The sequence below is a fragment of the Rhodopseudomonas sp. genome (genome assembly GCF_013377015.1).
Classification (GTDB): Bacteria; Pseudomonadota; Alphaproteobacteria; order Rhizobiales; family Xanthobacteraceae; genus JARJEH01.
Map to the genome: position 1 here is coordinate 597388 of NZ_JACABA010000001.1, position 56789 is coordinate 654176.

General features: G+C 65.8%; 53 protein-coding genes (2 of these 53 only partly in view). 15 read left to right on the forward strand and 38 right to left on the reverse strand.

All coding sequences use genetic code 11. The features are described 5' to 3' along the window. Nucleotides 1-600, reverse strand: the 5' portion of a protein-coding gene (gene fliF, locus HXX15_RS02930) for a flagellar basal-body MS-ring/collar protein FliF (RefSeq protein WP_296512459.1). It extends 1011 nt beyond the left edge of the window; the window shows 600 of its 1611 coding nt (coding positions 1-600); its start codon is at nt 598-600; its stop codon lies off the left edge, out of view. A gap of 176 nt (nt 601-776) precedes the next feature. Next, nucleotides 777-1052 carry a DUF1153 domain-containing protein gene (locus HXX15_RS02935; RefSeq protein WP_002714638.1) on the reverse strand — a complete coding sequence of 92 codons (276 nt, stop codon included), beginning with the start codon at nt 1050-1052 and terminating at the stop codon, nt 777-779. Between the two features lie 371 nt (nt 1053-1423). Between HXX15_RS02935 and HXX15_RS02940 the strand changes: the two genes are divergently transcribed. Beyond that, a complete protein-coding gene (locus HXX15_RS02940) occupies nt 1424-1717 on the forward strand; it encodes a hypothetical protein (protein ID WP_296512462.1) in 294 nt (97 codons plus the stop codon). A gap of 159 nt (nt 1718-1876) precedes the next feature. On the opposite strand, the gene HXX15_RS02945 is transcribed toward HXX15_RS02940, so the two are convergent. Genes HXX15_RS02945 through hyfB form a run of 6 tightly spaced genes read right to left on the reverse strand, consistent with a single transcriptional unit; the run spans nt 1877 to nt 9019 of the window. Further along, complete coding sequence (locus HXX15_RS02945; RefSeq protein ID WP_296512464.1) at nt 1877-2410, reverse strand: NADH-quinone oxidoreductase subunit B family protein; 534 nt, start codon at nt 2408-2410, stop codon at nt 1877-1879. Between the two features lie 3 nt (nt 2411-2413). After that, nucleotides 2414-3925 (reverse strand): NADH-quinone oxidoreductase subunit C, encoded by a 1512-nt coding sequence (locus HXX15_RS02950; protein WP_296512466.1) that lies wholly within the window; start codon nt 3923-3925, stop codon nt 2414-2416. Nucleotides 3926-3943: 18 nt separating this feature from the next. Next, nucleotides 3944-5395, reverse strand: a complete 1452-nt coding sequence (locus HXX15_RS02955) for a hydrogenase 4 subunit F (protein ID WP_296512468.1) — start codon at nt 5393-5395, stop codon at nt 3944-3946. After that, nucleotides 5392-6054, reverse strand: a complete 663-nt coding sequence (locus HXX15_RS02960; RefSeq protein WP_296512471.1) for a hydrogenase-4 component E — start codon at nt 6052-6054, stop codon at nt 5392-5394. Before HXX15_RS02960 ends, HXX15_RS02955 begins: the two co-directional genes overlap by 4 nt. After that, nucleotides 6054-7010, reverse strand: a complete 957-nt coding sequence (locus HXX15_RS02965) for an NADH-quinone oxidoreductase subunit H (protein WP_296512473.1) — start codon at nt 7008-7010, stop codon at nt 6054-6056. The genes HXX15_RS02960 and HXX15_RS02965 overlap by 1 nt, the downstream gene beginning before the upstream one ends. Beyond that, the gene (hyfB, locus tag HXX15_RS02970; protein ID WP_296512476.1) at nt 7001-9019 is read right to left on the reverse strand and encodes a hydrogenase 4 subunit B; all 2019 of its coding nucleotides are present in this window, start codon (nt 9017-9019) and stop codon (nt 7001-7003) included. The genes HXX15_RS02965 and hyfB overlap by 10 nt, the downstream gene beginning before the upstream one ends. A gap of 423 nt (nt 9020-9442) precedes the next feature. On the opposite strand from hyfB, the gene cobS reads away from it, so the two are divergent. Next, nucleotides 9443-10240 (forward strand): adenosylcobinamide-GDP ribazoletransferase, encoded by a 798-nt coding sequence (gene cobS, locus HXX15_RS02975; protein ID WP_296512478.1) that lies wholly within the window; start codon nt 9443-9445, stop codon nt 10238-10240. A gap of 11 nt (nt 10241-10251) precedes the next feature. On the opposite strand, the gene HXX15_RS02980 is transcribed toward cobS, so the two are convergent. Next, nucleotides 10252-10761 (reverse strand): tyrosine protein phosphatase, encoded by a 510-nt coding sequence (locus HXX15_RS02980; protein ID WP_296512480.1) that lies wholly within the window; start codon nt 10759-10761, stop codon nt 10252-10254. Nucleotides 10762-11097: 336 nt separating this feature from the next. Here HXX15_RS02980 and HXX15_RS02985 point away from each other — a divergent pair, with 336 nt between their 5' ends. Then, nucleotides 11098-11898 (forward strand): CbbQ/NirQ/NorQ/GpvN family protein, encoded by an 801-nt coding sequence (locus tag HXX15_RS02985; RefSeq protein ID WP_296514793.1) that lies wholly within the window; start codon nt 11098-11100, stop codon nt 11896-11898. A gap of 71 nt (nt 11899-11969) precedes the next feature. After that, nucleotides 11970-14207: a VWA domain-containing protein gene (locus HXX15_RS02990; protein ID WP_296512484.1), complete on the forward strand. Its 2238-nt coding sequence runs from the start codon at nt 11970-11972 to the stop codon at nt 14205-14207. Nucleotides 14208-14420: 213 nt separating this feature from the next. On the opposite strand, the gene HXX15_RS02995 is transcribed toward HXX15_RS02990, so the two are convergent. The 8 genes from HXX15_RS02995 to urtA form a co-directional block, all read right to left on the reverse strand. Beyond that, entirely contained in the window at nt 14421-15458 is a 1038-nt protein-coding gene (locus tag HXX15_RS02995) for an aliphatic amidase (RefSeq protein WP_296512487.1), read from the reverse strand. Between the two features lie 46 nt (nt 15459-15504). Beyond that, the gene (locus tag HXX15_RS03000) at nt 15505-15846 is read right to left on the reverse strand and encodes a zinc ribbon domain-containing protein (RefSeq protein WP_296512491.1); all 342 of its coding nucleotides are present in this window, start codon (nt 15844-15846) and stop codon (nt 15505-15507) included. A gap of 199 nt (nt 15847-16045) precedes the next feature. Continuing rightward, nucleotides 16046-17275 (reverse strand): formamidase, encoded by a 1230-nt coding sequence (gene fmdA / locus HXX15_RS03005; protein WP_296512493.1) that lies wholly within the window; start codon nt 17273-17275, stop codon nt 16046-16048. A gap of 36 nt (nt 17276-17311) precedes the next feature. Beyond that, on the reverse strand, nt 17312-18001 hold the full coding sequence (gene urtE, locus HXX15_RS03010) for an urea ABC transporter ATP-binding subunit UrtE (protein WP_296512496.1): 690 nt from the start codon (nt 17999-18001) through the stop codon (nt 17312-17314). A gap of 24 nt (nt 18002-18025) precedes the next feature. Then, nucleotides 18026-18781, reverse strand: coding sequence for an urea ABC transporter ATP-binding protein UrtD (gene urtD, locus HXX15_RS03015; RefSeq protein ID WP_296512498.1), 756 nt, complete (start codon nt 18779-18781; stop codon nt 18026-18028). 9 nt (nt 18782-18790) lie between these two features. Further along, a complete protein-coding gene (gene urtC, locus HXX15_RS03020; RefSeq protein ID WP_296512500.1) occupies nt 18791-19957 on the reverse strand; it encodes an urea ABC transporter permease subunit UrtC in 1167 nt (388 codons plus the stop codon). Nucleotides 19958-19970: 13 nt separating this feature from the next. Next, nucleotides 19971-20897, reverse strand: a complete 927-nt coding sequence (gene urtB / locus HXX15_RS03025) for an urea ABC transporter permease subunit UrtB (protein ID WP_296512502.1) — start codon at nt 20895-20897, stop codon at nt 19971-19973. 146 nt (nt 20898-21043) lie between these two features. After that, complete coding sequence (urtA, locus tag HXX15_RS03030) at nt 21044-22303, reverse strand: urea ABC transporter substrate-binding protein (protein ID WP_296512504.1); 1260 nt, start codon at nt 22301-22303, stop codon at nt 21044-21046. Nucleotides 22304-22459: 156 nt separating this feature from the next. Between urtA and HXX15_RS03035 the strand changes: the two genes are divergently transcribed. After that, a complete protein-coding gene (locus HXX15_RS03035) occupies nt 22460-25828 on the forward strand; it encodes a hybrid sensor histidine kinase/response regulator (protein ID WP_296512506.1) in 3369 nt (1122 codons plus the stop codon). Beyond that, entirely contained in the window at nt 25818-26747 is a 930-nt protein-coding gene (locus HXX15_RS03040) for a response regulator (RefSeq protein ID WP_296512508.1), read from the forward strand. Before HXX15_RS03035 ends, HXX15_RS03040 begins: the two co-directional genes overlap by 11 nt. Nucleotides 26748-26946: 199 nt before the next feature. Here HXX15_RS03040 and HXX15_RS03045 read toward each other — a convergent pair whose 3' ends face one another. From HXX15_RS03045 to HXX15_RS03065, 5 genes are all read right to left on the reverse strand, one after another. Next, nucleotides 26947-27297, reverse strand: a complete 351-nt coding sequence (locus tag HXX15_RS03045) for a hypothetical protein (RefSeq protein WP_296514795.1) — start codon at nt 27295-27297, stop codon at nt 26947-26949. A 162-nt stretch (nt 27298-27459) separates the two neighbouring features. Further along, on the reverse strand, nt 27460-28134 hold the full coding sequence (locus HXX15_RS03050; protein ID WP_296512512.1) for a hypothetical protein: 675 nt from the start codon (nt 28132-28134) through the stop codon (nt 27460-27462). After that, nucleotides 28131-28523: a phage holin family protein gene (locus tag HXX15_RS03055; protein ID WP_296512516.1), complete on the reverse strand. Its 393-nt coding sequence runs from the start codon at nt 28521-28523 to the stop codon at nt 28131-28133. Before HXX15_RS03055 ends, HXX15_RS03050 begins: the two co-directional genes overlap by 4 nt. Then, nucleotides 28507-29148 carry a hypothetical protein gene (locus tag HXX15_RS03060; protein ID WP_296512518.1) on the reverse strand — a complete coding sequence of 214 codons (642 nt, stop codon included), beginning with the start codon at nt 29146-29148 and terminating at the stop codon, nt 28507-28509. The genes HXX15_RS03055 and HXX15_RS03060 overlap by 17 nt, the downstream gene beginning before the upstream one ends. Nucleotides 29149-29171: 23 nt before the next feature. After that, nucleotides 29172-30338: a hypothetical protein gene (locus HXX15_RS03065; RefSeq protein WP_296512519.1), complete on the reverse strand. Its 1167-nt coding sequence runs from the start codon at nt 30336-30338 to the stop codon at nt 29172-29174. Between the two features lie 192 nt (nt 30339-30530). On the opposite strand from HXX15_RS03065, the gene HXX15_RS03070 reads away from it, so the two are divergent. Then, entirely contained in the window at nt 30531-32042 is a 1512-nt protein-coding gene (locus HXX15_RS03070; RefSeq protein WP_296512521.1) for an AMP-binding protein, read from the forward strand. 125 nt (nt 32043-32167) lie between these two features. Here the strand turns inward: HXX15_RS03070 and HXX15_RS03075 are convergent, their stop codons facing one another. The 3 genes from HXX15_RS03075 to exbB are packed head-to-tail and all read right to left on the reverse strand — an operon-like array spanning nt 32168 to nt 34257. Beyond that, nucleotides 32168-33016, reverse strand: coding sequence for an energy transducer TonB (locus tag HXX15_RS03075; RefSeq protein ID WP_296512523.1), 849 nt, complete (start codon nt 33014-33016; stop codon nt 32168-32170). Beyond that, on the reverse strand, nt 33013-33453 hold the full coding sequence (exbD, locus tag HXX15_RS03080; protein ID WP_296512525.1) for a TonB system transport protein ExbD: 441 nt from the start codon (nt 33451-33453) through the stop codon (nt 33013-33015). The genes HXX15_RS03075 and exbD overlap by 4 nt, the downstream gene beginning before the upstream one ends. Nucleotides 33454-33456: 3 nt before the next feature. After that, nucleotides 33457-34257, reverse strand: coding sequence for a tonB-system energizer ExbB (gene exbB / locus HXX15_RS03085; RefSeq protein WP_296512527.1), 801 nt, complete (start codon nt 34255-34257; stop codon nt 33457-33459). Nucleotides 34258-34539: 282 nt separating this feature from the next. On the opposite strand from exbB, the gene HXX15_RS03090 reads away from it, so the two are divergent. The 3 genes from HXX15_RS03090 to HXX15_RS03100 are packed head-to-tail and all read left to right on the forward strand — an operon-like array spanning nt 34540 to nt 37744. After that, nucleotides 34540-35394: an enoyl-CoA hydratase gene (locus HXX15_RS03090; protein WP_296512529.1), complete on the forward strand. Its 855-nt coding sequence runs from the start codon at nt 34540-34542 to the stop codon at nt 35392-35394. Nucleotides 35395-35396: 2 nt separating this feature from the next. Beyond that, nucleotides 35397-36530, forward strand: a complete 1134-nt coding sequence (locus HXX15_RS03095) for an acyl-CoA dehydrogenase (RefSeq protein ID WP_296512531.1) — start codon at nt 35397-35399, stop codon at nt 36528-36530. A 17-nt stretch (nt 36531-36547) separates the two neighbouring features. Continuing rightward, complete coding sequence (locus HXX15_RS03100) at nt 36548-37744, forward strand: acyl-CoA dehydrogenase family protein (RefSeq protein ID WP_296512533.1); 1197 nt, start codon at nt 36548-36550, stop codon at nt 37742-37744. A 321-nt stretch (nt 37745-38065) separates the two neighbouring features. Here HXX15_RS03100 and HXX15_RS03105 read toward each other — a convergent pair whose 3' ends face one another. The 12 genes from HXX15_RS03105 to iorA form a co-directional block, all read right to left on the reverse strand. After that, nucleotides 38066-39265, reverse strand: coding sequence for an ABC transporter substrate-binding protein (locus HXX15_RS03105; protein ID WP_296512535.1), 1200 nt, complete (start codon nt 39263-39265; stop codon nt 38066-38068). A gap of 20 nt (nt 39266-39285) precedes the next feature. Beyond that, nucleotides 39286-41049, reverse strand: a complete 1764-nt coding sequence (locus HXX15_RS03110) for an AMP-binding protein (RefSeq protein ID WP_296512538.1) — start codon at nt 41047-41049, stop codon at nt 39286-39288. Next, nucleotides 41033-41785: an ABC transporter ATP-binding protein gene (locus tag HXX15_RS03115; protein ID WP_296512540.1), complete on the reverse strand. Its 753-nt coding sequence runs from the start codon at nt 41783-41785 to the stop codon at nt 41033-41035. Before HXX15_RS03115 ends, HXX15_RS03110 begins: the two co-directional genes overlap by 17 nt. Nucleotides 41786-41788: 3 nt before the next feature. Next, entirely contained in the window at nt 41789-42550 is a 762-nt protein-coding gene (locus HXX15_RS03120; protein WP_296512542.1) for an ABC transporter ATP-binding protein, read from the reverse strand. Further along, entirely contained in the window at nt 42547-43692 is a 1146-nt protein-coding gene (locus HXX15_RS03125; RefSeq protein WP_296512544.1) for a branched-chain amino acid ABC transporter permease, read from the reverse strand. The genes HXX15_RS03120 and HXX15_RS03125 overlap by 4 nt, the downstream gene beginning before the upstream one ends. A gap of 3 nt (nt 43693-43695) precedes the next feature. After that, complete coding sequence (locus tag HXX15_RS03130) at nt 43696-44568, reverse strand: branched-chain amino acid ABC transporter permease (RefSeq protein ID WP_296512547.1); 873 nt, start codon at nt 44566-44568, stop codon at nt 43696-43698. Between the two features lie 218 nt (nt 44569-44786). Continuing rightward, on the reverse strand, nt 44787-46124 hold the full coding sequence (locus HXX15_RS03135; RefSeq protein ID WP_296512549.1) for a phenylacetate--CoA ligase family protein: 1338 nt from the start codon (nt 46122-46124) through the stop codon (nt 44787-44789). 14 nt (nt 46125-46138) lie between these two features. Further along, the gene (locus HXX15_RS03140; protein ID WP_296512551.1) at nt 46139-46693 is read right to left on the reverse strand and encodes a 2-oxoacid:acceptor oxidoreductase family protein; all 555 of its coding nucleotides are present in this window, start codon (nt 46691-46693) and stop codon (nt 46139-46141) included. Further along, entirely contained in the window at nt 46693-47529 is an 837-nt protein-coding gene (locus tag HXX15_RS03145; protein WP_296512553.1) for a thiamine pyrophosphate-dependent enzyme, read from the reverse strand. The genes HXX15_RS03140 and HXX15_RS03145 overlap by 1 nt, the downstream gene beginning before the upstream one ends. Further along, the gene (locus HXX15_RS03150; protein WP_296512555.1) at nt 47529-48689 is read right to left on the reverse strand and encodes a 2-oxoacid:acceptor oxidoreductase subunit alpha; all 1161 of its coding nucleotides are present in this window, start codon (nt 48687-48689) and stop codon (nt 47529-47531) included. The genes HXX15_RS03145 and HXX15_RS03150 overlap by 1 nt, the downstream gene beginning before the upstream one ends. Beyond that, nucleotides 48686-49627: a 2-oxoacid:acceptor oxidoreductase family protein gene (locus tag HXX15_RS03155; RefSeq protein WP_296512557.1), complete on the reverse strand. Its 942-nt coding sequence runs from the start codon at nt 49625-49627 to the stop codon at nt 48686-48688. Before HXX15_RS03155 ends, HXX15_RS03150 begins: the two co-directional genes overlap by 4 nt. Then, nucleotides 49624-51444 carry an indolepyruvate ferredoxin oxidoreductase subunit alpha gene (gene iorA / locus HXX15_RS03160; protein WP_296512559.1) on the reverse strand — a complete coding sequence of 607 codons (1821 nt, stop codon included), beginning with the start codon at nt 51442-51444 and terminating at the stop codon, nt 49624-49626. The genes HXX15_RS03155 and iorA overlap by 4 nt, the downstream gene beginning before the upstream one ends. Nucleotides 51445-51696: 252 nt before the next feature. Here iorA and HXX15_RS03165 point away from each other — a divergent pair, with 252 nt between their 5' ends. The 5 genes from HXX15_RS03165 to HXX15_RS03185 all read left to right on the forward strand — a co-directional run bounded on the left by HXX15_RS03165 (nt 51697) and on the right by HXX15_RS03185 (nt 55711). Further along, complete coding sequence (locus HXX15_RS03165) at nt 51697-51960, forward strand: hypothetical protein (RefSeq protein WP_296512561.1); 264 nt, start codon at nt 51697-51699, stop codon at nt 51958-51960. A gap of 210 nt (nt 51961-52170) precedes the next feature. Beyond that, nucleotides 52171-53166, forward strand: a complete 996-nt coding sequence (locus HXX15_RS03170) for a CHAD domain-containing protein (RefSeq protein ID WP_296512563.1) — start codon at nt 52171-52173, stop codon at nt 53164-53166. Nucleotides 53167-53195: 29 nt separating this feature from the next. Then, nucleotides 53196-53981, forward strand: a complete 786-nt coding sequence (locus HXX15_RS03175) for a hypothetical protein (RefSeq protein ID WP_296512564.1) — start codon at nt 53196-53198, stop codon at nt 53979-53981. Nucleotides 53982-54098: 117 nt separating this feature from the next. Next, nucleotides 54099-54299, forward strand: a complete 201-nt coding sequence (locus HXX15_RS03180; protein WP_296512566.1) for a hypothetical protein — start codon at nt 54099-54101, stop codon at nt 54297-54299. Further along, a complete protein-coding gene (locus HXX15_RS03185) occupies nt 54296-55711 on the forward strand; it encodes an amidase (RefSeq protein ID WP_296512568.1) in 1416 nt (471 codons plus the stop codon). The genes HXX15_RS03180 and HXX15_RS03185 overlap by 4 nt, the downstream gene beginning before the upstream one ends. 13 nt (nt 55712-55724) lie before the next feature. On the opposite strand, the gene HXX15_RS03190 is transcribed toward HXX15_RS03185, so the two are convergent. Continuing rightward, a protein-coding gene (locus HXX15_RS03190) for an adenylate/guanylate cyclase domain-containing protein (protein WP_296512570.1) crosses the window boundary here: on the reverse strand, nt 55725-56789 show its final stretch. It continues 1092 nt past the right edge of the window; only the last 1065 of its 2157 coding nucleotides appear in the window; its start codon lies beyond the right edge, outside the window; it ends in the stop codon at nt 55725-55727.

Consider the following 56789-nt stretch of genomic DNA (forward strand, 5'->3'; position numbering starts at 1 on the left):
CACCCGGCCCGGCTTCAAGCCGTTGACCGCGGAGGCGACGACGTGGCGGATGGCGCGAACCTGCTGCGGCTCCAGCGCGCCGCGCACCCGCAGCACGATCGAGGCCGACGGCTCCGGCGTCTCCCGCGAAAACAACGGCCGTTCCGGCAGCACCAGATGCACCCTTGCGGCCTGGATCCGGTCGATGGCCCGGATGGTGCGTGCCAATTCGCCCTCGAGCGCCCGCAGATGATTGATGTTCTGAACGAAACTGGTGGTGCCGAGCGCGTCGGACTTGTCGAAGATCTCGTAACCGACGCCGCCGCCCTTGGGCAGGCCGCCTTCGGCCAGCTTCATTCGCAGCCGGGTGACCTTGTCCTTCGGCACCATGATGATGGCGCCGTCGTTCTTCAGTTCGAAGGGAATGCCCTGGCGTTCCAGGTCCTTGATGATGCCGGAGGAGTCTTCGACGCTAAGGTCGGTGAACAGCGTGGTCATCTGAGGCGTGGTCACGCGCATGATGACAAAGGCGAAGAATCCGATCAGCGCGGCAGTGACGGCAATCATCGCCATCAGCCGGGCCGCACCCAAGCCTTTCAGGAAGCTCACCAGACTCTGCAACGGACCAGCCCCTCGATTCGGCATGACAAGCCGACTAGGCAAATCTTGCCTATGGGATGGTTTCGATAAGGTTAACGATCCTTAACGGAGGTAAAGAAACCCGAAAAATGCCAAATGCCGCACTCCTGCAAAGAGTCCGGCTTTCAGCGACTTGTTAATGAATTGGAAAGAAAGCCCTATTGGCGGTATTGCTGGATTCGGGTGGTGCGCAGGCCGGCGAGGCCATGCTGGTCGATCGAGAACTGCCAGGACAGAAACTCGTCCACGGTCAGCGTATAGCGGCTGCAGGCTTCCTCGAGGGAGAGCAGGCCACCGCGAACCGCCGCGACGACTTCTGCCTTACGGCGGATGACCCACCGTTTTGTCCCGGGTGCCGGAAGATCCGCAATCGTTAACGGACTACCGTCGGGCCCGATGACATATTTGACCCTCGGGCGATGGGGTTCTGTCATGGCGTACTCACAAACTCTCAACCACTCAACTCACAATGGCAACCTACGCCCGGCGACTTAAAATTTGACTAAGCCCCAAGGCACAATACGAATCTCGTTGGATATGCTTACCGATCTTGATTCCGGCGGCGGCGCAGCGGGTGCGCGGCAAGGCGCCGGCGGTGCCGCCAGCCGTGTTTGCCAAGGCTAAATCCGGTTAGTTTCCGGCGCGCGCCGTCGGTCAAGCCGCGCGGCAACTACGCGGCGCGCGGCGCGGTACGGAAGTCGTGCTTCCGCAAGGCGGACTTTTCAGCTACTGCTAATACATGAGCGACCAACCGGCCCCACCGAACGCGACGCCAGACACCCCTCCAACCGGGATTAGCTCCGGCTTGCTGGACGATGCGACGCTGGAGGCGGTGGATGCGTGGGCGGCCCGGAACAGGGTAACGCGTTCGGAAGCGATCGGCCGCCTGGTCAGACTCGGACTAACCGTCGTCCCTGCCGCGACGCCCGCCAGGACAGCGCGGACGGGCCGTGCCATCGAACTGGCCGCGATGCAGATCGATCAGTTGATCGATCCCGAAGCACCTGCCGACGAACGCGACCGGCGGATCGCCAGGCTCACCGAGGGGCCGCCGGAATTTGTCGATGCCCGGGTCGATCTGCCGAAGCGTAAGAGCTGAGCAGCGCAACCTGCCCCATTCGCCGACGTCATTCCGGGGCGCGCGGCCGCAGGCCGAGCGAACCCGGAATCTTGCGGCACGCACTGCGTATCGTGGCAAGATTCCGGGTTCGCTCGCAGCTATCGCTGCGCGCGCCCCGGAATGACCAAGGTTGAGTAATCAAGACGCCACCGAGCCGACCGCCGCGCGGTCGAGCAGCGCCAGCAGCCCGCGCAGGATGTCGAGTGGCGGCGGCGGGCACCCGGGAATGTGCAGGTCGACCGGAATCACCTCCGATACGCCGCCGACCACCGCGTAGCTGCCGGCGAAGCAGCCGCCGTCCTTGGCGCAATCGCCAAGCGCCACCACCCATTTCGGACCGGGCACCGCCTCGTAGGTGCGCAGCAACGCCTCGCGCATATTCTTCGTTACCGGGCCGGTCACCAGCAGCACGTCGGCGTGGCGCGGCGAGGCGACGAAGCGGATGCCGAACCGCTCGACGTCGTAATAGGCGTTGTTGAGCGCGTGGATTTCCAGCTCGCAGCCGTTGCAGGACCCGGCGTCGACTTCGCGGATCGACAGGCTTCGGCCGAGGCTGCGCCGCGCCGCGGTTCCGACCAGCGTCGCCAGTTCCTGAACCTCGGCATCGTCCAGCGCCGGCGCGGCTTCCGTGAGCGGCAGCCGGAACAGGCTTTCAAACAGCAGCTTGCGCATCGCCTAGAGGTCCTGACCGGAATAAGAGCAGTTGAACGATTTGTTGCAGAGCGGGAAGTCGGCGACGATGTTGCCTTCGATCGCGGCTTCCAGCAGCGGCCATTGAAACCACGACGGGTCGCGCAGATGGCAGCGCTCGACGCGGCCGTCGCGCAGCCGCAGCCAGACCAGCACGTCACCGCGAAAGCCCTCGACCAGCGCCATGCCCTCGCATGGCCCCTCGCGCTGCGGAAGCTGCGCCAGAATCTCGCCGCGTGGCAATTGATCGAGAATCTGCTCGATCAGCGCCAGGCTCTGCTCGACCTCGCGGATCCGGATCCAGACCCGGGCATTGACGTCGCCCTGCTCCAGCACCGGCACCTCGAAGCGCAGATCCTTATAGGGTGCGTAGGCCAGCGTCCGCCGCGTGTCGAATGCGCGGCCGGACGCGCGGCCGACAAAGCCGCCGGCGCAGTATTGCGCGGCCAAGTCCGGCCTGAGAATGCCGGTCGACACGGTGCGATCCTGCAGCGACGCGGTGTTGTCGTAGAGTTCGACCAGTTCCGGAAACTGCTTGCGAATGGCGCCGAGCGCGGCGCGGATCGCCGCCTTGCCGGCGTCGTTGAGATCGCAGGCGACGCCGCCGGGCACGATCACGTCGCGCATCAGGCGATGACCAAAGGCGGTATCGGCGGCGCGCAGAACGCCCTCGCGCAATACGCCGAAATGCGCCAACAGCAGCGCGAAGGCGGCGTCGTTACAGATCGCGCCGATGTCGCCGAGATGGTTGGCGAGGCGTTCCAGCTCGGCGCACAGCGCGCGCAGCCAGACCGCGCGCGCGGGTACGACCGGCTCCAACGCCGCCTCCGTCGCGCGCGAGAATGCATAGGCATAGGCGACGGTGCTGTCGCCGGAGACCCGGCCGGCGAGCTGCGCGGCGCGCGCCAGATCGGCGCCCGCCATCAGCCCCTCGATGCCCTTGTGAACGTAGCCCAGCCGCTGCTCCAGCCGCACCGCGGTCTCGCCGCTGACCGAGAAGCGAAAATGCCCCGGCTCGATGATGCCGGCATGGACCGGCCCGACCGCGGCCTGATGCACACCCTCGCCTTCCACCGGCAGGAAGCGATAGGGCGGCGCCGGCGAGGACATTTCAACCGGGTCGCCCAGCGGCGCGCGGACGCCCCATTGGCCGTGATCGAGCCACGGCCGCGTGTCGTGCGCGCCGTCGGCGACCAGCCCGAACAGATCGGCGATGCTGCGCTCCAGCCGCAACGCCGGCGGATGATTGGCCGCGATCGAGGGAAAGAGATTGTCCGGGCAGTCCAGGCTGACCACGCCGATCTCGGCGGTGCGGGAATCGAACAGCGCCATGTGCACCATGCTCGGCTCGCCCCACAGCGACAGCAGGCTCCAGCGCCGCTCTGCCAGCATGCGGGCGGCAAAGCTCCACACCGCGCTGTCGACCACGGTGCGCGGCCACGGCCGATGCCGCTGCACCTGCCGGCCTTCCAGGTTGAGATCGATCAGCGACGGCATGCGGTGCGTGTCCTCGCTCTATCCAAGGAGTTTGGCGACATGCTGGAACCAGACCACGACCGGCGCCGGCAGATAGACCCCTGCGATCAGCACCAGCGTGAGATGGGCGAACATCGGCACATAGGACGCCTCGGCCGGGGCGCGACTGCCGCGCGGCTCGCCGAATGCGACGCCGGTGAGCCGCAACGTCAACGCGCCGAACGCGACCAGCAGACCGAACACCAGGATCAGCGCCAACCAGGGCTGCCGCGCGAAGGTGGAACTGACCAGCAGGAATTCGCTCATGAAGATGCCGAGCGGCGGCAATCCGGCGATCGCCACCACGCCGATCACCAAACCCCAACCCAGCGCCGGGTGGGTCTCGGTGAGGCCGCGAATCTTGGCGATCGATTGCGTGCCCTTGATCTGCGAGATGTTGCCGACCGCGTAGAAGATCGCCGATTTGGTCAGGCTGTGCATCACCATGTGCAGCAGGCCGGCGAAATTCGCCAGCGGCCCGCCCATTCCGAACGCGAACACGATGATGCCCATGTGCTCGATCGACGAATAGGCGAACAGCCGCTTGATGTCGCGCCGCCGATACAGCATGAACGCCGCGAACAGCAGCGACGCCAGCCCCATGATCACCATCAGCGTACCCGGCGCGATCGCCTCGGGATTGGCCGCCATCAGCATCTTGAAACGCAGCAGCGCATATAGCGCCACGTTCAACAACAACCCCGACAGCACCGCCGAGATCGGCGTCGGGCCTTCGGCATGGGCGTCCGGCAGCCAGGCGTGAAGCGGCGCGAGGCCAACCTTGGTGCCGTAACCGAGAAACAGGAATACGAAGGCGACATTGAGCAGCGCCGGATCGAAGTTCTGGGCTTTCTGGATCAGCAGCGTCCAGATCATCGCATCCTGACCCTCGCCCACCACCGGCCGCGCCGCCATGTAGACCAGGATGGTGCCGAACAGCGCGAAGGCGATGCCGACGCTGCCGAGAATGAAATATTTCCACGCCGCTTCCAGCGCCGCCTCGGTGCGGTAGATGCCGACCATCAGCACCGTGGTCAGCGTCGCCAGTTCGACCGCGACCCACATCAGGCCGATATTGTTCGACATGAACGCCAGATTCATGCCGAACATCATGATCTGGTACATCGCGTGGTAAAACCGCAGATAGGCCGGCGTCAGCCGCCCGGTGTCGAGCTCGTGGGCGATGTAGCTTGCGCTGAAGATGCTGGTGGTGAGGCCGACGAAGCTGTTGAGCACGATGAAGACGATGTTGAGGTCGTCGACCAGCACATAGGCGCCGGGCGCCGGACGCGGCAGCAGCAGCAACGCCCCCGCGGAAAGAAACGTCAGCAGGCTCGCGAACACGTTCAGCCGCGCGGTCAGCCGATAGCCGGGCAGCAGCGCCAGCAACGCCGCCGCGGCGATCGGGATCAGCAGCACGCCGGCCACTGGATTGAACGCGGGAAGCATCATCGCCGCTCCCCTCGCGAGTCGTCGAGGGCGCCGACGTCGACCGAGTCGAAGCGCTCGCGAATCCGGAACAGGAAGATGCCGATCACGATGAAGGCGATCAGGATCGAGAACGCGACGCTGATCTCGACCACCAACGGCATGCCCTTGGCGCCGGTCGCCGCCAGCACCAGGCCGTTTTCCAGCGCCATGAAGCCGACCACCTGGCTGACCGCGTTGCGGCGCGTCACCATCACCAGCAGGCCGAGCAGCACCACCGACAGCGCGAAGGCCAGATCCTCGCGCGCCAGCGCGTCGGCCTCGGCGGTGACCCGCAGCATCAGCGCCAGCGACAGCGCGACGAGGCCCATCCCGGCCAGCATGGTCGGCCCGATCCCGACCGCGGTTTCGATATCGCGGTGAATCCCGAGCTGCTTGATGATGCGGTGCAACGCCACCGGGATGATGATCGCCTTGAACACCAGCGCGATGGCGGCGGTGACATAGAGATGCGGCGCGTTCTGGATATAGGCCTGCCAGGCCACCGACAGCGCCAGCGTCAACGCGTGCAGCGCGAACACGTTGAGCAGCGAATACAGCCGGTCCTGATACAGCATCATGAAGCTGATCAGCACCAGGCCGCCGGCGAGTGAATGCGAGATGTCGAAGGACAGGCTGTGCATCACAGGCTCTTCGATACGAACAACAGGAGCGTGCCGAGCAGGCCGAGCATCAGCGCTGCGCCGAGGAATTGCGGCACCCGGAACACCCGCATCTTGGCAGTGGCGGTCTCGAACAGCGCCAGCAGGAAACCGGCGAAACCGACCTTGAGCACGTAGACCCCGGCGCCAACCACATAGGACAACGGTCCGGCGCCGAAGATCGCGATGCCCCAGGGAAAGAACAGGCAGACAATCAGCGACACGTAAAGCAGCAGTTTGAGAAAGGCGCCGAACTCGATCATCGCGAGATGGCGGCCGGAATATTCCAGAATCATCGCCTCGTGCACCATGGTCAGTTCGAGATGGGTCGCCGGATTGTCCACCGGGATCCGGGCGTTCTCCGCCAGCGCCACGATCACCAGCGCGATCATCGCCATGCCGAGCGAAACCCGCAATCCGGTCTGCGACGAGGCGATGAAATTGGCGACGGTGGAGAGCTGGGTCGAACCCGCGACCAAGGCGACGCAGAACACGATCAGCAGCATCGCGGGCTCGGCCAATGCTGCGATCATCACTTCGCGGCTGGACCCGATGCCGCCGAACGCGGTGCCGACGTCCATCCCGGCCAAAGCGAGAAAGAACCGCGCGGTGCCGAGCAGCGCCACGATCACGATCAGGTCCGCGGTCCAGTTGAACAACAGGCCGGTGGCGAAGGTCGGCACCAGTGCGGCGGCGACCCAGATCGCCGCGAAGGTGACATAGGGCGTGGCGCGGAACAGCCACGAGGCATTGTCGGCCAGCACCACTTCCTTGCGCAGCAGCCGCAGCAGGTCGCGATAGGGCTGCAGCACCGACGGGCCGCGGCGGCGCAGCAGCCGCGCCTTGACCTTGCGGACGAAGCCGGTGAGCAGCGGCGCCAGCAGGAACACCAGCAGCATCTGGATGCCCTGCACCAGGATGTCCGAGATCACGACCATATCGCGAGCACCAGCAGCAGCGTGACCAAAGTGGCGAATACCAGGCTGAGATAGCCGCGGATCGTCAGCAATTGCAGGCGATCGAGCCGGTTGGCCGTATAGCCCACCGCGCCGACCAGCGGCGCATAGACCCGCTCCCAGACCAGATCGTGCAGCTCGATCCGCAACCGCGCCGGCGCGATGTCGCCCGGCGCCGGCATGGTGACGTGATCGGAGGCGTGAAACAGCAGCGTGCCGAACACCCGGCGGATCGGCTGCGCGAAGCCGGCCGCGGAATATTGCGCCGCCGGCGCCGGATCGGTGAAGCCGCAGCCCCAGGCCGGCACCCGGCGCACCGCGTGCGACGCATAGGCATAGATCGCGCCGAACAGCAGCGACGCCGACACCGCGATGAACACCAGCACCAGCAGGCCGTTATAGGAGCCCTTGCTCTCGGCGATCGGCACGATCGACAGCCAGGCGAGGCCGGATTGCGGCGCCAGCCGATGGCCGAGAATCTCCACCGCGATCGGCGACAGCGCGTCGATCACTACACCGGGCAACACGCCAGCGAGCAGGCACAAAGCGGCGAGGATCGCCATCGCCGCCAGCGAGAAGCCGTCGACTTCATGGGCGGTTTCCGCCGCAGCGCTACGCGGCCGGCTGAGAAAGCTGATGCCATAGGCCTTGACGAAACACGCCGCCGCCAAGGCGGCGGCCAGCGCCAGCAGCGCGCCGATCGCCGGCACCATGATCTTGAGGCCCCATTGCGGCAGGCTGGGCGATTGCAGCACGGCCTGGAAGATCAGCCATTCCGAGACGAAGCCGTTGAACGGTGGCAGCGCCGAGATCGCCACGCAGCCGACCAGAAACACCACGCTGGTCACCGGCATGCGATGGATCAGGCCGCCGAGCTTGTCCATGTCGCGTTCGCCGGTCGCGGTCAGCACCGCGCCGGCGCCGAAGAACAACAGGGTCTTGAAGAAGGAGTGGTTGAGCACGTGAAACAGCGCGGCGGTGAAGGCCAGCGACGCCGGCAGCGCCTGGCCATTGGCCTGAAACGCCAGCGCGAGACCAAGGCTGACGAAGATGATGCCGACATTCTCGATCGTCGAATAGGCCAGCAGCCGCTTCAGGTCCTTTTCCATCAGCGCATAGAGAATGCCCATCACCGCGGTGGCGCCGCCGAGCACCAGTACGATGCCGCTGCTGCTCCAGTCCGGCGGCCCGAGCAGATCGAACACCACGCGGATGAAGCCGTAGATCGCCACCTTGGTCATCACCCCGCTCATCAACGCCGAGACATGGCTGGGCGCGGCGGGATGCGCCAGCGGCAGCCAGACATGCAACGGCACCAGCCCCGCCTTGGAGCCGGCGCCGAGCAGCATCAGGATCAGCACCAGCGTCGCTGCTGAAGGCGAATGCGCGGCGGCGCGGATCGCGGCGAAGCCGTAATCGCCGGCAGGGCCTGCCAGAAAGCCAAACGCCAGCAGCAGCGCCAGCGTGCCGAAGCTCGCCATCACCAGATAGACGTAGCCGGCCCGGGTGTTGCCGGACTCGCGATGATGCGCCATCACCAGCGCCCACGACGCCAGCGACATGAATTCCCAGCACAGCAGATACGAGAACGCGTCGTCGGCCAGCACCACCAGATTCATCCCGGCGAGAAACGCCGGGAAGAACGGCAGCACCCGGTGCGGCGCGTGCTCGTGACGACCATAGCCGACGCCGTATAGGCTCGCCGCCGCGCCGCCGAGATTGACCACGACGAGAAAGAACGCGGCCAGCGCATCAAGTCGAAAATGCGCGCCGAGCCAGGGCAGCCCGATCGGCAGCGTCAGTTCCGACGCGCCGCCCGGATGGTCGAGCAACCAGCGGCCGGCGCCGATCATCGCGACCGCGCAGGCCAGCATCGTCGCGCCATAGATGAGAGTGGTCGCGAGTTGGCGCGATCGACTGAGCGCAACGGCGACAACGGCCGTGCCGAGCAGCGCGGCCACGCACCAGAGCTGCACCGCGACCGCCGCCATTATCCGCGCATCCCTGCGCGACGCGTCGCCCAACTCGTCGACGGTCCACAATCGACCCGCGCCGGAAATCTCATCAGCATCCGCGCCCCGACCGCATCGCGTCTGTCCCAAATGTTGCGCGGCCTGACGCGCCAGTGGCCTGATCCATCGATACAAGAAACCCCGGACGCATATCAATCATCATTGCTCTAAGACCATTATTGATGTTTAAAACATCTACATAGATATTAGAAGCGTCAATTTGCCGGCTGCCTGCGATCCCGGAGGCCGGCACGGCCGGATGTGCCAAGATTCGTCCGATCGCCATACCATACGGGCGTCGCGCGTTCACCGTTAGCGCAATTGGCAAAGCTTGCCGCGCAAAGGTCGCGGTTGACCGGCGCCGTTGCGGTTGCGCAGTTAGACCTCAGCAAGAGGACCCCCATGCCCGACGATTCACAGCCGCTGCGGCAGACACCGACCGTCGCGCACTTGGTCAATGCGCTGCGATTTCTTACGATCCTGCCGGTGCCGGATTCCGACCGGGCCCCCGAACCGGACTGGCTGACCCGCGCGATGGCGTTTTTTCCGGTGGTCGGCGGCGGCATCGGCGCGATCTCGGCGACCATGCTGCTGCTCGGCTCGGCGCTGTTTAGCCCCGGCCTTGCCGCGCTGCTAGCGGTCGCGGCCAGCATCGTCGTCACCGGCGCGCTGCATGAGGACGGCCTCGCCGACACCTTCGACAGTTTCGGCGGCGGCTGGACCGTCGCGCGGCGGCTGGAGATCATGAAGGACAGCCGAATCGGCACCTATGGGGCGCTGGCGCTCGGGCTCGACGTCGCATTACGCGCCGCAGCACTTGCGCAATTGCCGCTGTGGGCCGGCGTCGCCGCGCTGGTCGCGGGCCACGCCGCCGCCCGCGCGGCGCCGGCCTTCGTGATGAAGACAATGTCCTACACCGGCGACACCTCGGCGATGAGGGTGAGCTACGCCGAAGCGCCGCTACGCGCCGACGAATTGCGCTTCATTCTGATCGCGGTCGCGGTTGCGGCGGTGCCGCTGCTGCTGGTGTCGTTCGCCGCACTGGCGGTCGGACTGGCGTTCGGCGCGGTGCTGGCCGCGGCTCTGGCGGCCTGGGCCCGGCGCCTGATCGGCGGCTACACCGGCGACGTGCTCGGCGCCACCGAGCAGATGTTCGAGGTCGGCTTTCTGCTTGGCGTCGCCGCGGTGCTGGGAAGCTGATCGCGGCGCGATCAGCCGATCGGCCAGTTCAGCGGCAATTGATACGGCGCGCCCTCGAAGGCGTCGGCGCCGCGGCCGATGGCGGCGATCGCCTCGACCATCCCGCCATCGCGGCCGAGCAGATCGTCGGCAAGCTTCACCATCAGCCGGTTCGGTGTCGCCGACGGCGCGCGGCGGCGCAACTCCATGGCGATGGCGCGCTCGAAGCCGGGATTGCGGTCGCAGGCGATCGCGAAGGCGGCAGCGCTGGAGCGGCTGATCCCGGCCCAGCAGTGAATCAGCAGCGGGTTTTTCGGCGCACGGCCAAAATCGAGGATCGCCCGCACGGTGCCCGCGTCAGGCGCGAGCAGCCCGGGGGTCGGTTCATTGATGTCGTGAAAATCCAACTGCAGATGCCGGCCGGCGCCGAGCCCGCGATGGCCGTCGCCGGCATGGCCGGGCGACAGCAGCGTCAGCAGATCGAACCGACCAAGCGCGCCGGCGACGCTGGCAAGCCCGCTCAGCGATGAAACGTAGATCATCGCCATCCACTATGAGCTTTGCCGACCAAATTCAATCGCCCCGAGGCGAGCTTGTTTTCCCTCACCGCCATCGGCCGCAGCTCGGTGAACGGGCCGCATTCATCGCAGCGAGATTCGAAGGCCGGCGTGTTGGTTTCCTTGCGCGTAGTTCCGCAGGGAAGCATTGACGGCCGTGTCCGCCGACGGCTCTTGCGTTATGGTGGCAATGGCGGTCTTATCTTTGCAAAGGCGATTGACGAGTGCACAACTCGCGGACGCCCGCCGCAGTGGGGCGTCCGTCGCGCTGTCTGCGAAAGGGAGGATGAGCTCGTCCAAGCATCTCTTACGGAGACGCACGTGAACCTCGACGCCTATCGTATCGCCGACGAGCCATTCTATCAGCCGACCGGCGACGAGATCGCCATCTTCACCGCAGCGTTTTCCGAGCGATTGCCTGTGATGCTGAAAGGACCGACCGGCTGCGGCAAAACCCGATTTGTCGAACATATGGCCTGGCGGCTCGGCAAGCCGCTGATCACCGTGGCGGCGCATGAGGACATGACCGCGTCCGACCTCGCCGGCCGCTTTTTGCTGGATCCCGGCGGAACCGCTTGGCACGACGGCCCGCTGACCCAGGCGGTTCGTTTTGGTGCGATCTGTTACCTCGACGAAATCGTCGAAGCGCGTCAAGACACCACCGTGGTGATCCATCCGCTCACCGATGCCCGTCGGATTCTGCCACTGGAAAAACGCAACGAGATCGTCGCGGCGCATCCCGACTTCCAGCTCACGATCTCGTACAATCCCGGCTACCAGAGCGCGATCAAGGATCTCAAGGAATCCACCAAGCAGCGGTTCCTGGCGATCGACTTCGGCTATCCGGCTCCCGCCGTCGAAGCCGCCATCATTTCGCGCGAAGCCGGCACGGACAATGCGCTCGCCGGACTTCTGGTCGCGATAGGCGAGCGTTCGCGCAATCTGCAGGGTCACGGGCTCGACGAGGGCGCTTCGACCCGGATGTTGATCCATGCCGGCCGCCTGGTGCGCGCAGGGCTGCCGCTGCAGCTCGCGGTGCGATCGAGCATCGTGCTGCCGATCACGGACAACCCCGACATCCGCGACGCGCTCAGCGCCGCGATCGAGGCCTGTCTGCCGTGAGCCCCGACGCGGCCACGATTGTCTTGCCGACTCTCCAACAAGACGCCCCCACACGTCGACTGCACGCGCTGATGCGGCCGCGCGAGACCACCTGGCCGCTGTTTCGCGCAACATGGGACGGTCTGGTTGCCCGTTTCGGCGACGACGAAATAGCGTGCTGGGTCGCCGGCATGCTGCGATTAGTCGATGTCAATGCGGGCCCATCCTGCTTCGTCGCGTTCTGGAGCCTGTGCGCGACGCACCCGGCCGACGACGGGATTGCGCCTTTGATCGCGGCGGCCGATGCCGGCGCCGAGATCTGCCGCCATGCCGGCGCGCCGGCCGCCACCGCTGCAATCGCAGCGGCGCCGACCGCGCGCCGCCTGCTCGGACTTCCGGCGATGCCGCGGTGGTGGCAGATCATGGAGAATCTCGCGCGAGAGGCGCCGGAATCGGTCGGCACCGTGGCGAAGCACTTGATCGAGATCCTGACGGCAAACGATGTCGACGACTTCGGCCATTTCGTCGCGGCCGGACTGAAGGCCGCGGCCGGCAGCAAACAACGCCGGCTGAATTTCTTCGCACTGCAGGACGAGTTGGCGCGACGGCTGATCGAACGACCGGCGGCCGGCGTCGGCTTCGCCGAGACTGAGGCCGCCACCAAGGCGTTCGTCACCTCGCTGTGGGGCGTGCCGCCGCTGCTGCGTAACCTCCCGACCGACCTCGGGCAGACGCAACAACGACGCGTGAGCCTGGCCGCTCCGCTGATCCGGATGCCGGCCTTCTATCGCGGCGTCGAGGGTGATGCCGCGCGAGCATTGTACAAGGCCGCCGCCGCGCACGCGCAGGCGCATCTGCTGTTCGGCGGGCCCCGGTTTCCGGTCGGCACGCTGAAGCCGCTACAGTTGGCACTGGTGACGCTGATCGAGGACGCCCGCGTCGAGACGCTGGCGATGCGGCAACTCCCCGGCCTGCGCCGACTATGGGCGCCCTATCATGTCGCCCAGCCCAATGGCGCCGCCACCGCGCCGATGCTGCTGGCGCGGCTGGCGCGCGCGCTGTTCGATCCGGCGCATCCGGACGACGACGGCTTCGTCGGCAAGGGCCGCGCGATGTTTCAGGCGGCGCAATCGCGGATCGCCGATCCCACGCTCAGCCGCGAGATCGGCATGCTGCTCGGCAATGACCTCGGCCAGATGCGGGTGCAATTCAACGCCAGAACCTATGTGGTCGAGCCGCTGTATCGCGACGATGGCCTCGGGCTGTGGGATTTCGGCGACAGCGCACCAACGTCGAAGGAAACGCTCGAGCTGACCGTGTCCGCGGCGCGCACCGAACCAACCGAAGCGCCTGACAGCCGCGACGCGCCGGCGGACCCCAACGCGGCGGACGACGCAATCGCCCGCGCCCGCCCGGTGGCCGCCGATCCGCGCGGCACCGTCGTCGCCAGGTACCCGGAATGGGACCAAGCCTACGGCATCGAGCGGCCGGACTGGACCACGGTGCGCGAGGTCGCGGCGCGCCGCGGCGATCCGCGCACGATCGAACACGCGCTCGATCAGGCGCAGATGCTGCGCAACAGGATCGCGCAGCTGGTGCGCGGCGTCCGCGTCGGACGGCCGGTGCGCCTGAAGCGGCAATTCGACGGCCACGACTTCGACATCGACGCCATGATCGACGCCGGCATTTCGCTGCGCATGAAGCGGGACGCCGAGCCGCGGATCTTTCGCGCCTCGGCGCCACAGCATCGCGACCTGTCGGTGCTGCTGCTGATTGACATCTCGCAATCGACCCGCGACCGGCTGGCGTCGGGCGCGTCGATTCTCGACGTCGAGCGTCTGGCGGTGGCGGTGCTGGCCGAAGCGATGGACGCGCTCGGCGATCCGTTCTGCCTGCTCGCCTTCGCCTCCAACGGCCGCGACGACGTTCAGGTGACAGCCGTGAAGTCGTTCGCCGAACCCTACCGCGCCGACTGCATCGGGCGGCTGGCCGGACTGTCCTCCGGACTATCCACTCGGCTCGGCACCGCGCTGCGCCACGCCGGCGCCAGCATCGCACCGGCACGCACCCTGCGCAAACTCGTCATCGTGCTGACCGACGGTGAACCGTCCGATATCGATACTGCGCAGACCGATCTCGTCGAGGATGCCCGCCGCGCCGCCGCCGGCCTGCGCCGGCGCGGCATCGACAGCTTCGGCGTCGTGCTCGATCCCGGCGGCATCACCGCAGCGTCCCGGATCTTCGGCCGCGGCAACACCATGCTGGTGCCGCGCGTCGAGGATCTGCCGGGGCAACTGTCAGGCCTATATTTCCGCCTGGCGCGACGTTGAGATACATAGAGCGGGGCAATGATCAGCCTCATGGTGAGGAGCGCGCTTCTGCGCGCGTCTCGAACCATGAGGCGGCACGTCTCCTCATCCTTCGAGACGCCCATCGCTGCCCTTCGGGCTGCGCCGGGCTCCTCAGGATGAGGAGTCACTACGGCGTCGCCGATGCCGAAATTCGCTGCGCGCCGCCCTCGGCCCGCAATGACGAAATCCGTGCTATCGATGCTGCGTGCTCTGGTTCGGAATGCCCTCGATCGGGCATTCATCGACGCCGACGGTGGTGCGGGTGAAAGACTCCACCATTTCGCGGGTGCCTTCGGGATCGGCGACCCACTTTGAATAGAAGTCGTAAGGACAAACCGCGACGCCCTTGTCGCCGTCGCCGGAATTGATCATTCCGGTGTAGCCACGGTGCACCAGCTTGAACAGATGGTTCTCCGATTGACCGGTCCTGCGGAAGTCGCGGATCAGCGTCTTCGACAACGCCGCATACTGGATGCCGTAGTCCTCCTCGCCGCATTCGCCGAGCGTGCGGCCATCGAAGCCGATGATCGCCGAGTGCCCGAAATACGAATAGACGCCGTCGAAGCCCGAGGCATTGGCGACGGCGACATAGGTGTTGTTGGCCCAGGCCATCGCCTTGGCCATCAGCACCTGCTGGTCCTTGGCCGGATACATGTAGCCCTGGCAGCGCACGATCAGTTCGGCGCCCTTCATGGCGCAGTCGCGCCAGATCTCGGGATAATTGCCGTCGTCGCAGATGATCAGCGACACCTTGAGGCCCTTGGGACCCTCGGAGACATAGGTGCAGTTGCCGGGATACCAGCCCTCGATCGGAACCCACGGCATGATCTTGCGATATTTCTGCACGATCTCGCCCTTGTCGTTCATCAGGATCAGCGTGTTGTAGGGCGCCTTGTTGGGATGCTCCTCATGGCGTTCGCCGGTCAGCGAGAACACGCCCCAGACCTTGGCCTTGCGGCAGGCCTCGGCGAAGATCTCGGTCTCCTCGCCGGGCACCGAGGAAGCGGTCTCATACATTTCCTTGGAGTCGTACATGATGCCATGCGTGGAATATTCCGGGAAGATCACCAGATCCATGCCGGGCAGCCCGCTCTTCATGCCGACCAGCATGTCGGCGATCTTGCGGCAGTTGGCGAGGACCTCGGCCTTGGTGTGGAGTCGCGGCATCTTGTAGTTCACTACGGCGACGCCGACTGTATCGTTGCTGGATGAGATATCGCCGTGGTGCATGATGGTCTCCCTCGGATCTGAGCGCGCCTGTTGGAAAAATTGAAGATTAGTGGCTGATCATCCACGGCCGCGCGGTCGGGAAGCCCTTGGCGCCGCTCTTGCTGCGGGTCTGCAGCCGCGACGGCTTGCCGGTGGAGCAGCAGCCGCAGCCGGGGCCGTGCGAGGCCTTGTATTCGCCGACCGTCTTTGGCGCGTTCGAGCTGCGCTCGTTGGTGGCGTGGGCGAGGCGCTTGTCGGTCGCCATGCAGAAGTAATTCGGCGCGGTGAGGATCACGCGCGGCGACGACACCTCGCATTGCGGGCAGTCGTTCGGCTCGTCGCATTCCGCCATCGGGCGCATCTCGGTGAACGGGCCGCAGGCGTCGCAGAGATATTCATAGACCGGCATGTTGATTTTCCATTTCGGGCGATGGTCGCGAGACCTGCCGTTGGTGCGAGTGCGGGCGGGCACCGCGCAGCCTCATGGTGAGGAGCGCGCCTCTCGGCGCGCGTCTCGAACCATGGGGCGGGACGTCTCCTCATCCTTCGAGACGCGGCCAAGTGGCCGCTCCTCAGGATGAGGAGTCATCCCGGGCGGAGTCCGTCGGTTACTTGTCCTGAGACAGCGGCATCTGGATGTCGCCCTTGATGTGTTTGATCGGGCCGACGGACGACGGATTGATGTCGAAGTCGAAGATTTCCGTCGGCAGCCACAACGTGGCGCAGGCGTTCGGCACGTCGACAACGCCGGAGATGTGGCCCTGGCACGGTGCGGTGCCGAGGATCGAATAGGCCTGGGCGCCGGAGTAGCCGAACTTCTTCAGGTACTCGATGGCGTTCAGACAGGCCTGGCGATAGGCGATGTGGACGTCGAGGTAATGCTGCTTGCCGGCCTCGTCGACCGAGATGCCCTCGAAGATCAGATAGTCCTTGTAGTTCGGCGTCATCGGCGACGGCTTGAACACCGGATTCTTGATGCCGTATTTATTGACGCCGTCCTTGATGACGTCGACCTTGATGTGCAGCCAGCCGGCCATCTCGATCGCGCCGCAGAAGGTGATCTCGCCGTCGCCCTGGCTGAAATGCAGGTCGCCCATCGAGAGCCCGCCGCCCGGCACATAGACCGGGAAGAACACCTTCGAGCCGCGCGACAGATCCTTGATGTCGCAGTTGCCGCCATGTTCGCGCGGCGGCACGGTGCGGGCGCCTTCGGCCGCGGCCTTGGCCTTGGCGTCGCCCTTGAGCCGGCCCATATGCGCGGTCGGTCCGAACGGCGGATTGGCGAGGCCGGGGACGCGGGTCGGGTTGGTGGCGATCAGCGCGGTCTCGCGCTCGTTCCAGGTCGCCAGCAGTTTCGGATCGGGCAGACAGCCGATCAGGCCGGGATGGATCAGGCCGGCGAAGTTCACGCCCGGGATATGGCGCGACGAGGTGTACATGCCCTTGAAGTCCCAGATCGACTTCTGCGCCAGCGGGAAGTGGTCGGTCAGAAAGCCGCCGCCGTTCTGCTTGGAGAAGAAGCCGTTGAAGCCCCACTGCGAATCCTTCATCGGGCCGACATCGAGCAGGTCGACGACCAGCAGGTCGCCGGGCTCGGCGCCCTTGACGCCGATCGGGCCGGACAGAAAATGCACAATCGACAGGTCGATGTCGCGGACGTCGTCGGCGGAATCGTTGTTCTTGATGAAGCCGCCGGTCCAGTCATAGGTCTCGACGATGAAGTCGTCGCCGGGATTGACCCAGGCCACCATCGGCACGTCGGGATGCCAGCGATTGTGGATGTTCTCGTTGTCGTAGGCCGACTGCGTCAGATCGACCTTGATGAGTGTATCTACCATTTTGAAGACTCCCCTTCGTTACCAGTGGTCGTGCGGTTAGACGGACAAATATTTCGAGATCTGTTCGGCATCGACGACGTCGCGCGGGTCGTCGCGGACGATCTCGCCGTTCTCGATCACCAGCACCCGGTCGGCGACGTCGAGCGCGAAGCTCAGTACCTGTTCGGAGACGATGATCGACAATCCGCGGGTGTCGCGGATCTGCTTCAGGGTGCGGGCCATCTCCTTGATGATGGAGGGCTGGATGCCTTCGGTCGGCTCGTCGAGCAGCAATACCTTCGGCTTGGTGGCGAGCGCGCGCGCGATCGCCAGCTGCTGCTGCTGACCGCCGGAAAGGTTGCCGCCGCGGCGGCCCTTCATCTCCAGCAGCACCGGAAACAGCTCGTAGATGTCGCCCGGCACATCGCGTTCGCCGGAGGCGACCAGGCCGGTCTCGATGTTCTCCTTCACTGTCATGCTGGAGAAGATCATTCGGCCCTGCGGCACGTAAGCGAGGCCCTTGGCGACCCGCTCGTAGCTCTTCAGCGTCGACAGTTCGGCGCCTTCCATCGACACCGAACCGCTCTTGGTCGGGATGATCCCCATCAGCGACTTCATCAGCGTGGTCTTGCCCATGCCGTTGCGGCCCATGATCGCCACGATCTCGTTGGGCGCGACCGCGACATTGAGCCCATGCAGCACCTCGCTCTGGCCGTAGGCGACGTGAAGATCAGAGATTGCCAGCATCGCAGCGCTCCTTCAGTACCGGGCTCAATGGCCGAGATAGACTTCGATCACCTTGGGGTCGTTCTTGACCTTTTCCATGGTGCCTTCCGACAGGATCTGGCCCTGATGCAGCACCGTGACCTTGTGGGCGATGTCCTCGACGAATTTCATGTCGTGCTCGATCACCAGCACCGAACGATTCTTGATGATGGTGTTGAGCAATTCCGCGGTCTTGACCCGCTCGCTGACGCTCATGCCGGCGACCGGCTCGTCCAGCATCAACAGCTCCGGGTCCTGGATCAGCAGCATGCCGATCTCCAGCCACTGCTTCTGGCCGTGGCTGAGCAGTTCGGCGCTCATGTTGAGCCGGTCCTTGAGGAAGATCATCTCGGCGACCTCGTGGACGCGGTCGCGGACCACGGCGTCGCGGGTGAAGGTCAGCGCGCCGAACACGGTGCGGCCGCGCGGATAGGAGATTTCCAGATTCTCGAACACCGTGAGGTCGTCGTAGATCGACGGGTTCTGGAACTTGCGGCCGACCCCGGCCTGCACGATCTGGTTCTCCTTCATCTTGGTGAGATCCTTGTCGCGGAAATGGATCGCACCGGCGGTCGCCTTGGTCTTGCCGCAGATCAGGTCGAGCACCGTGGTCTTGCCGGCGCCGTTGGGGCCGATGATGACGCGGATCTCGTTTTCCTCGACGTAGAACGACAGGTCGTTGACCGCCTTGAAGCCGTCGAACGAGACCGTCAGCCCCTCGACCGAGAGCAGGAAATCCTTGGGTTGATGACCGATCAGCATGGTTCTCTCCTATTCGGCCGGGGCGCCGTCGGCGACAGGCCCGAAGGACTTGCCGTTCTTGGAATCGGCCTTAGGGTCGGAGCCGGATTTGCGTGAGGCGAACAGCCGGTCGATCCGCGGCTGGATGTAATCGCCCCAGATGCCCGCGAGCCCATTGGGGAAAGCCAGCACTACCGCGATGAACAGGCCGCCGAGGCCGAACAGCCACAATTCGGGGAAAGATTCCGACAGGCTGGTCTTGGCGAAATTCACCAGCAATGTGCCGTACACGGCGCCCAGGATCGACAGCCGGCCGCCGACCGCGGTGTAGATCACCATCTCGATCGACGGCACGATGCCGACGAAGGACGGCGACATGAAGCCGACGTTGAGCGCGAACATCGCTCCGCCGATCGCGGCGAACATCGCGGCGACGCAGAAGGCGAAGATCTTGAAGTTGGCGACGCTGTAGCCGGAGAACCGCACCCGGTCCTCCTTCTCGCGCATCGCCACCAGGATGCGGCCGAGCTTGGAGCGGCGGATGAACTGGGCGATGAAGATGCAGCCGAACAGCAGCGCCACTTCGAAGAAGTACAGCACGATCTTGGCGTGATCGGGCCGGATATCCCAGCCCTTCAGGGTGCGCAGGTCGGTCATGCCGTTGATGCCGCCGGTGTAGCCCTGCTGGCCGACGATCAGGATGGTCAGAATGGCGGCGACCGCCTGGGTGATGATCGCGAAATAGGTGCCGCCGACCCGGCGCTTGAACATCGCAGCACCAATGATGAAGGCGAAGAACGCCGGCACCACGATGATGGCGATCACCGTGAAGGTCAGGCTGTGGAACGGTTTCCAGAACAACGGCAGCGAGGTGATCTGATTCCAGTCCATGAAATCAGGAATGCCGGGCGTCGACTGGATCTTGGTGTTCTCGGGGCTCGAGGCTTCGAGCTTGAGAAACATCGCCATGCAGTAGCCGCCGAGGCCGAAAAACACACCCTGGCCGAGGCTGAGAATGCCGCCAAATCCCCAGCAGATCACCAGTCCCAGCGCGACGAAGGCGTAGGTCAGATATTTGGCGACCAAATTGAGCCTGAACACATCGAGGCTGAGCGGCAGGATCACCACCAGCAGGACGGCCAGAACCAGAATGCCCATCAGCTCTTTGCGATTAACGAAGCGCGCGTTGTCGTTCATGAGCTTGAGCCTCTTATTTACGGACTTTGAGGGCAAACAGACCCTGCGGGCGCAGCATCAGGATTCCGACGACCGCGAGCAGCGTCAGAACCTTCGCCATCGACCCCGACATGAAGAATTCGAGCGTCGATTGCGTCTGCGAGATGCTGAAGGCCGAGGCGATGGTGCCGACCAGGCTGGCGGCGCCGCCGAACACCACCACCAGGAAGGTGTCGACGATGTAGAGCTGGCCCGAGGTCGGTCCGGTCGACCCGATCATGGTGAAGGCTGAGCCCGCGATCCCGGCGATGCCGCAGCCGAGCCCGAAGGTGTAGCAGTCGACCCGCTCGGTGTTGATGCCCACCGCGCCAGCCATGATGCGGTTCTGCACCACGGCGCGGACCTGGCGGCCCCAGCGCGATTTGTACATGACGTAGGCCACCGCGATCGTGATCAGCAGCGTCAGGCACATCACGAAGATGCCGTTGATCGGCACCTCGATGCTGTCGGTGACCTTCTGCGAGCCCAGCATCCACTGCGGCAGTTCGACGCCGACTTCGCGGGCGCCGAAGATCGAGCGATAGGCCTGCTGCAGGATCAGGCTGAGGCCCCAGGTCGCGAGCAGCGTATCGAGCGGGCGCTTGTAGAGATGGCGTATCAGCGCCCATTCGACCAGCATGCCTAACGCACCGGATGCGAAGAACGCCAATATCATGGCGACGAAGAAGTAACCGCTGAACAGCGACGGCAGAAACGCCTGGAAGAAATTCGACGTCATCCAGGTGACGTAGGCGCCGAGGATCATGAACTCGCCATGGGCCATGTTGATGACCCCCATCTGGCCGAAGATGATCGCCAGACCGAGCGCCATCAGGACGTACACGGAGAACAGGATCAGGCCCGCGAAGCCCTGCATGACGAAAATTGAGCCGAGATCACCAATCGAATAGTCGCCGAACATCGATCTGTCCTCTGTCGTTGTGAAATCGCGGGAGAAGTCCCTGCGTCGCTCGCAAGCAAGCTCGCGACGCAGGGCCGTCAGGCGGGGATAGGTCGTCCGCGCCAGGGAGAGGTGTCCGAACGAGCCGCGCTAGGACGCGCGCGGGCTCACTGGTAGCCCTTCGGGAACGGATCCGGCTCGACCAGATCGGCGGTCTCGTAGATCAGTTCGAACTGGCCATCGAGCTTGGCCTTGCCGACGCGGGTCTTGGACCACAGATGGTGATTTTCGTGGATCCGGACGTAGCCTTCCGGCGCGCCCTTGAACTCGATCCCGGGCGAAGCCGCCGCGATCTTGTCGACATCGAACGAACCGGCCTTCTCGACCGTCAGCTTCCACAGCCACGGGCCCAGATAGGCGGCCTGGGTAACGTCGCCGATCACCGTCTTCTCGCCCCACATCTTGTGGAACGCGGCGACGAACTTCTCATTGTTCTCGTTCTTCAGCGACTGGAAGTACTTCATGCAGGCGTAGGCGCCCGCGATGTTCTCGCCGCCGATGCCGTCGATTTCGTCTTCGGTGACCGAGATCGTCAGCAGCGCCTGCTTCGACAGGTCGATGCCGGCCGCCTTCAGCTGCTTGTAGAACGCCACGTTCGATCCGCCGACGACGTCGGTGAAGATCACGTCCGGCTTGGTCAGCTTGATCTTGTTGATGACCGAGTTGAACTGGGTGTTGCCGAGCGGGTAATATTCTTCGCCGACAACCTTGCCCTTGAGCACGTTCTCGACGTGCTTGCGCGCGATCTTGTTCGAGGTGCGCGGCCAGATGTAGTCGGAACCGACGAAGAAGAAGCTCTTGGCGCCCTTCTCCTTGGCGATCCAGTTGAGGCCGGCCAGAATCTGCTGGGTGGCTTCCTGGCCGGTGTAGATCACGTTCTTGGACTGCTCGAGTCCTTCATAGAAGGTCGGGTAGTACAACATGCCGTTGTACTGCTCCATCACCGGCAGCACCGCCTTGCGCGACGCCGAGGTCCAGCAACCCATGATCGCCGCGACCTTGTCGTTGACCAACAGCTTCTTGGCCTTTTCCGCGAAAGTCGGCCAATCCGAAGCGCCGTCTTCTTGGATGATCTTGATCTTGCGCCCGAGCACGCCGCCGGCTTCGTTGATCTGCGCGATCGCCAGCTTTTCGGCTTCGATCGAGCCGGTTTCGGAAATCGCCATCGTGCCGGTGGCCGAATGCAGAATTCCGACGGTCACTTCAGTATCGGTAACCGCGAGGCCGGTGGTGTTGACCGCGGAGGTTGCAGGTCCGGCGGCAAAGGACGGCCCGCCGAACATCGAGATGGCCGGAATGGCCGCGATTCCCATCAACAGCTTGCGCCGCAGCGGTGAATCGAGACCCCGCTTTTTATCGTCTGACATAACTACCCCTTCATGCTTTCGAGGACCGAATTTCAGTCAGGCCACGATTGCCGAATTATTGCGGTGCACCGATACGCAAGATCACGTATGTTGCACCGCAAGACCGCGACGTAGATTTTTCAGCGGGGTGATGGATCGACAGCCAGGGAGACGCAGGTGGCAGGGCGGCAGCGCATAGACCGCGTGAGACGCCAGTATAATCAGTGGGTTGCCAACCAAACCCTGGAAGACTACGCGCTCCGCTTCACCGCCAAGAGCGCACGACGCTGGTCCGCCGCCCGCGTCGCCAACACCGCGCTGGGCGCGATCTCGTTCCTCGCGCTGGAAGCGATCGGCGGCACCATCACGCTGAACTACGGAGTCACCAACGCCACCGCGGCGATCCTCGTCGTCAGCGTGATCATCTTCTGCTGCGGCCTGCCGATTGCCTATTATGCAGCCAGGTGTGGCGTCGATATCGACTTGCTTACGCGCGGCGCCGGATTTGGCTACATCGGATCGACCATCACCTCGCTGATCTATGCCTCATTCACGTTCATCTTTTTCGCCATCGAAGCTGTTATCCTCGCCACCGCGCTGCAGCTGTGCTTCGGATTGCCGCTACCGCTGGGCTATCTGTTCAGCGCAGTGGCGATCATCCCGCTGGTGACCCACGGCATCACCCTGATCAGCCGGTTCCAGCTCTGGACCCAGCCGTTCTGGATCATGCTGCACATCCTGCCGTTCGCGGCGATCGCGGTGAAAAGCCCGGAATCATTTCGGCAATGGACCTCGTTCGCGGGCGCGCATGGCGACCCGTCGGGCCATCTCGACCTGTTGCTGTTCGGGACCGCGGCCTCGGTGGTGTTCTCGCTGGTGGCGCAGATCGGCGAACAGGTCGACTTCCTGCGCTTTCTGCCGCGCGACCGCCGCACCTCGAAGCGGTCGTGGTGGATCGCCATGGTGTGTGCCGGGCCGGGCTGGATCGTGCCGGGCGCGATCAAGCTGCTGGCGGGATCGTTCCTGGCGTATTTCGCGCTGATGCACGGCCTGCCGGCGCAGGACGCCGCCGAGCCCGCGCACATGTATCTCGAGGCGTTTCGCTACGTGCTGGCGCAGCCGGGGCTGGCGCTGGCGCTGACTGGCGCCTTCGTGATCCTGTCGCAACTGAAGATCAACGTCACCAACGCCTATGCGGGCTCGATCGCGTGGTCGAACTTCTTCTCCCGCCTCACCCACAGCCACCCCGGCCGCGTGGTTTGGCTGGTGTTCAACGTGCTGGTGGCGCTGCTGCTGATGGAGATCGGCGTCTACAAGGCGCTGGAGCAGACCCTGGCGCTGTATTCCAACGTGGCGATCGCCTGGGTCGGCGCGCTGGTGTCCGATCTGGTCATCAACAAGCCGCTCGGGCTGCGGCCGCAGCACATGGAATTCAAGCGCGCGCATCTTTACGACATCAACCCGGTCGGCGTCGGCTCGATGCTGATCGCCACGGTGGTGTCGATCAGCGCATTCTACGGCGTGTTCGGGCCAACCGCGAAGGCGCTGGCGCCGTTCGTGGCGCTGCTGGTCGCGTTCGTTACCGCGCCGCTGATCGCCTACGCCACCGACGGCCGCTATTACATCGCGCGCAAGCCGAAGCGCAGCTGGCAGAACCTCGAAGCGATCAAGTGCTGCATCTGCGAGCACTCGTTCGAGCCGGAGGACATGGCGTCGTGCCCGGCCTATGCGGGGCCGATCTGTTCGCTGTGCTGCTCGCTCGACGCCCGCTGCCATGATCTGTGCAAGCCGCACGCGCGGATCAACGCTCAGATTTCCGGCACGCTCGGCAAGCTGCTGCCGCGGCCAATCTACGCCCGGATCAACTCGCAGCTCGGCCACTATCTCGGCGTGTTCCTGATCTCGGTCGGCCTGGTCGGGTTGACGCTCAGCCTGATCTATCTGCAGGCATCGGCCGCGATCACGGTCGATCAGGTCCAGCTTTCGGAAGTGCTGTGGAAACTGTTCTTCGCGCTCACCATCATCATCGGCGTGGTGGCCTGGCTGTTCGTGCTGGCGCGGCAGAGCCGGCAGGCGGCCGAGGCCGAAACCAGGCGGCAGACCACGCTGCTGATGCAGGAAATCGCCGCCCACCGGCAGACCGACATCGAACTGCAGCGCGCCAAGGAAGTCGCCGAATCCGCCAACCTCGCCAAGAGCCGCTACGTGGTCGGCCTCAGCCATGAGTTGCGCTCGCCGCTCAACGCGATCAGCGGCTATGCGCAATTACTGGAGCAGGACACCAGCCTGCCACCGCGACCGCGCGACCAGATCCGGCTGGTGCGCCGCAGCGCCGATCATCTGTCCGGGTTGATCGACGGCCTGCTCGACATCTCCAAGATCGAGGCCGGGCGGCTGTATCTGTCGCGCGACGAGGTCCGGCTCGGCGAATTCCTCGATCAACTGGTCGGGATGTTCCGCCTGCAGGCTGCCGCCAAGGACATCGAATTCGTGTTCAAGCGGCCGACCTATCTCCCCCCGGTGGTCTATGCCGACGAGAAGCGGCTGCGCCAGGTGCTGATCAACCTGCTCTCCAACGCGATCAAGTTCACCCAGTCCGGCAGCGTGCATTTCATCGTTCACTATCGCAATCCGGTCGCTGAACTCGAGGTCCGCGACACCGGCCCCGGCATCCATGCCAACGATCTGGAGCGGATCTTCGCGCCGTTCGAGCGCGGCGCGCTCGGGATCTCGCAGCCGCACACCGGCACCGGCCTCGGGCTCACCATCAGCAAGCTGCTGGCGGGCGTGATGGGTGGCGATCTCCGGGTCACCAGCACGCTCGGCAAGGGCAGCACCTTCAGCGTCAAGATGCTGCTGTCCGAGGTCACCAACCCGACCCGCACAAGGGCGATCCGTGCGCCGATCCTCGGCTATTACGGTCCGCGCAAGACCATCCTGATCACCGACGACGATCCGACCCAGCGCGAATTGTTGCAGGAGGTGCTGGCACCGCTCGGCTTCATCGTGCTCAGCGCGCCGGACGGCTATGCTTGCGTCAGCCTCGCCGAGCACTGCCAGCCGGATCTGTTCCTGCTCGACATCTCGATGGCCGGCATCGACGGCTGGACCGTGGCCGAAACGCTGCGCGAGAAGGGCCACTATCATGCCCGCATCCTGATGGTTTCCGCCAGCGCGCTGGAGGCCCACGGCGCGCCGCTGGCGCGAACCTTCCACGACGGCTATCTGATGAAGCCGATCGACATTCCGCGGCTGCTGGAATTGATCGGGCAATTGCTCAAGCTGCGGTGGAAATATGTCGGCGAGCCGATCGGCGAGCTCGGGCCGAGGGCGGACCTCAACAGCCCGCCGATGCAGCATGTCGAGGAGCTGATCCAGCTCGGCCAGCTCGGCTTCATCCGCGGCATCGAGTCCAAGCTCGACCAGATCCACAGCGATTATCCGGAGTCCGAGGCGTTCGTGACAAAGATGCGCGGGCTAATCGACCGATTCGACCTTGATCAGTACATGAAAACCCTGAACACCCTGTATCGCCATGAGCCCTGATTCCAAGAAACGCGACATCGCGCTGGTGATCGACGATTCGCCGGAAACCCTGCGGATGCTGACCGATGCGCTGGACGGCGCCGGCATGACCGTGATGGTGGCGATGGACGGCGCCGCCGCGATGCGGATCGTCGAGCAGATCACGCCCGACATCATCCTGCTCGACGCGATGATGCCGGGGATGGACGGCTTCGAGACCTGCCGGCGGCTGAAGCGCACTCCCGGGCTGAGCGGCGTGCCGGTGATCTTCATGACCGGCCTCGCCGAATCCGAACACATCGTGCGCGGCCTCGAGGCCGGCGGCGTCGACTACGTCACCAAGCCGATCGTAATCGTCGAGATGCTGGCGCGGATCAGGGTTCACCTCGGCAACGCACGGCTGAGCCAGAGCGCGCGCGCCGCGCTCGACGTCTCGGGCCGCTTCCTGCTCGCGGTCGATCGCGTCGGCAAGGTGATCTGGGCGACGCCGCAGGCGCAGAAATTATTGGCCAGCGACGACAGCTCCGACGAGGGCGTCCGGCTCGATCTGCCGAAGCCGTGGCTGGATTGGCTGGAACAGGTTCATCACGGCCTGACGCAGCCGAAGACGCCGCTGAAATCTTCGCTGCTGCGCAACGAAGACCTGCGGCTGCAATATATGGGCAAGCTCGGCCCCGACGAATTCCTGTTACGGTTGGCGCGCGACACCAGCTCGGATTCGCCGACCGAATTCAGCAAGGAACTCGGTCTCACCAGCCGCGAGGGCGAGGTGCTGGCCTGGCTGAGCAAGGGCAAGACCAACCGTGACATCGCGCAGATTCTCGGCCTCAGCCCGCGCACCGTCGACAAGCATCTGGAGCAGGTCTACGCCAAGCTCGGCGTCGAGAACCGCACCGCCGCCGCCGCGATCGCCACCAGCGCCAACCGGCGCAACAATTGAGCGCAGCGCGCCGTTCGCGCACGTCGACCATTTGAACCGGTCATTCCGGGGCGCGAGGCCGCAGGCCGAGCGAACCCGGAATCTCGCCGCGTGTACGATCATTGAAATTGCGCTTGGCGCCGGCGCAAGATTCCGGGTTCGCTCGCAGCTTCGCTGCTCGCGCCCCGGAATGACGACCCCTTATCGACGACGTGACCCCTCACGCCTCATCCGCGGGAACGAAGCAGCTGATGACGACGCTGCCGCGGTGGTTGACGTACCAGACGATCGCGCCGCCGACCGGATTGCCGGCGTTGCGGATCACGGCCTTGGCCGGCACCTCCCACCACACGCCGTCGATCGGCACCCAGTAGGCCCCGCCGCGGATATCATAACTGGTGCGATGGCCGTCGGAGACGTCGCAGCACGGCACCCCGGCAGCGCTTCGCATGCTCTTGAACCAGGCCCGGATGTCGTCGGGAACATCGCCGAACTGACCGCGGTCGACGGCGCGCGCGTCGGATGCGACCACGAGTGAAACCACGGCAGCCAGACGCGCGAGCGCGATCATCGGTTTCTCCGCGACATCAAGTCGGGCCATGATGCGGCCGAGCCGGCCCGACATCAACCTGTCAACGCGGGTTTTGCGCCGGCGATTCGTCGCTGTGCGCCGCAACAACCGGACGCCGCGGCGTACGCCGGCTCGGCGCTTTCCCGAATCTGGCGGCCGTTGTCACTCCAGCCGGTCATCTTCATCGGGCTCGGCAGCCGAGGTCGCCTCCGCCACCACGCGCGCAGCCTGCTCCAGCGCGAAGCCGGTCGCCCCGGTCTTGAGACGGTCGCCGGCCGCGGCGAACATCTCCGCCTCGACCTTGGTCGGCGGCAGCGACGCCGCGATCCCGGCGCCGATCACCACGCCCACCGCGCCCAGCATCAAGGGCTGTTCGTTGAACAACTCGCTCAGGCGCGAGCGCGCGCCGGCGACCAGATCGGCGCCGGCATTCGGAACCGATCGACCGAAATCCGCCGCCTGCTCCGCCAAACCGGAGCCGTAGCGCGTGGCGCGATCGATCGCCGCCGCGCCGCTGTCGCGTACCACGCGGCTCGCGGAATCCGCGATCGCGCTGGCCTCATGGGTTACTTCCGACAACCGCTCGCCGAGCGCGTCGACCCCGTGCCTGACTGCCGAACGCCCCTTCGACAGCGCGTCGGTGGCCACATCGGACAGCCGATCGAGACCGGCATCGTGCGCCAGCCTTGTGGTGCGATCGACGGTCTTGCCGCCGGTGAACAACCACAGCAGCCCCGCCCCGATCAGCGCCGTGGACACTGGATTGCGCCGCAGCGCGTCGCCGAGGTCATGAACAAAGTGAGCTGCCTTTTGCTCGACTGACGAACGATCGGTCATCGGACCATCTCCTTGGCCGCGACCTTGTCGCGCTGCAATTGGTCGAGCGTCACCGCGGGACTGAGCGCCCCGCCGGATAATCTGCCGATTCCGATCCAGATCAGCACCGCTGCAATCATTGCAGCGCCGGCGCCGGTGATCAGATAGGCGACCGACGGCGCGATTCCGTTTTCCACCAGCGCGGCCGCGATCGCCAACAGGATCAGCACCAGCGCCGCGATGCAGATCGCGACTCCGGCGCCGATCAGCGCCGCGGCGCGGCCGACCTGACTGGCTTTGTCGGACATTTCCGCGCGTGCCAGTTCGAATTCGTTGCCGACCAGATTTGCCAACTGACCGAACGCATCGCTGATCAGTTCGGGGATCGAGCGATTACTTGGTGAACTCATCGCGATATCCCCGATTGTCGTCGTTGGACGTCGAATTCGACGCCGTGTCGCGGCGGGATTCGGCCGCACTGTCGCTCGACGAACCGACGTCGCCCGAACTCTTCAGGAAGCGCACCGCGCCGAACCCGGCGAGCACCGCGAGCCCGAGAAACGCGGTCGGCTGCCGCCTGGCGAAGGATTGCACCCCGGCCACCAGATCCTGGATATTGCCGTGCTGAACAGTGTCGGCGACCTCCTCCACGCGCGCCGCGGCCTTGCGCATATAGACCGCGGCAATCGGCAGTTCGTCGTCGAACTCGCGCGCGGCGCGGCGGATCGCGTCGGCCAGGTGAACGGCATAGTCCGCGCCCGCATTCTTCTGGCTGTTGGCACGATCCTTCAGTGTCTCGCCGGCTTGCGAGGCGAACTCCTTCGCCGCTTCGGCGAATTCCGCAGCCTGCGCCTTCACCGACTCGGCCGAGGCTTCGGCAACGTCGGCAACCTTGTCCTTCAGGTCGCGTCCCGCGGCCATCGCCTGCTCCGCCATCTCGTGCACCTGCTGCCGTTTCGTCTTGCCGCCACCACCCGACGCGGATTTCGAGCCGACATCGGGCGCGTCGATGATCGTGGTCTCTTGCTCGGCCATCACTCGGTCTCCATCCATGACTGTCAGTGTTTGTTCTGCGACGGCGTCTCGAATGACGACGCTGCGGCCTCCGCGACCTTGCGGGCGCGCGGACCGATGTCTGTTACATTCCCGGTCACGCCCAGCTCGCCCGACTCGGCATCCTGCGCTGTCCGCGACGCGCCTTCTGCTGCTTTTGCGCGGTTGATCGGGTCGTTGCCAGCGCTACCGGCCGGTTCGCGGTGGTGCCGGAAATGCGGAATCGCGCTGGCGAGCAGACCGCCAAGCACCAGTCCGACGCCCGCCACCAGCAACGGATGGTTGCCGACGGTTTCGACCAAGGTCTTGCCGGCCTGATCGCCGAGATCGGCGGCGCGCTCCCGAACTTTCGCCGCGGATTCCCGGCTCGCGGCGGCGGCCTCACCGATGCTGCTGCGAAGCCGGGCCGCGGCGTCGGTGGCGCTGTCGCGCGCCGAAGCGGCTGTGTCGCGGATCGAACCCGCCACCGCATCGGTCAGCCCGGCGCCCTTGTCGGCAATGTCGTGGGCCTCGGTGGCGAAAGCCTCGCCGGCCGCGGTGGCGCGGCGGCGCAGATCGTCGACCCCGGAGTTGACGGTGTCGGTGACGGTCTTGCCGAATTCGTCGGCTTTGTCCTTCCATTCGGCGGCGGTCGAGGCCGCAGCCTGCCGGAATTGCGCGGCGCGCGACGACGCGGCGTCGCCGGCCGCATGCAGCGTGCCGGAGGCGTATTGCGCGGCGGCCGTCGCGGTGTCGGTGGCGTCGGCGCCGAAATCCCGGGCGCGACGCTCGACCTCGCCGGCGAAATCGACCGCGGCATCGGAAGCCTTCTGCGTCACCTGCTGGCCGGACTTCGAGCCGGCCAGATACAGGCCGGCGCCGACCATCAGCACCGGCGCGGGGATCGCCCGCAGCAGCCTGAACAACGGGTATGCGAGGGTCGCGCCGACCGCGACCGCCTGCACCGGATTGGTGCGCGCGGCATGGGTGACGCGATCGACCAGGGCCTCGCCCCGGGTTTTGAAATAGTCGCTCATTTCGGCCTTGATGGCGCTGGGCGAAATCCGCTCGCGCAGATCGTCCGCGGTTTGCCCGACCGTGGTCCGCAGCTGATCCACGGTCTGGGTCAGTTCGGCCCGGGCACGCTCGGTGTCCCGCTTGATCTCTTCCATTGAACGGGCGTCATGTGCCATGGCCTGCCTCCAAAAAAATGTAAGCGTCCAACTCGGCAGGATCAGCTAGGTTCCTTTTCGCGCGATTCAATCGAATGGCGATGCGGAAAATGCTGTCGAACGCAGCGTTTGGCCGTGTCGCCCAAGAATACCAGCTCGACCCGGCCGGCTTTCGCTCGCGAAACGACGGCCCCAGCCTAACAGGGATGATCGATGGCTCTCAAGGATTTTGCATTTTCCGACGTCTATCGCCGCAACGCGACGCTGTTCCCCGACCGCACCGCGATCGTGTTCGGTGGCGAGCGGATCAGCCACCTCGCCTATCTGCGACGGGTGGAGCGGCTCGCGGCGGGGCTGGCCCGCGAAGGCGTCAAGCCGGGCGACCGGGTCGCCATCCTGTCGCAAAACTGTCTGGAAATGATCGACCTGATCGGCGCGGTGGCGCTGATCGGCGCGATCCTGCTGCCGGTCAACTTCCGGCTCAATGCCGAGGAGATCGGCTACGTCCTCAGCGACGGCGCACCGGTGCTGGCGGTCGCCGGGCCGGAATATCAGGACATCATCGCCGCGCTGCAGCCGTCGCTGCCGAGCGTGCGGCGCTATTTCGGCATCGGCGGCTGCGCCGCGCCGTTCGCGCCGTTTGCCGAACTCGCCGACGCCGATGGCGCAGTGCCCGAAAATGACGTCAGCGCCGACGATGGCTTCGTCATCATCCACACCGCCGCGGTCGGCGGCAAGCCGCGCGGCGCGCTGCTGTCGCAAGCCAATCTGCTCGCCGCGCAAAGTTCGCTGGTGCAGGCCTGGGGCCTCACTGAACACGACGTCAATCTCGGGCTGTTGCCACTGTTTCACGTCACCGGCCTCGGGCTGATGCTGACCGCGCAGCAGGCCGGCGGCGCCAGCGTGATCGCCGCGAAGTTCGACCCGGCGCAGGCCGCGCGCGACATCGCCGCCGAGAAGATCACGGTGATGGCGGTGTTCGCGCCGATGCTGGCCAACATCATGGATCAGGCCGGCCCCGGCGAATTGGCGAGCCTGCGCGCGGTCACCGGGCTCGACACGCCCGAGACCATCGAACGGTTCGAGGCGATGTGCCCGAATGCGCGGTTCTGGGCGACCTTCGGACAATCCGAGACCTCGGGCCTGGCGACGCTGTCGCCGTATCGCGACCGGCCGAAATCCGCCGGCCGACCACTGTTCGGGCGCAACATCGCGGTGCTCGACGCCGCCGACAAGCCGCTGCCGAGCGGAGAGGTCGGCGAGATCGCGCTGCGCGGTCCCACCGTATTCAAGGGCTATTGGAACAACGACGCCGCCACCGCCCATACCTTCCGCAACGGCTGGCATCACACCGGCGACATGGGGAAGTTCGATGCCGACGGCTATCTCTGGTACGCCGGCCGCGCTCCGGAGAAGGAGCTGATCAAGACCGGCGGCGAGAACGTCTATCCGGCCGAGGTCGAGAATGCGATCCGACTGCATCCGGCGATCGCCGAGGTCGCGGTAATCGGAGTGCCCGACCCGCAATGGAGCGAAGCGATCAAGGCGATCTGTGTGCTGCGCGCGGGAGCCGCCGCTACCGCCGAGGATATCGCCGACTTCGTCGCCGGACACATCGCGCGTTACAAGAAGCCGAAACACGTGGTGTTCGTCGCTTCGTTGCCGAAGACCGACAAGGGCGAGACCGACCGCGCCGCGGTGAAGGCCGCGCATGGCGAGGGGTAGAGTAACTGGTCATTCCAGGGCGTGAGCAGCGTAGCTGCGAACGAACCCGGATTCCTGCCCAAGCACCAGACCGAGATTCCGGGTTCGCTCGGCCTGTGGCCTCGCGCCCCGGCATGACATCGCAATCAGCGCAGCGAGAACCGCACCGGCACGGTGAAGCTCAGCGATGATTGCGTCAGCTCCGGCGGGAACGACGGCAGCGGCTGAGCGCGGCGGATCATCGCCAGGGTTTCGGCGTCGAGCGCCGGGTGTCCGGATGAGCCGGCGAGCCGGCTGCCGAGCACCTGGCCACTGCGACCCACGGTGAAGCTCAGCATCGCCGTGCCCTGCTCGCCGGCGGATTTGGCGCCGGAGGGATATTGCTTGAAGCGTTGCAGATGCGCAGCGAGCTGGTCGCGATAGGACGGCAGCGCGGCCGCGGCCGCGACGCCAGCCGTCGCAAGCGACGCCATCGCGGCGCGCCGCTCGGCTTTCGGCGGCGCGCTGGTGCGCGGCGCCGGCGGTTGTGCCGACGCGTGGCTGGCTTCGACATGCAGCGGCTGCGGCTTCGGCTGCGTCACCAGCTTCGGGGAATCCCGCTCGATTTTTTTGACCGGTTCAGGCTTCGCCGGCGCCGGCTCTGCCTTGCGTTCCGGCGGCAATTCGACTTCCGGCTTCGGCTGCGGCGGGACCGGTTCGATCTTCCGCTCGACCGGCTGCTGGTGCTGGGGCGCAGGCTCGGGAGTGGCCGCGGTCGCCTGCTGCATCTCCGGGCCGGGCGCGGCATCGAGCAGTTGCGCGGCGGGCGCTGAGGCCGCCGGCGCCAGATCGACCATAATCGCGGGAATCGCGACGCCCGGTGGCGGCGTCTGCTGATACCAGGCGAGCCCCGCCGCGATCAGCCCGAGATGCGCCGCCACGATGACGATGGCGGACGCGGCCCAGTGCGTCACCCCGGCTTGATCGGTCGGACGATGTAGCGCGAAGGCGTTCATTGCGGCTCGCTGCGTCCGTCGAGACCAACCAGAGCAATCTTCAGATAGCCGGCATTACGCAACAGGTTCATCACCTGCATCAGGTCGCCGTAGCTGACCACCTTGTCGGCGCGCAGGAAGATCCGCTCGTCCCTGTTGCCCTTGGTCGCGGTCGCGAGCGCGTCGCCGAGCGCATCGCGTGCGATTGCCGCCTCGCCGACCGCGAGCGAAAGATCCGGCTTCACCGTGACGAACACCGGCCGATCCGGCCGTGGCTGCGGTTCGGCGGCGCTGGCCGGCAGATCAACGCCGATATCGACGGTGGCGAGCGGCGCCGCCACCATGAAGATGATCAGCAGCACCAGCATCACATCGATGAACGGCGTGACGTTGATCTCATGCGCCTCGCTGAGATCGTCGTCCGGGAAAATCTGCCGTCGGCCGAGTCGCACGCCCATGATCTACTCCGCGGCGCGCGACGCCGGCCGCGCCGAGCGGCCGCGGTCGCGGCTGACCAGCAGCAGCACCTGCGCCGAGGCATCGCCCAGCAGCGCCCGATAGGCGCCGATCTGGCGGACCAGATGATTGTAGATCACCACCGCGGGAATCGCCGCGACCAGTCCCAGCGCGGTGGCGAGTAGCGCCTCCGCGATGCCGGGCGCGACGACCGCCAGATTGGTGGTGTGCGCCTCGGAGATGCCGATGAACGCATTCATGATGCCCCACACCGTGCCGAACAGGCCGACGAACGGCGCCACCGCGCCGATCGTCGCCAGCACGCCGGTGCCGCGCGCGATCCTCCGCGACATCGCAGCCTCGACCCGCTCCAACCGCAGCGCCACCCGTTCCTTGAAATCATTGTCGAAGCTCCAGCCCGACAGGCTGGCCTCGCGCGCTGCCGACTGGATCAGCTGCGCCACCGCGTCGCGGCCTTCGGCGCTGTCGTGCTCGAGCTGCGCCAGCGTGGTGTCGCTCTCGAGCCCCGCGAGGCGTTGCCGCGCCAGCGCGGTCGCGCGGCGCAGTTCGATCGATTTCGACAGCCACACCGTCCAGGTTGCCAGCGACGCCAGCGCCAGCCCGACCATCACCGCCTTCACCACCACATCGGCGTTGACGAACATGCCCCAGGGCGACAGGTTGCGCGGCAGCAGCGCGGTGTCGGTGGCGGCGAAACCCGCGTCCGCCCAACTGCCGACAGCCAACGCGATCAGCGCGGCCGTCCGCAGTGTCCAGCGAGAAATGGCGATCCGGTGTGGCGGCATCGGTGTCCTTCGGTGCGGCGGATTGGCCCGCGGTCGTATCGCACGGATCAAGCCGACCAGAAAATCAAATCTGGCCGCGGGATCGGCGCCGGCGCAGCCAGATTGCGTGTTCTGGCTGCGGAACAATTGATCCGGCGCAAATCGCGGTGGAATCCGCGGCACGGAATATCGTCCGCCGTGTCCCCCACAGATGACGTTTGCGGTCGCGGCGCCGACCTGCCAGACTATGCGTAACAGCAAACGGTGGCGGTGGCCGCCGAACAAGAAGAAACGGGAGGATGCATGAGCACCTATGAGACCATCGTGGTCGAACGTCCGGACCCGCGCGTCGCGCGCGTGGTGATGAATCGCCCAGCGGCGCGCAATGCGCAGAACCTGCAGATGACCTACGACCTCAACGCCGCGTTCGACGCCGCGGTGCAGGACGACGCCGTCAAGGTCATCATCCTGGCCGGCAACGGGCCGCATTTTTCCGCCGGTCACGACCTGCGACCCGGCGCCAAGAACCAGGCCGGCATCGACTTCGCGCCGATCGGGAGCTGGGGCGGCTTTCGCGAGCCGAACGCGCACGGCCGCTTCGCCCGCGAACAGGAAATCTATCTGCAGATCACAAGGCGCTGGCGCAATCTCGCCAAGCCGATGATCGCCGAGGTGCACGGCAAATGCATCGCCGGCGGGCTGATGCTGGCCTGGGCCTGCGACCTGATCGTCGCCGGCGACAACGCCGAATTCTGCGATCCGGTGGTGACGATGGGGGTCTGCGGCGTCGAATGGTTCGTGCATCCGTGGGAGCTCGGGCCGCGCAAGGCCAAGGAGCTGCTGTTCACCGCCGATAGCTGGAGCGCCGACGAGGCGCACCGGCTCGGCATGGTCAACCACGTGGTGCCGGCCGCCGAACTGACCGCGTTCACGCTGGCGCTGGCGCAGAAGATCGCCGCCAAGCCGGCCTTCGCGCTGAAGCTGACCAAGGAAGCCGTCAACCGCTCGGTCGACGTGATGGGGCAGCCGGCGGCGATCGATCAGGCCTTCGCGCTGCATCAGCTCTGCCACGCGCATAACCTGCAGGAGTTCGGCATGGTGGTCGATCCGGCGGGTCTGCACCCGTCGGTGCGCAAACAGGCCGAGGTCAAGGCATAATCATGGATCTCACCCCCAGCGACGAACAGCGACTGCTGCGCGAAAGCGCCGACCGCTTCATCACCGAGACCTACACCGCCAAGCTGCGCGAGCAGAACGCCAAGGAGCCGCACGGCTTCAGCGCGGCGATCTGGCGGCAATTCGCCGAGCTCGGCTGGCTGGCGTTGCCGATCGACGAGGCCCATGGCGGCATCGGCGGCGGCGCGATCGAGATAGGCATCCTGATGGAGGCGTTCGGCCGCGGCCTGGTGTCGGAGCCCTATCTGGCGACGGTCGTGCTCGGCGCTGGCCTGGTCGCCCAACATGGCCGCGCCGAGCAAAAGGCCGCCATCCTGCCAAAGGTCGCCGACGGCTCTCTCCATCTGGCATTCGCGCATTCCGAGCGCGCCGCGCGGTTCGATCTGGCGCGGGTCGACACCGTCGCGCGGCAAGTCGCGGACGGCTGGGTGCTGGACGGCGGCAAGGTCACGGTGCTCGACGGCCGCGCCGCGCAACAGATCATCGTCTCCGCGCGCGTCGCGGATGGTGGCACGCTACGTCTGTTCCTGCTGCCGCCCGATACGGCGGGCGTGACGCTGACCGACTATCCCCGGCTCGGCGGCGGCCACGCCTGCAACCTCGATCTGGAGAATGTGCATCTGCCGGCCGATGCGCTGCTCGGCGACGACAGCGACGCCTTGCCGGCGATCGAGGCTGTGATCGACCGGGCGCTGGCGGCGCTCGGCGCCGAAGCGGTCGGCATGATGCAGACTCTGCTCGACACCACGCTGGCCTACACGAAAATGCGAAAGCAGTTCGGCAAGCCGCTGGCTGCCAACCAGGTGGTGCGGCACCGGCTCACCGACATGTCGGTGCATTGCGACGAGGCACGGTCGATGGCGCTGCGCGCCGCGCTGAAGGCCGATGCAGAGCCGCGCGAGCGCGGCCGCGCCGCGTCGGGCGCCAAGGCCAAGATCGGCAAGGGCGCGCGCTTCGTCGCCGAACAGGCGGTGCAGCTGCACGGCGCGATGGGCGTCACCGAGGAGCTCGACGTCGGCGGCTATTTCAAGCGGCTGCTGGCGTTCGAGACGCTGTTTGGCGGCAGCAATCATCATCTTCGTCGCCACGCCGCGCTCAGCGGCCGGCCGTCCAACTAATCCAGCGGGGCATCGACATGGATCTGAGTTTCGCCGACGCCGACCTCGCCTTCCAGCAGGACGTCCGTGGTTTCATCGCCGCCAATGTCCCGGCCGACATCCGGCGGGCGCAGTCGCTGAATCCGTCGGTGTTCTCCGAGCCGGATATCATCACTGGCTGGCAGAAGGCGCTGCACGAAAAAGGCTGGGCCGCGCCGGGCTGGCCGCAGCAATATGGCGGCCCCGGCTGGAGCCCGGCGCAGCGCTGGATCTTCGAAACCGAATGCGCCCATGCGGGCGTGCCGTCGATCTCGCCGATGGGCGTCAAGATGGTCGGCCCGGTGATCATCGGCTTCGGTTCGCCGGAACAGAAAAACTACTATCTGCCGCGGATTCTGTCCGGTGAGGATTACTGGTGCCAGGGCTATTCGGAGCCCGGCTCCGGCTCCGACCTGTCGTCGCTGAAGACCCGCGCGGTGCGCGACGGCGACCATTACGTGGTCAACGGCACCAAGATCTGGACCACCCACGCGCATCACGCCAACCGGATGTTCGCGCTGGTGCGCACTAGCGACGAGCCGCGGCAGCAGGACGGCATCAGCTTCATCCTGATCGACATGAAGAGCCCCGGCATCACCATCCGGCCGATCCTGACGATCGGTGGCGACCACGAGGTCAACCAGGTGTTCTTCGACGACGTCCGCGTCCCGGTCACCGACCTGGTCGGCGAGGAAGGCAAGGGCTGGACCTACGGCAAGTATCTGCTGGAATTCGAGCGCGGTGCCGGCATCGCCTCGGCGCGGTTGCGCGCGGCGCTCAACACGGTATCGACGCTGGCCGGCTCCGAGATCACCGGCCGCGCGGTCGAGGACCCCGACATCGCGCTGCGGCTGTCCGAGATCGAGATCGACATCGACGCGCTGGAGATGACCGAATTGCGGGTGCTGTCGGCGATGCAGAACGGAGAGAATCCCGGCGCGGTGTCGTCGCTGCTGAAGCTGCGGGTCAGCGAAATTCACCAGGCGGTGACTAGGCTCGGCGTCGATGTGATCGGCCATGACGGCCTGGTGGTCGAGCCGATGCGGCCGCTGCACACGCTCAACCACAAGCCGGCGGTGGCCGATCAAATCCTGCCGGTGATGCCCAAGCACCTCAACGGCCGCGCCTACACTATCTTCGGCGGCACCTCGGAAATTCAGCGTGACATCATCAGCAAGCTGGTGCTCGGGCTGTAGGACGACCGTCGCACGTTAAGTGGCGACGTAGTGCCTTCACCCTCCCCTGGAGGGGGAGGGTCGATCGCGCAGCGATCGGGGTAGGGTGAAGTGTCATCGCGATGCGTTGCGATGTCCGGCGCCTGCGTCCCGGCCGTGTTGTCGCAAGTCCCGCACAATCAACTCCTCCACCCCACCTCGGACGGCTTCGCCGTCCGGCCTTCCCCCTCCAGGGGAGGGTGAAGTGCGCTCGCGTCGACAGGACGAGTACCCCGCAAAAAAATGCCCGGCGCGAGGCCGGGCATGCGAGTCGGGCGTAGCAGCGCCAATGTGATCTTGTTGTTATTCCTTGTAGGTCTGGTTCTTCGCCACCGTCGCCCAGCGGCCGTTCTTGATCTGGCCGATCACCGCGGCGGAGACGCCGAGATGATTGTCCTTGGAGAACGACACCGGCGCGCCACCGAAAATGTCGTCGAAGGTCTTGCCGGATTCCAGCGCCGCGATCAGCGACTCGGTGGTCAGGTTCTTGCCGGCGATCTCGGCGAAATGCGCGAACACCATGACGCCATTATAGCCGGCGGTGGCCTGCTGGTTGGCTTCGATGCCGAACGCCTTGCGATAGGCCTCGATGAAGTCCTTCACCTTGCCGGTCGCGGTATCGGCATAGAAAATCTCGGTCTGGCCGACGCCGATCACGCCCTCGGTGGCTTCCTTGCCGAGGTCCGGGAAGTCAGGCACGAAGGTCGGCGACGACACCACGAAGGTCGGAGCCCAGTCGAGCTTCTTGGCGACCGTGACGATGCCGATCGATTCCCGCGTCACCGATCCGAGCGCCACGAGATCGCAGCCGTCGGCCTTCATCCGCGCGACTTGCGAGTTGAAGTCGGTGGCGCCGCGCTTGAACGACACCATGGTGGCCGCCGGAACGTTCATCGCCTTGAGCTGGTCGGTATAGGCGTCGGTGAAATTCTTGCCCATTTCGTCGTCCTGATAGACGATGCAGGGCTTCTTCGCCTTGCTCTGGGTGATGCCGTATTTGATGCTGAGCCGCATCGTGTCGTAATACGGGCTGAACATGTTGAACTTCAGCCGGTCCTCCGGCTTGGCCGGATCCATCTTGAAGGTGAATTCGGCGGCCGTGATCGGGAACAGATGCAGCAGCCCGGCGGATTGCACCAGCGGCAGCGGCGCCAGCGTGGTCGCCGATCCCATCGCCGAGACAATCGCGAACACCTTGTCGAGTTCGATCAGCTTCTGGGTCTGCAGCACCGCCTTCTTCGGATCGTAGCCGTCGTCCTCCGACACCAGCCGCAGCTTGCGGCCATGGATGCCGCCGGAGGCGTTGACCTGTTCGACCGCCAGCTTCATGCCGTTGGTGGCGGGCACGCCCCACGACTTGATCGGGCCGGAGAGGTCCATATGGGTGCCGATCACGATCTCGGTGTCGGTAATTCCCTGGGTCTTGAATTGCGCAGACGCGGGCGTCGCGGCGACGCCGCACAACGCGACCATGGCACCGATCGACAGGTAGCTTGATCTCATCTTGCTCTCCCTTTGGTTTTTCAGGTTTTGAGAAGTTCGCGTTGCTCGCCGGAAACGCTGCCTGCCGCACCGGCGCCGGCGCGCAGCAGATAGCGGCGCAGCGTCAGGGTCGGCGCGACCTCGGCATCGCCGGGCTTCAGCGCGCGTTCGATCAGGCTGAAGGATTCGATCCGGACCGCGGGCCGGGCGCGATTGACCTCGGCGATCAGCTGCTCGACCAAAGCGCGGATTTCGTCGGCCTTGCACAGGCTCTGGAAATGCGTGAACGGCACGCTGCGGTCCTGGGCGAATTTCACCGTATTGTCGGAGTCGAGCAGGACCCGGGCGCAGATCCGTCCGCCGGCATCGAGATGCAGGAACGCATCGGCGATATAGGGCGACGACCGCAGCGCCTGCTCGCTGTCGAACGGCAGCAGACTGCCCTGATCCTTGTGCAGGATGTCGGCGAGACGCCCCACCACGCGCAGCTGGCCGCGATCGTCATGGCGGCCGAGATCGCCCGAGCGCCACCAGCCTTCGGCCAGCGCCGCCGGCGCCTCGCCGGCGTAGCCGGTGAACAGCGGCGCGCCGCGCAGCCAGACCTCGCCGTGCTCGCCGAGCTTGATCTCGACGACGTCCGGCGTCGCGCGCGGCTGCGACGTCGCAATCCGGGACGCGCCGCCGGTTTCGGCATGGCCGTAGATGTCGACCAGCTCGCAGCCGAGCGCGGCGAACCACGCCACCACATCGGGATGCGCCACCGCGCCGCTCGACAGGCACAGCCGGGCGCGGCCGAAGCCGATGCGGCGGCGGATCGGCGCCAGCACCAGCCGATCGAACAGCACCCGTAGCCCGCGCTGCCATACCGGCGCGTCATCGCCATATTGCGCTAGCGCGAAGGCGGTGCGGCAGGCCCAGCGTTGCAACGGCGTCGTGTCGGCGAGATTGAGCAGGATGCCGGAGCGCAACCGCGCATAAAGCTGCGGTGAGGCCTGGATCACGGTTGGCTTCAGTTCGACCAGATTGGCCAGCGCGGTATCGGGGCTTTCGGAGAAATTGATCACCGTTCCGGACAGCAGCGCGGCATAGATGCCGACCACACGCTCCAGCACGAAATGGATCGGCGTCAGCGACAGCCGTTCGTCGTCGGGGCCGAGGCCGAGTTCGGCGGCGGCGCGCGCCGCCTGCAGGCCGACCGCCTTGTGGGTGAGAATGGCGCCGCGCGCCGGGCCGGTGACGCCGGCGCTGTAGATGATGACGGCCGGCGCATCGGCCAATGGCGCCGGGCGCGGCGCAGGCGCGGCGGCCGGCCGCGTTTCCAGCGCCTGCAGCGCGATCACATGGGCTTCGCCGGCGCCGTCGTCCCATTGCTGGTGCATCACCACGATGGTCGCAAGCGCCGGGCAGCGGTCGCGGACCTGCAGGGCCTTGTGCAACTGGTCGTCGCCGGCGACGAACAGAAAGCGCGCGCCGCACTGGTTCAGCGTCCGCGCCAACTCGTCGCTGTCGCTATGGGCGTCGAGCCCGGCGGAGACGCCGCCGGCGGCGACGATGCCGAGATCTGCCAGCACCCATTCATGGCAATTGTCGCCGATCACCGCGGCGACGTCGCCGGCGGCGAGGCCGCGCGCGCGAAGACCGTTGCCGATCGCCTCGATCCGCGTCGCCATCTCGTCGCCGGAGACCGGCTGCCACAGCCCGTAGCGCTTCCAGCGCACCACCGTGGCGGCGCCATGCGCGCGCAGCGCCGCGACGATGCGTCCCGACAGCGTGGCGTCGGGCTCGATGTTAGCGCCGCTTGCCATGATCACCCTGTCCATGCAGCCCGAGATAGAACTCCCGCACCTGATCCGATTTGACGAGATTGGCGCAGGTGTCGTGCATCACCACCCGGCCGACTTCCAGCACATAGCCGTAATGCGCGGTGTCCAGCGCCATCCGGGCGTTCTGCTCGACCAGCAGGATCGAGACCCCCTCCTCGGCATTGAGCCGGCGGATGATCGCGAAGATTTCCTTCACCAGCAGTGGCGACAGCCCGAGCGACGGCTCGTCCAGCAGCAGCACTTTCGGCCGGCTCATCAGCGCGCGGCTGATCGCCAGCATCTGCTGCTGGCCGCCGGAGAGCTGGCCGGCAACCTGGTCCTGACGTTCGCGTAGCACCGGAAAGTAGTTGAACATCTTCTCGATGTCGGCCGCGATCTCTTTTTGATCATTGCGGATAAAAGCGCCCATCCGCAGATTGTCGCGGACGCTGAGGAACGGGAACATCTCGCGCCCCTCGGGCACGTGGCTGATGCCGAGCCGCACCACCTTGTCGGGTTCCATCGACTGGATCTTCCTGCCCTCGAACTCGATGGTGCCCTTCAGCGGATCGAGCACGCCGGAAATGGTTTTCAGGATGCTGGTCTTGCCGGCGCCATTGGCGCCGAGCACAGCGACGATCTGGCCCTGCATCAGGTCGAGGCTGATGCCGCGGATCGCGGTGATCGGTCCGTAGCAGCTTTCGATATTGGCGAGGCGGAGGATCGGCTGGGCGCTCATGTCCTATGCTCCCAGATAGGCGGCGACGACGTCGGGATGGCTCTGCACCTCCTCGGAGGTGCCGAGCGCCATCGCGCGTCCGTAATTCAACGCCAGCACGCGGTCCGACACCCGGCTGACCAGGCTCATGTCGTGCTCGACCATCAGCACGGTGACGCCGAGCCGGTTGTTGATCTCGAGGATCCATTCCGCCATCGCGTCGGTCTCCTCGACATTGAGGCCCGACGACGGCTCGTCGAGCAGCAACAGGCTGGGACCGACGCACAGCGCGCGCGCCACCTCGACCACCTTGCGGACGCCGTAAGGCAAGCCGCCGATCGGGGTGTCGCGATATTTCTGCAGCCGCAGCACATCCATCACCTCCTCGACGGCGCGGCGATGCGCGACTTCCTCGTCGCGCACCTTCTTCAGCCGCAGGATGTCCTGCCAGGTCGAGGTGGTGGAGTGGCGGTGGCGGCCGACCAGCAGGTTCTGCAGCGTCGAGGCGCTCTCGAACAGTTCGATGTTCTGGAAGGTGCGGGCGATGCCGCGGCCGGCGATCTGCTGCGCCGACAGCTTGGTGACATCCTCGCCGCGGAAAATGATGTGCCCGGCGTTCGGCGTGTAGAGCCGGCTGATCAGGTTGAACAAAGTGGTCTTGCCGGCGCCGTTCGGGCCGATGATGGTGAAGATTTCGCCCTCGGCGATGTCGAACGAGACATTGTCGACCGCTGTGAGGCCGCCGAACTTGATGGTGATATTCTTGACCTCGAAATACGCGGTCACCGGTTGCGCTCCGACTTGAGGAACATCCGCTGCGCCCGCGCGCTGGTCGGCCGGTACAACGGGAACTGGCGGAAATAGGCCTTCACCCGCGACCAGCGGCCGTCGAGCCCCATCGGCTCGAAGATGATGAACAGGATGATGATCAGGCCGAAGATCAGCGATTTCAGCCCGGGCGCGCCGACCACGCGGACCACGCCGGCCTGGATTGTGCGCGCGACCGGCTCGGCGAGATGGATCGCCTGCATCGCCGCCTCGGTCATTTGCGGCACCTTGTCCTTCACCACGATCAGCATCGGATCGACCATGATCATGAAGATCGCGCCGAACACCGCGCCGCGCAGGCTGAGCATACCGCCGATGATGATGATCATCACGAAATCGATCGAGACCGAGAGGCTGAACATTTCCGGGCTGATGTAGGACAGCTTGTGGGCGTAGAGCACGCCGGCGGTGCCGGTAATCGCCGCGGAGATCGCGAACGCCGTGGTCTTGTAGCGGGCGGTGTCGATGCCCATGCTGCGCGCCGCGGTCTCGCTGTCGCGGATCGCCAAAAAGGCACGGCCGGTCGGCGAGCGGATGATGTTGATCGCCGCCAGGATCACCAGCACGGTGACGCCGAGGCAGAGATAGAAGAAGCCATAGGGACCGAGCTTGAGACCGAACAGGGCCGGCGGCGGCAGCATCAGCCCTTCATTGCCGTTGGTGACGTGCTCCCAGCGGGTGATGACTTCCTCGACGATGAAGGCGAAGGCCAGCGTGGCAATGGCAAGATAGATGCCGTGCAGCCGCAGCGCTGGCAGCCCGACCAGATAGCCGATCAGGCCGGTGAAGGCGCCGGCCAGCACCAGATAGACCGGCAGCGGGATGCCGTATTTCGCCGAGATCGCAGCCGTATAGGCGCCGATCGCCAGGAACGCGGCGTGGCCGATCGAGACCTGCCCGGCCTGGCCCGAGAGGATATTCATCGCGATGCCGACGATGGCGTAAATCAGCACGAACACCAGTTGGCTGAGATAATACGGCTCGATCACGAAGGGGGCAGCGATCATCACCGCCGTCAGAATGGCGTACCAGAACGCCGCGGCGCGCGAGGGAAAGAGCTGCTCGCTCTGCTGATAGCTGGTCTTGACGTGGGCGCTCATCGCTCAGACTTTCTTCAGGGCGTTGCTGCCGAACAGGCCCTGTGGCCGCCACAGCAGCACCGCGAGCAGCACCACATAGGCGGCGACGTCCTTGAAACCCTCCGGCAGATAGAAGCCGGACAGCGATTCGACGATGCCGATGGTGATGCCGCCTGCCAGCGCGCCCGGAATGCTGCCGAAGCCGCCGAGCACCGCGGCCGGGAACGCCTTGATGCCGAGAAAGCCGAGATTGGCGTGGATGAAGGTGATCGGCGCCAGCAGGATGCCGGCGCAGCAGGCCACGATCGCGCTCAGGCTCCAGATCAGCGAGAACATCCGCTTCACCGGAATGCCCATGTAGTAGGCCGCCAGCATGTTCTGCGAGGTCGCCTGCATGGCGATGCCGACCCGGGTGAAGCGGAAAAAGGCGTAAAGGATCACGCACAGCAGCCCGGTGGCGACGATGATCGACAGGCTGTCCTGCGCCAGCACCAGCGAGCCGACCCGGACCACGCCGCCGGTGAATGGGGTCTCGATCCGCAGATCGTCGGTGCCCCAGATGATGCCGACCAGCGAGCGGATCACCAGGCCGAGCCCGATCGTCGCCATCACGATGGAAAATTGCGGATAGCCGAGGATCGGCCGCACCACCAGTCGCTCCATCACGGCGCCGAGGATCGCCATGCTGATCACGCACAGCAGAAAGGCGAACCAGTAGTTCAGCCCGAGCGTGGCGATGAAGGTGAAGGACAGGAAGGCGCCGAGCATCATGATCTCGCCCTGGGCGAAATTCACGACTTCGGTGGCCTTGTAGATCAGCACGAAACCGAGCGCGATCAGGCCATAGACGCAACCCAAGGCGATCCCGCCGATCACCTGCTGGACAAAATCGAGCATTTCTTCCCCACGTGGCCGTTTCGGACCACTTTTTGCGGCGACGCTTATGCGTCGTCCGCCAACGAATGAGTAAATCCCGCGCCGTGCGAACAGTCGCGGGAGTTACTCAATCGTTTAATTAATGGAAACGCACGACGGTCGTGTCAAGCGGCGATTGGGCAACAGCTCACCTTCCGCGTTCCGGACTAAGCGGGCGCGGCGGCAGAACTGCAACACACTCAGCCGGCGTTGCGCTGGTCCTTGACCCGCACCGCCTTGCCCTGCGAGCGCGGAACCTCGCCCGGCGACTTGACCACCACCTTGCAGGTGACGCCGATCAGCGACTTGATGTGGTGGGTGACCTCGGCCGCCTTGCGGGCGCGGCCGGTGTCGTCGAGCGGCGTGCCGGGCGCCATTTCGACCTCGACGGTCATGGCGTCGAGCGCCTTGTCCTTTGTCAGCACCAGCTGGTAGTGCGGCGCGATGCCGGGGAAACCGACCAGCACGGCCTCGACCTGCGACGGATAGACGTTGACGCCGCGGATGATCAGCATGTCGTCGTCGCGGCCGGTGACGCGCATGATGCGGACATGGCTGCGGCCGCAGGCGCAGGGCTCGCTGCTCAGGCTGGTGATGTCGCGGGTGCGGTAGCGGATCATCGGCAACGCTTCCTTGGTCAGCGTGGTGATGAGCAGTTCGCCGATGGACCCGAGCGGCAACGGCTGCAGCGTTTCCGGATCGATGGTCTCGAACAGGAAATGATCCTCCCAGCCGTGCAGCCCGTTCTGCGCGACGTGGCATTCGCAGGCCACCCCCGGCCCCATGATTTCCGACAGGCCGTAGATGTCGATCGCCTTGATGCCGAGCCGCGCCTCGAGATCGTGGCGCATCGCGTCGCTCCACGGCTCGGCGCCGAACAGGCCGAGCCGGACCGGCGCCTGACGCAGGTCGACGCCCATCTGTTCGGCGACCTCGGCGATGTTGAGCGCATAGGACGGCGTGGAGCACAGCATGTGGGCGCCGAAATCCGACATCAAGCTGACCTGTCGCTCAGTGCCGCCACCGGACATCGGCACCACGGTGCAGCCGAGCCGTTCGGCGCCGTAATGCGCGCCGAGCCCGCCGGTGAACAGGCCGTAGCCATAGGCGTTGTGCACAATATCGCCGGGCTGCGCGCCGGCGCTGACCATCGAACGCGCCATCAGGTCGGACCAATTGTCGAGGTCGTTCCTGGTGTATCCGACCACGGTCGGCTTGCCGGTGGTGCCGGACGAAGCGTGGATACGCGGCAATTGATTGCGCGGCACCGCGAACATCCCGAACGGGTAGTTGTCGCGCAGATCGTTCTTCTGGGTGAACGGGAAGCGCACCAGATCGGGCAGCGCCTTCAGGTCACCCGGCTTGACGCCGGCGGCGTCGAATTTCGCGCGGTAGTGCGGAACGTCGCGATAGGCCCGCTCGACGATCTTCTTCAGCCGGTCGAGCTGCAATGCTGCGAGCTGCGCGCGCGGCATGGTCTCGATGGTGCGGTCGAACATCTCAACGGATGTTTCGCGTATCGCAGTCTGCGCTTTCATGGTGCTGGTCCTTGTCAGGACGCCGCTGCCGGAACCGGCGTGGCGAGCGCATAGCCCGCCGCGAGCGCGTCCATGTTGAGATCGAGGAAGCCGCGCGGCGCGTCCGCGCGCACCACCTGCTCGATCGATTTGCGTTTGCAGATGCCGGTCATTTCGACCAGCACGCCGAGCGCGACGATATTGGTGACGCGCTCGCTGCCGAGCTCCAGCGCGGTGCGGCTGAGCGGCAGATGATGCAGTCGGACATCGCCGGCCGGCAGTTCCGGGCACAGCCGGGTATCGGCGATCACCAGCGCGCCGGGCTTCAGCCGCGGCCATGACGGCTTGATCGCCATCTTGTCGAGCAGCACCAGATGGTCGAACGCAATCGGCAATGGGTAATCGACCTCGCCGCCGGCGATCACCAGGTCGGCGTTGCAGAAGCCGCCGCGTGAGGTCGGCTCGTAGGTCTGCGATTGCGCGACGTGCTTGCCCTCTGCTGCCAGCGCATCCGCCAGCATCTTGGCGCTGAGCAGCAGGCCCTGCCCGCCGGTGCCGCCGAAGCGCAATTCAATCCGCGATTTCGGCATCAGTGCGCTCCCTTCGATGCCAGCGCCGCGGCGCGCCGCAGCGAGGCGCCATATTCGGGGCGGTCATTGCGGGTCAGGATGCCGGTCGGCAGATCGGTGGAGCGGAACGGCGTATCGACGCTGTCGCGATAGACGCTCGGGCGCATCTCGCTTTTCTGCCGCATCACCATTTCTGCGGACGAGCCCATGTCGTTCTTGCGGCCATAGACCTCGGTGCAGTCCGACAGCACCTCGACGAAGGCAAAGCCGGGATGCTGCAACCCGGCTTTGATCAGTTCTTTCAGCTTCGGCACATGCCGCGTCACTTCACGGCCGACGAAGCCGGCGCCGGCGGCGGTCGCCAGCGCGCAGGCGTCGAAATTCGGCTCGGTATTGCCGAGCGGCGTGGTCGTCGTCAGCCGCGTCTCCGAGGTGGTCGGCGAGACCTGGCCGCCGGTCATGCCGTAGATCTCGTTGTTGAGCATCAGGCAGGTTAGCTTCAAGTTGCGGCGGCAGGCGTGGATCAGATGATTGCCACCGATCGCCAGGCAATCGCCGTCGCCCGAGATCACCACGACGTGGAGATCGGGCCGCGCCAGCGCCAGCCCGGTGGCGTAGGCCAGCGGCCTTCCGTGGGTGGTGTGGAAGGTGTTGGCGTCGATATAGGCCGACAGCCGGCCGGCGCAGCCAATGCCGGAGACCACCGCGAGCTTGTCCTTGTCGATGTCGAGTTCGTGCAGCGCCCACAGCAACGCGCGTAGCGCCATGCCGTGGCCGCAGCCGGGACACAGGAAATGCGGCATCATCTCCATGCGGAGATAGTTGCGGATGTCGAAATTGGGGGCGTCGGTGAACATCAGGCCTCCGAGGCAAGCTGGCTGGCGCGCGCGGCGATTTGCGCCGGCCCGATCGGTTCGCCGTTGATCAGGTTGATGCCCTCGACCCGGTCGCGGCCGAGCAGGCGCTCGACCTCGTGCCGCAGCTGGCCGAGATTGAGCTCGGGCACCAGCACCGCGCGCGCGGTCTTGACCGCTTCGCGCAACGCGGCTTCCGGAAACGGCCACAACGTAATGGGGCGGAACAGGCCGACGCGCTTGCCCTCGGCGCGGCACAGTTCGACCGCGCGCTTGGCGGCGCGGGCGCTGATGCCGATCGCGACGATCACCACGTCGGCGTCGTCGCAGCGCACGGTCTCCCAGGAATCGATCAGCTCGCGATGATGATCGAGCTTGGTGAACAGCCGCGACAGGTTGCGATCGACCGCTTCCGGATTCTGGGTCGGAAAACCGTCCTCGCCATGGGTCAGCCCGGTGGTGTGGGTACGATAGCCGTCGCCCGGACGCGCCATCGCCGGAATGCCGTCGGCGCCCACCGCAAACGGCTTGTAGGTTTCGCGTGGACCGCTGGCGCGCTTGCGTTCGGCGTGTGCCGCCGGCGCAGCGCCGAGCGCCACGGTCTCGGACGATTGCGCGATCACCTGATCGTACAGCAGCACCACCGGCGACCGGCAAATCTCGGCGAGATCGAAGGCGCGAATGGTCTCGTCATAGATCTCGCGGGCGGAGGCCGGCGCCAGTACGATGATCGGATAGTCGCCGTGACTACCGTAGCGGCTCTGCATGATGTCGGCCTGCGATGGCCGGGTCGGCATCCCGGTCGATGGCCCGCCGCGCATCACATTGACGATGACGCAGGGAATTTCCGCGCCGGCGGCGTAGCCGATATTCTCCTGCTTCAGCGAAAAGCCCGGCCCCGAGGTGGCGGTCAGCGCCTTGACGCCGCCCATCGACGCCCCGATCACCGCGGCCATCGCGGCGATCTCGTCTTCCATTTGCACGAACACGCCGTTGTTGCGCGGCAGCAAGGTTGCGAGGCGCTCGGCGATTTCCGACGATGGCGTGATCGGATAGCCGGCGAAGAACTTGCAGCCGGCGGCGATCGCGCCGGCGGCGCAGGCGGCGTTGCCCGACAGCAGCTTGGCGGCGGGCTTGGCGCGCCTGGTGTCGACGACATTCATGGCGTGATCCCCTCCGGCACAGCTTCCGCGTCGAGGTGGACCCGGATCGCGAAATCGGGGCACAGCCATTCGCACAGCCGGCAGCCGGTGCATTTCTCCGGCGCGAACAGCTCGACGACGCGCTCGGCGTTGAGCCGCAGGCAGCGTTCCGGACACAGCTTCACGCAGATGTCGCAGCTCTTGCACCACTCCGCGGTGATCTCGAGTCTCGGCGCGTAGGGCGTATGCACCGGCGCCGGCCGCACCGGGGCTTCCGCGGCGGGCGCGGCGGTGCGCGCCTCCGCGATCCAGCTGCGACCGAGCCCGAACGCCGCCATGTTCACCGCGACGGACTTCTTCGGCACGAACTGGGTGATGACCCGTTCCCACTCCGGCAGCGGGAATTCCAGCGCGGTCGACAGCGCACCGAGCAGCACCACATTGGCGGCGCGCTCATTGCCGAGTTCCTCGGCCATCCGGGTGGCGTCGATCGCGTAGCCCTCCGCCACATAGGCGGCGACCTGCTCGGCGGTCTCGCCCGAATAGCGCAGCGTCGCGCCGGGGCGGCGATTCAGGCAGGCGAATGGCGGCACGATCCGCTTGGTGTCGCAGATGAACACGCCGGTCTCGCGCTTGAGGTACGGCAGCCAGCGCAGCCCCTCGGCCCATTCCAGCGCGATCAGCACGTCGGCCTCGCCCTTGGCGATGGTCGGCGACCACACCCGCGCGCCATAGCGGACGTGGCTGAACACGGTGCCTCCGCGCTTGGCCATGCCGTGCACTTCGCTCTGCTTGACCTCGAAGCCGTGGGCCTGCGCCAGCGTCGCCAGCACCTTGGAGACCATGATCACGCCCTGGCCGCCGACGCCGACGATCAACACGTTGAACGGTTCGGCGAGCGCGGCATTGAAGGCGACCGGTTCGCTACCGGAAAGATCGGCGATGCTGGACTCGTTCATGGCGTCACCGGCGCTGGAATTTTGATGCAGTCGATGGTGCAGACCTGCGCGCACAACGTGCAGCCGATGCACAGCGCCGGATCGATCTTGACGCGGTGCCGGCCCTCGAACCATTCGTCGCTCCAGGTCAGCGCCGGGCAGCCGAGATTCATGCAGGACTGGCAGGCGGTGCACTGGCTGGTGATCACCTGCAGCGCTGGCCCCTTGATCTTGACCGGATCGAGCACGCAGGGCCGGTTGGAGATCAGCACCGCGACGCCGCGGTAGTTGATCGCCTCGCGCAGCGCCTGATGGGTGGCGGCGAGATCGTAGGAATCCACCGTCTTGACCCATTGCACGCCGCAGGCGCGGATCAGTGCCTCGTAGTTGATTTGTGGCGCCGGCTCGCCGCGCAAGGTCTTGCCGGTCCCGGGATGTTCCTGGCCGCCGGTCATCGCGGTGATATGGTTGTCGAGCAGCATCACCGCGATATTGGCCTGATTATATACCGCGTCGATCAGCGCCGGAATGCCGGCATGGAGGAAGGTGGAATCGCCGATCGTGGCGACGATCGGTTTGGTCTCGCCGGCCTTGGCCATGCCGATGGCGTTGCCGATCGACGAGCCCATCGCCACCGTGGTGTCGATGCCGCGCAGCGGATCGAGGCAGGCCAAGGTGTAGCAGCCGATGTCGCCGGCGACGCGGGCGCCGGAGGCGCGCACCGCCATGAAGCTCGATGTGTGCGGGCAGCCGGCGCACAGCACCGGCGGCCGCGGCATCATGTCGGGAGTCCAGCTGTTGTGAGTCACCGGCGCGGGCAGAATCCCGGCCTGGACGAAACCGGCACGCAGCACTTCGGGCGAGAATTCGCCGGCGCGCGGGAAGAACTTCTTGCCCTCGACCGCGAAGCCGAGCGCAGCGATCTCCTTCTCGATCACCGGCTCCAGTTCCTCGACCACGAACACACGGTTGACAGAGGCGCAGAACTCGCGCAGCAACTGTCCCGACAGCGGCCATGACGCACCGAGCTTCAAGACGCTGGCGGTCGGCAACACCTCGCGGACGTAAGGATAGCAGGTGCCCGCGGTAACGATGCCGAAACTGGCGTCGCCACGCTCCCAGCGGGTGATCGGCGCCGCGCCCAGATAGTCCTTCAGCCGCGCCTCGCGCTCCAGTACGACATTGTGGCGGGCACGGGCGTGCGCCGGGATCATCACATTTTTCGACGGCTTGTCGAGGAAACCGCGCGACGGCACATCGACCCGCAGGCCGACCGCGACCGGGCTGCGGGTATGCGACAGCCTGGTCGTGCTGCGGACGATCACCGGGGTGTCGAACTGTTCCGAGATCTCGAACGCCAATTTGGTGAAATCGTACGCTTCCTGAGCGTCGCTCGGCTCCAGCACCGGCACCGTGGCGAGCATGCCGTAGATGCGGCTGTCCTGCTCGTTCTGCGATGAGTGAATGCCCGGATCGTCGCACACCACCAGCACCAGACCGCCGTTGACGCCGATATAGGCCAGCGACATGAAGGCGTCGGCGGCGACGTTGAGGCCGACATGCTTCATCGCGCACAGCGCGCGCTGTCCGGTGAACGAAGCGCCCATCGCCACGTCGAGTGCGACCTTTTCGTTGGTCGACCATTGGGCGTGGATATCCTCGGCTGGATAAGTGGCCAGATTTTCCAGAATTTCGGTGCTCGGCGTGCCCGGATAAGCCGCCGCAACCCTGACCCCGGCTTCCCAGGCGCCCCGCGCGATGGCTTCATTGCCGGTCAGCGGACGAAGCTCCTTCGCGTCGCTTTTCAGCGACTGTGCGGCCTGCCAAGGTGTGTGCATCTGCGTAGCTCCCCCAAGCGCACGCCGCCGTGGCGATTAGCCTTGGTGGCAATCATTCCAAATTTACCGTCGGACGTATTTGAGCTACGTCAACGGAACGTAATATCCCGGTCATACCGGCGGTCGGCGGTTCGTCGAAATTTTTGTGCTGGGTCAATTCTGCGGCGGCGATCGGGAACTACAGCTATCAACAAGCTGCGGCGTGCGGAACGTAGCGCCGCTTGAACTTTCGGATGATGCAATGAGGACGCAATGACGCCCCCCGACAAACACGTCGAAGCGCGAATGGCCCTGATCGAGGCCGCGGTTCAGCGCCTCCAGCTGTTCATCGTGGCGATCATCGGCGTCGTCGCGATGATCTGGTGCCTCAATCTCGCGGATCGCCTCTATCCGGATCCGGATGAGGTGATCTGGTTCTTTGGCGCCCGCGCCGTCGCGGCGCTGTTGGGCATCAGCTTCGCCTATGTGGTCGCGAAACTGATCGGCTATCCGCTGCAGGTGCTCAAGCGGGCATGAGGCCGACCACGGTCGCGGCTGCCACTATTGCAGATTGATCGAATTTTCATCTCCGCGAGCCGGAAACGCCGCAATATGACGACGCGCGCCGGCTTGATGACAATGGTTGTCATCGCGACCATGGCAAGCTGCCATGGCTGAACAGCATGCCGCATCCGGTTGAAATCTGATATCGTGCAAGTCACGCGGTGGGGCGCCCGACGGAATCTGATGGGTAAAGCAGTTCAACGGCAGCTTAAGGCGAGGCCGCAGCATCTTCACAAGGTGAAGGCCTTGCGCGGTCGCGGCCGAGCGACGGGACCAAAACCAGCCAGCCAGCTTGTGCTCGATCCCGAGATCGGCACGGTCGACGCCGTCAAGGCGATCTGCGGCTGGCTACGGCAGATCATTGCGGCGCAGCAGCAGGCGGTTCGCCAGCGCAAGCCGCTCGGCGTGCATCAGATGCGCATCGGACTGCGTCGGATGCGGGCCGCGATCTCGGTTTTCGCGCCACTGCTGCACGACGCCCAGACCGCGCGGGTGGCGAGGGAACTGAAATGGCTGGCCGGCCGACTTGCGCCCGCGCGCGATCTTTATGTCATGCAAATGAGGGTCGACCAGTTGGGCATCGCTAGCGGGTCGCCGGCGTTTCGCAAGCGGCTAGCGGCGAGCCGGATCGCCGCCTTCGACAAGGCCAAGGCCGCGGTCGAGCAGCCCCGGTTCCGCGCCTTGCTGCTGGAGATCGGGCGCTGGATCGATAGCGGCGACTGGACCTCGCAGCCGCCGCTGCCTGCCAACCGCCGCACCGCACGGCGGTTCGCCAAACATGTTCTGACCACCCGCGCCGACCGGGTGATCGACAAGGCCAAGCACCTCAACAAGATGAGCGTGGAGCGGCGCCACCGGCTCCGGATCGCGGCCAAGAAACTGTATTACGCCACCGGATTCTTCGAGAGCCTGTTCGTCGAGCACAAGGCGGCCAAGCGATTGTCGGCTTTCAGGACAGCCCTGAAGAATCTGCTCGACGCGCTCGGCGCGCTCAACGATATCGCGGTGCAAAGCGAATTGGCGCGCAAGCTCGCACGCGCGCCGGACGCGGCGGCGCGGCAGGCCGCGCCAGCCACCCGATCGCTGTCCGACCTGAACAAGGCTGAGAGCGCGAAGCTGCTGAAGGCCGCCGCGAAGGCCGGACGCAAGCTTGCGGATCGACCGCTTTTCGGAGATTGAGAACGCCCGAGCTGATCCGAATGGACCCGATGCAAGCAGAACCTGCCCGCTTGGTCCATACCGCGACGTCGCGCTTCGCGATCACGCGGCGCTGGTTCGCGCGCGTCTCGGCCTTCGCCAACAAGGCGACATTCCGGATCAAGCGCGGCACCCCGGCGGAAACCATCGAGGAACTCGGCAAGCGCTGGCCGCTGACCGAGCGGCAACGCCAGGCGCTGCTCGAACGCGGGAAATCCAAGACCGGGGCGCCGTTCATCGACGAGAAGGTCGGCAATATCAACCGCGCCGCGTTTCACCGCTCCGCCTTCGTGCTTAACGCCGCCACCCATCTGGTGTTCGTCGATCTGGCCGCGCAATTGCTGCTGTCGCTGCCCGAACTGAAGCTCGCGCTGGTCGCCGCCAATCTGATCCTCGCGGCGATCGCCCATGCCGAGATGCGGTCGAATTTCCGCGCCCTGCTCGCCGGCCCCCACGCGCTGCCGCGCAAGCGCCGGCTGTGGGGACTGCTCGCCAATCCGCGCTACAACAAGGCGGTCAAGAAGAGCTCCCGCCCCTACGCGCGCAGCGCCTGGAAAGAGAAGACACTGTATCGCTCCGGCTATTTCTTCAACGCGGTCGCGATCTTTCTCGGCTCGCAATTCATCGTCCCGCCGGAAAGACTGATCTTCCCGTTCGGCTTCCTGCTCGGCAAGATCACCGGATTGTTCTCGACCCTGGTGGTGTTTTTCGACGGCTGGCGCGGCATTCGCGCCGGCGACGACGCCCGCCTGGCGCGCGAGCGCGAGGTTTCGGTCTACCGGGCCCTGGATATTTGACCCCGCCCGCCCTCGCCGGCACTGACCGACCTTGTTGAATCGAGGATCGGGCGGCATGCTGGATCGCGATCCCGCGCTCGAATCGCAGCCGGGTCCGGCGAAGGGGGCAGAAACCGCATGACCACAAGACCTACGTCCGAGGGCGTCAAGGCAATGGCCGCGCTGGCGGGATTGCCGGTCGAGGACGACGTCGCCGCGCGGATCGCCAATTCGGTCGGCCCGGCCTTTGACGGCTTTGCGGCGGTCGCCGGATCGTTGCCGTTCGACCTCGAGCCCGCGACCTTCCTGATCGTCCAGAGCATCGGGGCCGGCAAATGAGCTTGAGCGAACCGGCCTTGCTGTCGCTGACCGAGATCGCGCAGGCGATCGCGAAGAAACGGATCTCGTCACGCGAGGCCACCCAGTCCTGCCTCGATCGCCTCAACTTCTGGCAGCCCAGGCTCAACGCGTTCATGTCGATCGAGGCCGATCAGGCACTCGCCGACGCCGCCACCGCCGACGCCGAGCTGGCGCAGGGCCGAAATCGCGGCGTGCTGCATGGTGTGCCGCTGGCGCACAAGGACATGTATTACGAAGAGGGCCACGTCGTCACCTGCGGCTCGTCGATCCGCCGCCACTGGGTCGCCACCAGCACGTCGACCGCGCTGCAGCGGCTGAAGGACGCCGGCACCATCCGCACCGGCTCATTGCAGATGGCGGAATTCGCCTATGGGCCGACCGGCCACAACGCGCATTTCGGCCCGGTGCGCAACCCCTGGGGGTTCGACCACATCACCGGCGGCTCGTCGTCGGGCTCGGGCGCCGCGGTCGCGGCGCGGCTGAGCTTCGCGGCGCTCGGCTCCGACACCGGCGGCTCGATCCGGATGCCGGCGCATTTCTGCGGCGTCACCGGATTGAAAACCACGGTCGGCCGGGTCAGCCGCGCCGGCGCGATGCCGCTGTCGCAATCGCTCGACACCGTCGGGCCGCTGGCGCGCACCGCGCAGGATTGCGCGCTGCTGCTGTCACTGATGGCGGGCGCCGATCCGGAAGACCCGACCTGCGTCCACGGCGAACTGCCGGATTACAATGCGGCGACGCGCGAACCGATCGCCGGGCTGCGGATCGGAATCCCGGCGGCGTTCTATGTCGACGAACTTGATGCCGAGGTCGAACGAGCGCTGGACCAGACCATCGCGACGCTGAAGCGCGAAGGCGCCAGTATCGTCAGCGTCGAACTGCCCGACCAGCGGCTGCTGACCGCGGCCTGCCAGTTGGTGCTCGCGGTCGAAGCCGCGGCGTTCCACAAGCGCTGGATGGCCGAGCGGCCGCAGGATTACAGCCCGCAGGTGCTGATGCGACTGCAGAACGGCCTCGCGGTTCCCGGCGTCAGCTATCTCGAGGCGATGCGCTGGCGCGGTCCGGCGCTGGCGGCGTTTCTCGCCGCGATCGCGAATGTCGACGCGGTGCTGGCGCCGGTCGCGCCGGTCGCGGCGCCGACCATCGTGGAAAGCGACGTCGGCAACAGCCGCGACGCCGAAGCGGTGATCCAGCGGCTGACCCGCTTCACCCGGCCGGTGAATTATCTCGGGCTGCCGTCGCTGGCGATTCCGGTCGGCTTCACCCGAATTGGCCTGCCGGTCGGCATGCAGATCATCGGCCGGCCGTTCGCCGAGGCGATGCTGCTGCGGATCGGCGCGGCATTCCAGCGCGCCACCGACTTTCACGCCAAGGTGCCGAAGCTGCCGTGAGCGGGCTGGGCGGTCATTTGCCTTCCAGCGTGTCGACGGCTTCCCAATCCGCGCCCGGCGGATGTTCGGCCAGGTTTCTCGCGCGCTGCAGGAACAGCGCCGAGGGCGGATCCTCCGCGGCGATCTGCGCAAAGCACGCCGCGGCGGCGGCAAAATCCCGGGCGCGCCAGTGCCGCAGGCCTTCGCCATAGATCGACGCGATCCGCGACTGCGCCGGCGAGGTCTGCCCGTGCGCGGCGAGCGGCTCGAAGATCCGCACCGGCTGCACCCGTCCCTTGACCCGGATCGCCTCGAGTTCGCGCCACGCGAAGGCGTCGCCGGTCAGCGCCACGGTCATTTCCGAGGCCATGATCGAGGTGGCGAAGTACTTGTTGGCGCCTTCGAGCCGCGAGGCCAGATTCACGGTGTCGCTCATCACGGTGTAGTTGAAGCGCCGGTGCGAGCCGATATTGCCGACCAGCGCTTCGCCGGAATTCAGGCCGATCCGGTGCGCCAGTTTGTGGCCCTGGAATGCCTTCGCCGTGAGGTTGAGCTGTTCCAGCTTGCCGCGACATTCCAGCGCCGAGCGCACCGCATTGGCGGCGTGGTCCGGATCGCTGGCCGGCGCGCCGAACACCGCGACGATGGAGTCGCCGATATATTTGTCGACATAGCCGCCGCGCGCCTCGATGATGTCGGTCATCGCAGACAGATACTCGTTCATCAGCCCTACCAGGGCATCCGGCGTCAACTGCTCGGCGATCGAGGAGAACCCGGCGACGTCGGAGAAGAACACGGTGACGTCGCGCATCTCGCCGCCAAGCTTGGGCAGCCGCTGCGAGCTCAACATCTGATCGATTACCTGCGGCGCCAGATACAGCCCGAAGCTGGCGCGCAGAAATCGTTCGGTTCTGTCAACCACGATGAAGCGATAGCCGATCGTCAGCACCAGCGTGCTGAAGCCGGCTAGCACCGGTTCGCTCAGCGGCAACGCCAGCGACCGGACGAACATCGCCGTTGCGACCGCCACCAGCGCCGCAACCAGGCCGAGAAAGGTGACAGCGGCGAGCGTCGGGCTGAGCCACAAAGCGGCGGCCGC

Excerpts from the sequence above, each read along its gene's own strand:
- HXX15_RS03070 (WP_296512521.1), top strand. The coding sequence starts at position 30,531 with ATGGCTCTCAAGGATTTTGCATTTTCCGACGTCTATCGCCGCAACGCG.
- HXX15_RS02950 (WP_296512466.1), bottom strand. The coding sequence starts at position 3,925 with ATGCCGTCGCTGATCGATCTCAACCTGGAAGGCCGGCAGGTGCAGCGG.
- HXX15_RS03050 (WP_296512512.1), bottom strand. The coding sequence starts at position 28,134 with ATGACCGATCGTTCGTCAGTCGAGCAAAAGGCAGCTCACTTTGTTCAT.
- HXX15_RS03140 (WP_296512551.1), bottom strand. The coding sequence starts at position 46,693 with ATGCCGAAATCGCGGATTGAATTGCGCTTCGGCGGCACCGGCGGGCAG.
- HXX15_RS03075 (WP_296512523.1), bottom strand. The coding sequence starts at position 33,016 with ATGAACGCCTTCGCGCTACATCGTCCGACCGATCAAGCCGGGGTGACG.
- HXX15_RS03165 (WP_296512561.1), top strand. The coding sequence starts at position 51,697 with ATGACGCCCCCCGACAAACACGTCGAAGCGCGAATGGCCCTGATCGAG.
- HXX15_RS03175 (WP_296512564.1), top strand. The coding sequence starts at position 53,196 with ATGCAAGCAGAACCTGCCCGCTTGGTCCATACCGCGACGTCGCGCTTC.
- exbD (WP_296512525.1), bottom strand. The coding sequence starts at position 33,453 with ATGGGCGTGCGACTCGGCCGACGGCAGATTTTCCCGGACGACGATCTC.
- HXX15_RS03125 (WP_296512544.1), bottom strand. The coding sequence starts at position 43,692 with ATGAGCGCCCACGTCAAGACCAGCTATCAGCAGAGCGAGCAGCTCTTT.
- HXX15_RS03090 (WP_296512529.1), top strand. The coding sequence starts at position 34,540 with ATGAGCACCTATGAGACCATCGTGGTCGAACGTCCGGACCCGCGCGTC.
- HXX15_RS03180 (WP_296512566.1), top strand. The coding sequence starts at position 54,099 with ATGACCACAAGACCTACGTCCGAGGGCGTCAAGGCAATGGCCGCGCTG.
- HXX15_RS03185 (WP_296512568.1), top strand. The coding sequence starts at position 54,296 with ATGAGCTTGAGCGAACCGGCCTTGCTGTCGCTGACCGAGATCGCGCAG.
- urtA (WP_296512504.1), bottom strand. The coding sequence starts at position 22,303 with ATGTCAGACGATAAAAAGCGGGGTCTCGATTCACCGCTGCGGCGCAAG.
- fmdA (WP_296512493.1), bottom strand. The coding sequence starts at position 17,275 with ATGGTAGATACACTCATCAAGGTCGATCTGACGCAGTCGGCCTACGAC.
- HXX15_RS03055 (WP_296512516.1), bottom strand. The coding sequence starts at position 28,523 with ATGAGTTCACCAAGTAATCGCTCGATCCCCGAACTGATCAGCGATGCG.
- HXX15_RS03130 (WP_296512547.1), bottom strand. The coding sequence starts at position 44,568 with ATGCTCGATTTTGTCCAGCAGGTGATCGGCGGGATCGCCTTGGGTTGC.
- HXX15_RS02935 (WP_002714638.1), bottom strand. The coding sequence starts at position 1,052 with ATGACAGAACCCCATCGCCCGAGGGTCAAATATGTCATCGGGCCCGAC.
- HXX15_RS03065 (WP_296512519.1), bottom strand. The coding sequence starts at position 30,338 with ATGGCACATGACGCCCGTTCAATGGAAGAGATCAAGCGGGACACCGAG.
- HXX15_RS02955 (WP_296512468.1), bottom strand. The coding sequence starts at position 5,395 with ATGATGCTTCCCGCGTTCAATCCAGTGGCCGGCGTGCTGCTGATCCCG.
- HXX15_RS03095 (WP_296512531.1), top strand. The coding sequence starts at position 35,397 with ATGGATCTCACCCCCAGCGACGAACAGCGACTGCTGCGCGAAAGCGCC.
- HXX15_RS03040 (WP_296512508.1), top strand. The coding sequence starts at position 25,818 with ATGAGCCCTGATTCCAAGAAACGCGACATCGCGCTGGTGATCGACGAT.
- urtE (WP_296512496.1), bottom strand. The coding sequence starts at position 18,001 with ATGCTGGCAATCTCTGATCTTCACGTCGCCTACGGCCAGAGCGAGGTG.
- HXX15_RS03115 (WP_296512540.1), bottom strand. The coding sequence starts at position 41,785 with ATGAGCGCCCAGCCGATCCTCCGCCTCGCCAATATCGAAAGCTGCTAC.
- cobS (WP_296512478.1), top strand. The coding sequence starts at position 9,443 with ATGCCCGACGATTCACAGCCGCTGCGGCAGACACCGACCGTCGCGCAC.
- HXX15_RS03135 (WP_296512549.1), bottom strand. The coding sequence starts at position 46,124 with ATGAAAGCGCAGACTGCGATACGCGAAACATCCGTTGAGATGTTCGAC.
- HXX15_RS02990 (WP_296512484.1), top strand. The coding sequence starts at position 11,970 with ATGCGGCCGCGCGAGACCACCTGGCCGCTGTTTCGCGCAACATGGGAC.
- HXX15_RS03105 (WP_296512535.1), bottom strand. The coding sequence starts at position 39,265 with ATGAGATCAAGCTACCTGTCGATCGGTGCCATGGTCGCGTTGTGCGGC.
- HXX15_RS03170 (WP_296512563.1), top strand. The coding sequence starts at position 52,171 with ATGGGTAAAGCAGTTCAACGGCAGCTTAAGGCGAGGCCGCAGCATCTT.
- exbB (WP_296512527.1), bottom strand. The coding sequence starts at position 34,257 with ATGCCGCCACACCGGATCGCCATTTCTCGCTGGACACTGCGGACGGCC.
- HXX15_RS02945 (WP_296512464.1), bottom strand. The coding sequence starts at position 2,410 with ATGCGCAAGCTGCTGTTTGAAAGCCTGTTCCGGCTGCCGCTCACGGAA.
- HXX15_RS02980 (WP_296512480.1), bottom strand. The coding sequence starts at position 10,761 with ATGATCTACGTTTCATCGCTGAGCGGGCTTGCCAGCGTCGCCGGCGCG.
- HXX15_RS03060 (WP_296512518.1), bottom strand. The coding sequence starts at position 29,148 with ATGGCCGAGCAAGAGACCACGATCATCGACGCGCCCGATGTCGGCTCG.
- HXX15_RS03000 (WP_296512491.1), bottom strand. The coding sequence starts at position 15,846 with ATGCCGGTCTATGAATATCTCTGCGACGCCTGCGGCCCGTTCACCGAG.
- HXX15_RS03150 (WP_296512555.1), bottom strand. The coding sequence starts at position 48,689 with ATGAATGTCGTCGACACCAGGCGCGCCAAGCCCGCCGCCAAGCTGCTG.
- HXX15_RS02965 (WP_296512473.1), bottom strand. The coding sequence starts at position 7,010 with ATGGTCGTGATCTCGGACATCCTGGTGCAGGGCATCCAGATGCTGCTG.
- HXX15_RS02960 (WP_296512471.1), bottom strand. The coding sequence starts at position 6,054 with ATGCACAGCCTGTCCTTCGACATCTCGCATTCACTCGCCGGCGGCCTG.
- HXX15_RS03100 (WP_296512533.1), top strand. The coding sequence starts at position 36,548 with ATGGATCTGAGTTTCGCCGACGCCGACCTCGCCTTCCAGCAGGACGTC.
- HXX15_RS03045 (WP_296514795.1), bottom strand. The coding sequence starts at position 27,297 with ATGATCGCGCTCGCGCGTCTGGCTGCCGTGGTTTCACTCGTGGTCGCA.
- urtC (WP_296512500.1), bottom strand. The coding sequence starts at position 19,957 with ATGAACGACAACGCGCGCTTCGTTAATCGCAAAGAGCTGATGGGCATT.
- urtD (WP_296512498.1), bottom strand. The coding sequence starts at position 18,781 with ATGCTGATCGGTCATCAACCCAAGGATTTCCTGCTCTCGGTCGAGGGG.
- HXX15_RS03110 (WP_296512538.1), bottom strand. The coding sequence starts at position 41,049 with ATGGCAAGCGGCGCTAACATCGAGCCCGACGCCACGCTGTCGGGACGC.
- urtB (WP_296512502.1), bottom strand. The coding sequence starts at position 20,897 with ATGTTCGGCGACTATTCGATTGGTGATCTCGGCTCAATTTTCGTCATG.
- HXX15_RS03145 (WP_296512553.1), bottom strand. The coding sequence starts at position 47,529 with ATGTTCACCGACGCCCCCAATTTCGACATCCGCAACTATCTCCGCATG.
- HXX15_RS02995 (WP_296512487.1), bottom strand. The coding sequence starts at position 15,458 with ATGCACCACGGCGATATCTCATCCAGCAACGATACAGTCGGCGTCGCC.
- iorA (WP_296512559.1), bottom strand. The coding sequence starts at position 51,444 with ATGCACACACCTTGGCAGGCCGCACAGTCGCTGAAAAGCGACGCGAAG.
- hyfB (WP_296512476.1), bottom strand. The coding sequence starts at position 9,019 with ATGGCGGCGGTCGCGGTGCAGCTCTGGTGCGTGGCCGCGCTGCTCGGC.
- HXX15_RS03155 (WP_296512557.1), bottom strand. The coding sequence starts at position 49,627 with ATGAACGAGTCCAGCATCGCCGATCTTTCCGGTAGCGAACCGGTCGCC.